Source organism: Pontiella agarivorans, assembly GCF_034531395.1.
In the GTDB taxonomy this organism is placed as follows: domain Bacteria; phylum Verrucomicrobiota; class Kiritimatiellia; order Kiritimatiellales; family Pontiellaceae; genus Pontiella; species Pontiella agarivorans.
This window is the reverse complement of sequence record NZ_JARVCO010000006.1, coordinates 115,343-171,071: the sequence shown is the minus strand read 5'-3', so window position 1 is coordinate 171,071 and position 55,729 is coordinate 115,343. Positions and strand designations below refer to the sequence as shown.

Sequence of the window (55,729 nt, the reverse complement as noted above, 5' to 3'; positions counted from 1 at the left end):
CTTGCGGTCGGGTGCTTTGAATGTGGAGTGCATGAGCACGTTTGAGACTGTGCCTGATGGGGGTGGAAGTTTCAAATTATAAAACATGCTATTCTTTGCAATACTGCGCTTTTTAGATAAAATCCGATTTTGTTTTATGCGGTGATGGTTTCGAGGATGAGGGGAGGGGGGATTCGGGGGGAGGGGGAGATGCTGAAGGCGGTTTCCAGGAGTTGGAAAAGCCGTTCCGTGTTTTCGCGGCTGTTGGAGTGGATGGTACAGAGGGCTTGGCCTTTTTCGATGGGTTCGCCGATTTTCCGGAGGTTGGAAATGCCGACGGCGGGGTCGATGGTGTCGGTGGTTTTTGTGCGTCCGGCGCCGAGGAGCAGGGCGGCGCGGCCGATGGCTTCGGCATTGCATTCTGAGATATAGCCGGATCGGGGGGCGGGGAGTTCGATTTGGTTTTCGGCTTCCGGAAGTGCTGTGGACAGATCGCCGCCGTGGAGGGACACCATTTGTTTGAATTTCTGCATGGCGGAGCCGTCTTTTAGGTGAAGGGCGGGGGCTTTGATTTTGTCTTCGGGGTTACGGATTCCTTTTCCGAGGTCATGGATCTCGGCTACATGCAGCATTTGTTTGGCGAGTTCGAGGGTGAGGCGTTGTGAATCGGCGGGGCCTTTTCCGTTGAGGATTTGGAGGGATTCGCGGATTTCGAGGGCGTTGCCGACGTTGCGGCCGAGGGGCTGGTTCATGTCGGTGATGAGGGCGGTGACTTTTTTGCCCATGGCTTTGCCGGTGTCGACGAGGGCTTGGGCGAGGGCGCGGGCATCGTCGATATTTTTCATGAAGGCGCCGGAGCCGCATTTGACGTCGAGGACGAGGGCGTCGATGCCTTCGGCGAGTTTTTTGGACATGATGGAGGAGACGATGAGGGGGATGGAGGGGACGGTGGCGGTGACGTCGCGCAGGGCGTAGAGTTTTTTGTCGGCGGGTGCGATTTCGGGGGTTTGGCCGATCATGGAGCAGCCGACGGCTTCCAGGGTCTGGAAGAATTGGGTCTGGGTGAGGTTGGTGCGGTAGCCGGGGATGGCTTCGAGTTTGTCGAGGGTTCCGCCGGTGATGCCGAGTCCGCGGCCGGAGATCATGGGGACGGTGGCGCCGGAGGCGGCGACGAGGGGGGCGAGGGGGATGGATATTTTGTCGCCGATGCCGCCGGTGGAGTGTTTGTCGACTTTGGTGCCGGGGATGGCGTCGGGGTTGATGACCTGGCCGGAGTGCATCATGGCGTGGGTGAGGTCGGCGGTTTCGCGGGGGGTCATGCCGTTGAAGTAGATGGCCATGGCGAGGGCGGCCATCTGGTAGTCGGGGATGTCGCCTTTGGTGTAGCCTTCGATGAATTCACGGATTTCGGGGGTGTCGAGTTCCGAGCCGTCGCGTTTTTTTTCGATGATCCATTGGGGTAGCATGGGGGGAGGTTAGGGAATGGCGGGGCGGGTGTCGAGTGTTTGGGGCGGGGTGCGGGTTGTTTTATGGAGGGCGATTCTCTATTCTTTTCCATATTTTTGAATGCGGGGATGTTGAGTGATGGTTCGAGGTTTTAAATTGGGGTTGGGGGTTCTGCTGTTGGGTGCGTTGTCCGTGATGGCGGAGGATGCGGCGAGGGCGGTGCGTGTGGGTGTGTTCGACATGGAGCCGCTGAATTTTGTTGATGAGGAGGGGGGGGCGCAGGGGTTTAATCCGGATCTGCTGCGTGAGATTGCGCGTGTGAGGGGGCGCTGGGTGCCGGAATTTGTTCCGGTTACGTGGGCGGAGGGGCTTGCGAAGCTGCAGCGTGAAGAGCTGGATTTGATGATGTGTGTGACTTATACGGTTGAGCGCACGGAGGTGATGGATTTCACGGAAACGCCGGTGCTGGAGGTCTGGAGCCAGGTGTGTGTGGCTGAGGAGTCGGATGTTGAGAGTGTGCTGGATCTGCATGGTTTGCATGTGGGGATCATGAAGGAGGGGATTCACGGGAAGAATTTCATTCAGTTGGCGGTGGCGTTCGGGATTGATTACACGTGTACGGCGTATGATTCGCATCGGGAGATTTTTGAGGCGCTGGAGGCGGGGGAAATTGATGCGGGGGTGGTGCCGAATCATTACGGGCTGCGTTTCGGGCGAAGGTATCATGTGGTGGGTACGCCGATTCAGTTTTCGCCGGCCCCGGTTCATTTTGCGGCGAAGAGGGGACGGCATGCGGATGTGCTGGCGGATATTGATGCGGTGCTTGGGCCGTGGAAGGAGAACAGGGGTTCCTATTATTTCCGGCAGTTTGATTATTGGTTCGGTGCGGAGCATCCGTGGCGGGTTACGGTGCCGTTCTGGGTGAAGGCGCTTTTCGGGGTTACCGTGTTTTCGACGGTGTTGTTTCTGGTGCTGAGCTGGTGGCTGCGGCGTGAGGTGAAGTTGCGGACGGAGCGGTTGAGTTCGAGTGAGGAGCGGTACCGGATGCTGGTGGAGAATCAGTCGGATCTGGTGGTGAAGGTGGATGCGGACGGGACGTTTCTTTATGTAAGTCCATCGTATTGTGAGGTGTTCGAAAAGCGGGAGGAGGATTTGCTGGGCAGTACCTTTCTTCCGCTGGTGCATGAGGAGGACCGGGCTTCGACGGAAATGGAGTTTGTTAAGGTTTTTGAGCCGCCGCATACAGCGTATATGGAGCAACGGGCGATGACGAAGTCGGGCTGGCGCTGGCTTTCGTGGCAGGATACGGCGATTCTGGATGAGAGCGGGAAGGTGCAGGCGATTATCGGGGTGGGTCGGGATATTACGGAGCGAAAGGAAGCGGAGCTGGCACTGAAGCGCACCAATGAACGGCTGCAACTGGCGACGCAGGCGGGAAAGGTGGGCATCTGGGAGTATGAGTTCGAAACAGATAATCTGATCTGGGATGACCAGATGTTTGAAATATTCGGGGTGGCGCGGGAAACGTTTAACGGGAAGTTCCATTCGTGGGAGCGTTCGGTGCATCCGGATGATGTGGAGAAGATTCAGGAGGAGTTCCGTCTTGCGGTGGAGGAGCATGAAACGTTTGAGGCGGAGTTCCGGATTGTGACGGAGCGGCTGCAGGTGAGGCATGTGCGGGGACTGGCGCAGGTGGAGTATGATAAGGAGGGGAAGCCGCGGCGGGTTGTGGGGATGAACTGGGATGTGACGCCGTATCGGCAGATGGTGGCGGCGCTGACGGCGAGTGAGCAGGATTACCGGAATCTGTTTGAGAATATGACGACGGGGTTTGTGTTGTTCGAGGTGGTCAATTCGGCGAGTGGTATCCCGATTGATTTCCGTTTTTCGCAGTTGAATGAGTCGGCGCGGAAAATGGCGAAGCGGGACCGGATGGAGCTGATCGGCCGGTCGTTGAAGGAGGTTTTTCAGCCGTTGGAGGAGTATTGGGATTCGGTGCTGGCCAAGGTGGCGATGACGGGTACAGCGTCTTCGTATGAAAACCGGATGGAGGCGATCGGCCGGTATATTTCGGTGTGGATTTTTGTTCCGAAGCCGGGGTATCTGGGGGTGGTGGTCACGGATGTGACGGCGCGTCGTATTGCAGAAGAGGCGGTGCGGCAGGCTCAGCGGCAGCTGCAGCATATTTTTGACAATACGAATGATGTGATTTTTACAACGGATGCGGAGGGGAGTTTTACTTATATCAATTCGGCGGCTGAAGAGGTGACGGGGTTCCCGATTGGTGAATTGATCGGGAAGAATCTGTTGGATCTGGCGGTGCCGGAGTGCCGGGATGAGATTGCGGCGCGGTTGCAGTGGCGGGGTGAGGGGCATACGGAGTCGGGCAGTTTTTATTTTGAAATGGAGCATCGCGACGGATCGCACCTTGTTTTGGAGATCGTGACGACGGTGATACCGGATGCAGAGGGTCGGCTTAAAGAGATTCACGGCATTGCGCGTGATGTGACGGAGCGCATTCGAACGGAGCGGGAGCTGGAGGAGTCGCGGTTGTTTCAGCGGCGTATTATCGACACGATTCCGGCGCGGGTTTTCTGGAAGGACCGGAACTGTATTTACATGGGCTGTAACAGTGCATTTGCGCTCGATGCGGGATTTGAATGTCCTGATGATCTGGTGGGGCGGTCTGATTTTGAGATGGGCTGGTCGGAGACGGAGGCGGATGCATATCGGCGGGATGACAACGAGGTGATGGAGCTGGAGCTGGAGCGGATTAATTATGAGGAACCGCAGACGCGTCCGGACGGGTCTAAATACTGGCTGAGTACAAGTAAGGTGCCGATCCGTGATGTGGATGGGCGGGTGATCGGCGTGCTGGGAGCGTATCAGGATATAACGGTCCGAAAGACGCTGGAGGAAGAGCGGGCGCGCCTGACCACGGCGATTAACCAGTCGGCCGAGGCCATTGTAATTATGGATCTGAAGGGCTTTATTCAGTATGTGAATCCGGCGTTTGAAACGGTTACGGGATTTACTCCGGCAGAGGCGGTCGGCCGGAATCTGGCGATCATCAAGAGCGGCCGGCACGACGATCTGTTTTATTCCAATATCTGGAAAACGATTGAGTCGGGCACTTCGTGGAACGGGCGGATTGTGAATCGGCATAAGGATGGATCGCTGTATACGGTTGAGTCGGCGATTTCGCCGGTGAAGGACCCGACGGGCACTATTGAGCATTATGTGGTGGCCATCCGTGATGTGACGAACCAGATTGAGCTCGAACAGCATGTTCGACAGGCCCAGAAAATGGATGCTGTCGGCCGTCTTGCGGGGGGTGTTGCGCATGATTTTAATAATATTCTGCAATCGATCCTCGGGTTCAGCGGCATTTTGATGGGCGAGCTGGAGGAGGGGTCGGCACCCTATGAAGATGTGGCGGAAATCCGGACAGCGGCCCGTCGTGCGGGCGATCTGACGCGTCAGCTGCTGACGCTGAGCCGAAAGCATAATGTGGAATACTCGGTGCTGAATCTGAACCACGTTATTCTGCAGAATGAGAAGATGATGCGGCGGCTGATTGGTGAGCAGATCGAATTTGTTTTTGATCTGGCGGAGGAGCTGAAACCGGTGCGGGCCGACCAGAGTCAGATTGAGCAGATTATTCTCAATCTGTTCATCAATGCGCGCGATGCCATGCCAGAGGGCGGTCGGCTGACGGTCCGTACGTATAATGGCAGTCCGTGGATGGAGGAGGTTTCGGAACCGGAGCATGGCTTAATCTGTCTGCAGGTTTCGGACAGCGGGCACGGAATTCGGGAGGATGTGCGGCAGCATCTGTTTGAGCCGTTTTATACCACCAAGCAGGTGGGCGAGGGGACGGGGCTCGGGCTGTCGGTGGTTTATGGAATTGTTCAGCGGCACAGCGGGCGCATTGAGGTCGAGAGCCGAGTGGGTGAAGGCGCGGTTTTCAGTGTGTATCTGCCGGTATGTGCCGAGCAGGAAGGTCTTGCCGAGGAGGAAGACGGCATGCCGGTTGATGAGCGCTCTCTGGAGGGCCATGGCGAGCGTATTCTGGTGATGGAGGATGATACGGTGGTGCGCGATCTGACCTGCCGGATGCTGAAAGATGCCGGGTACGATGTGGAGTCCGCGGCCGATGTGGCCGAGGCGGGAAGGGCGATGACCGAAGGATGCTTTGATCTGCTGATTGCGGATATGGTGCTTCCGGACGGAAGCGGGCTGGAGCTGGCGCAGACGTTTCGGAAATCAGATGAGCATCTGGCGGTATTGATCTGCAGTGGGTATTCCCACGATTCGGCAACACATGATGTAATCAAGAAAAACCATTTTCGGTATTTGGAAAAGCCGGTAGGCAGTATGCTGCTTCTGCAAACCGTGCGGGAAATGCTTGATGAAGCGTCCGCTGTTTAGTCAAATCTGTTTCACACTATAGAGGGGAGCGGATATGGCTCGTATTTTGATAATTGATGACGATGAAACAATTCGCAACGTGTTTAAGCGTTTTCTCGACGGCAAGGGGCACGAGGTTGTTGTTGCGGCTGACGGGCGGCAGGGATTGCGCTTGGTGGAAGAGGCGCCGGTGGACCTTGTGATCACCGACATCATGATGCCGGAAACTGATGGTCTTGAGGTGGTTATGGCGATACGCGGCAAAGAGGCCGATATTCCAGTGATTGCCATTTCCGGCGGGATGCATGCGATGCCGATGGATTTTCTGCCGATGGCGAAAAAGTTCGGGGCGTGCGATGTGCTTTATAAGCCGGTTGAGCTGGATGACCTGCTCGGGGCTGTGGAAAAAGCGCTGGCGGGAGTTTAGCCCTTCCGGCTGAAGGGCTCCGGCGGCAGCGGTTACAGGAGGGGAAACGGCTGCGTTGCGCCGAACCGGCGGATCAGTCGATTTTTGCCATTACGCCTTTTTCTCCATAGATAAACGGGACTTTGATGAAGGCGATTTTGCGACTGATTTTATCGGCCTCGGCTTTGCGGGCCGCTTCGAAGGCCTCTTCTTTTTTGGTCATATTGCCGTCGCTGGCCTGAATCGCGGCCTCCACGGCGCGGAAGCGGGTGGTTTTAATGATTTCCGCCATTTCAAACAGTCCGAGGAGCAACTGTGCTCCGTAACCGCGGCCGATGGCGTCGTAGCCGGGGCGGCCGAATCCGTGGTCCGACTGCGGGGCATGGTCGGGCCGGAAAACGCCCTGCCATCCGAGATCAACCAACGTGTGGACCACTTTGGCTAATTCTTCGCGGTGTTCGGCGTGGTGGCCCTCGCGGAAGTTTTTGCCGTCGGTTTCGATGGGGCGGAGGTGGATATGCGGAAAGATTTCGTCGATGCTCAGGCCTTTCATTTGCCCGTATTCCGCTATTTCGCGGATGAGAGCGGTGATATCGCGATTGGTTTCTCTGGCCATCAGAGAGCCGATGCACATATTCACGCCGCAGCCGTGATCCAGCAGAAATTTATAGCCGTCTGCACCGCCCACGGCGCGCGGTGTGCCCAGGAACGGGGAGAAGGCCGGGTCGTCGGCATGGCAGCAGAGCCGGACACCGGCGGCGGAGGCCACCGGAACGACTTCATCGAGAAAGTAGGCAATGTGTTTCTGCAAGGTCTCCAGCGACATGCCTTCATATTTGGCCACGGCTGCGCGAAAATCATCGAGCGTGAATCCTTCCTGAGCGCCGGGCAGGCCGGCGGTGATCATATCAATCAGTTCCTGTTGGCGTTCGGAATTTCCGGCCAGATAAGTTTTAAAATATTTCCGGGCCTCCTCCACTTCTTCGGCCGAGAACGAACCGTCGTCGATATAGGCCTGTTCTGAAGTGTGGCGTTTGAGCAGGAAAATATCAAAAGCGGCAAATGCGGCGTGGATATATTTAAGCGTTTTTGAACCATCGGCCAACCGGGTGATGCTGGTGCGGGTCCAGTCGGCCACCAGCATAAAATTGCCGACGACATTATGGATGCCGAAACGCCCGAGGTTCTGCAGGCTTATTTTGTATTTCCGGATATGTTCGTCACGATTCGGGCTGCCGTTTTTGATGTCTTCGGTGAAGACCAGGCTTTCGGCGGTATCCCAGACCAGGCCGGTGCGGGTGCCGTTGGTCTGATACCACTGATAAAGATCCATGCCTTTGAGTTGCGGCTCGTTTTCCAGCGGCTGGAATTCCACTTCAATTTTACGCCGCGCAATTTCGTTTTCGGTCCAGATTTCGCCTGCCGGAATATGATGCAGCGCGGTGATGATATTGGTGACGCCGGGCGTCTGCTGGATGTTACGAATGGTGACGATGTCCTCGGGCCCGAACCAGCGCATACCGGCGCGTACCCGCTCGCGATTCCAGTTCTGATGATAAATTTCGCTCATGATTTCACCCCTGTGAATAAGTTGTATTCAATTTTGTAACGGTCCCCTTAAACCCCCGTGAACAGGGGCATATAAATAAGTACTTCCCTGCCAGTTTAAGCCCGTTGGTAAGTTGGCGGGAATATCGGGAGGTCCCGGTTAAAATGCAATGATTTTTCTTGTATAAAATAAAGTAAAATCATTATCTCAAACCATTGAGGTTCATTTTCAGTACGTCTGAGTTTTCCCGGGTTTCCAGGCGTTGGAAAGGCTGTTAATAACCTGTTGATTACGAAATAACCGCAGGAGGATAAAAAATGACCGAAAACGGATTGAAAAAATATGCCCTTTTAGTGCCGACGAGTATGGGAATCCGGCTGACCCCGACGGATTCGCAACCGTTCCACAGCAGTGATACGTTTAAAATGCAGGCGACCAGTGCAGAGAGCAATGTGGCCAGTGTTTCATCCTATCTCGGTCTACCGGTGAAGGTGCTGACGGCCTTTGTGAAGGGAAGTCCGGTGGCCCATTTTATTAAAGACAATCTGAAGAGCCGGCGGATGGATTTTGAGGGCCCTGAATTTGAGCAGGATAATCCGTGGGGATTTCGTCATCAGATCAACATGGCGGACAGCGGATGGGGATCGCGCGGTCCGCGTGTTCAGAACGATCGCGCCGGCGAGGTCGGGCGCGAGCTCAGTGCCGCTGATTTTGATCTCGACCGGATCTTCGGCGAAGAAGGCGTGGAGATTGTTCACCTTTCGGGGCTGATTGCCGCGCTGTCGCCGAAAACGAGTCAGTTCTGCCTGGATGTGGCGCGTGCGGCCAAAGCGCACGGATCAAGAATTTCGTTCGATCTGAATTATCGCGCCAGCTTCTGGAAGGGGCGCGAGGAGGAGCTGCGTAAAGCCTTTCATGAAATTGCCGATGCCAGCGATATTCTGATTGGTAACGAAGAGGATTTTCAGCTGTGCCTCGGTATTGAGGGGCCGGAAGCGGGCGGTGCGGGACTGGATTCCAAGATCGACGGGTTCAAGGAGATGATCGGCCGCGTGCAGCAGGCTTATCCGAATGCAAAATATTTCGCCACCACGTTGCGGGAAGTCCTTTCAGCGAACGCCCATATGTGGGGGGCGCTGGTGACGGATTCCAGCGATTGGGAAATTATCCAACCGCGCGAAATCGGGGTGTTGGACCGGATCGGCGGCGGCGACGGTTTTGTGGGGGGGCTGCTCTATGGCATCCTGAAAGGCTGGGATGTGCAAAAATGTGCGAGGTTCGGTTGGGCAAGCGGAGCACTCGCCGCTACTATGCTCACCGATTACGCGCAACCGGCTGATGAAGATCAGCTCTGGAGCATCTGGGAAGGAAACGCCCGGGTTAAACGCTAAATTTTAAACTAGGAGAGACAGCATGTCGAAAGCAGATATTGGATTGATCGGTCTGGCCGTGATGGGCGAAAACCTCGTTCTGAACATGGAGAGCAAGGGATTCACCGTGGCGGTATTCAACCGTACGGTGGAGAAAGTGGAAAAATTTGTATCGGGGCGCGGTGCCGGAAAAAACTTTATCGGATGCAAGAGCATTGAAGAATTCTGCGCCAGTCTGGAGCGTCCGCGTAAAGTCATGATGCTGGTGAAAGCCGGCGCGGCGGTGGATGCGCTGATTGAACAGGTGCTGCCATACCTTGAGGAGGGTGACATCATTATTGACGGCGGAAACAGCCATTATCCGGATACGATCCGGCGCACGGAATATGTGGAAAGCAAGGGGCTGCTCTACATCGGCACCGGGGTTTCCGGCGGTGAAGAGGGCGCGCTGCTCGGTCCGTCGATCATGCCCGGCGGCTCGCCCGCAGCGTGGGAATCGGTTAAGCCGATTTTTCAGAAAATTTCCGCGCATACTGAAACCGGTGAACCCTGCTGCGAGTGGGTGGGTTCCGACGGTGCCGGCCATTTTGTGAAAATGGTGCATAACGGAATTGAATACGGCGATATGCAGATGATCTGCGAAACGTATCAGATGATGAAAGAAGGCCTCGGCCTCTCCAACGAGGAGATGCACGAGGTTTTCAAGGCCTGGAACGAGAGTGAGCTCGATTCCTACCTTATTGAAATCACCCGCGATATCCTCGGCTATAAAACGGAAGAGGGCGAAGCGGTGATCGATTCGATCCTCGATACGGCCGGACAGAAGGGCACCGGGAAATGGACGGCGGTTTCCGCGCTGGACTGCGGTCAGCCGCTGACGCTGATCGGCGAAGCGGTATTTGCCCGCTGCCTTTCCGCGCTGAAGGATGAGCGTGTGGCGGCTTCGAAGGTGCTGAGCGGTCCGGAAACGTCTTTCGACGGCGATAAGGCGCAAATGATCGAAGATCTTAAACAGGCGCTGTATGCCTCAAAAATTGTGTCGTATGCGCAGGGTTATCAGCTGATGCGCGCCGCGGCTGCAGAGCATGGCTGGACCCTGAATAACGGAGAGATTGCGCTGATGTGGCGCGGCGGCTGTATTATCCGTTCGGTTTTCCTCGGCAAAATCAAGGAAGCGTTCGATTCCAATCCGGATCTTGTCAACCTGCTGCTCGATCCGTTCTTCAAAGATGCGGTCGAAAATGCGCAGGCATCGTGGCGCCGGGTGATTATGAAATCCGCAGAGCTGGGTATCCCCATGCCGGCGATCGGCGCGGCGCTGGCCTATTTCGACGGGTATCGTTCGGAACGCCTTCCGGCGAATCTGCTGCAGGCGCAGCGCGACTATTTCGGTGCGCACACCTATGAACGGCTGGACAAACCGCGCGGCGAATTTTTCCACACCAACTGGACCGGACGCGGGGGTGATACCTCGGCATCCACCTATATCGCCTAGATATTCCTCTCCGCTTCGTCGCCGAATACCGGTGACGAAGCGAGCTGTTCCGTCAACTATCGGGAATTATTATGATCAGTACATATGGTGAAGACATCTCCATTTCTCAGGATGAGTTGCGGGATCTGGTTTTTCAGACGCTGGAGGCTTCCGGAACTGCACACCTGCGCAGGTGTGCCGAGCCGCGGTCTTCAGCGGGGCGGCGGGTGCTGCTGCTGCCGCCGGATCACACGCGGTTGAATTCGATGGCCGGTCCGATTACGGCAATGGTGTATGAAAAGCTGACGGCTGACGGCGTTGAGGTGGATATTCTTCCAACGCTTGGAACGCATAATCCGATGACGGATGCACAGCTGCGGATGATGTTCGGTGAGCAGATTCCGCTGGATGCTTTCAAGGTGCACGATTGGCGGAATGAGGTGGTTCGAAAAGGCGAAATTTCCGGTGATATGCTTGCTGAACTTTCTGATGGGAAGGTGAATTATACGGTCGGCGTGGAAGTCAATCGGATGCTGTTTGACGGTTATGACCTGATTCTTTCGATCGGCCAGGTGGTGCCGCATGAGGTGGTGGGCATGGCCAACTATACCAAGAATATTGTGGTCGGTGCCGGGGGATCGGACATTATCAATAAATCACATTTTCTCGGTGCGGTGGCCGGCATTGAAAATATTCTGGGGCAGACGGATTCGCCGGTGCGACGGCTGTTTAATCATGCGGTGGCGACCTATCTTGCGGACCTGCCGATCACGTATATTCTGACGGTGATGGAGCAGGATTATGATTCCGGCGAAATGCACATGCGCGGTTTTTTTGCCGGCGAGGATGTGACTGTTTTCGAGGAGGCCTGCAAACTGGCGCGCGCGGTGAACATTACATTGCTGGACCGGGAGCCGAAGAAAGTGGTGGTTTATCTGGATCCGCACGAGTTTCAGAGCACCTGGCTGGGCAACAAGTCGGTCTACCGTACCCGTATGGCGATTGCGGATGACGGGGAGCTGATTGTACTGGCTCCGGCACTGAAGGAGTTCGGCGAAGACCCCACGATTGATAAACTGATTCGTAAATTCGGCTATTGCGGAACGCCGGCGACGCTGAAGCATGTGGAAGAGGATGAGGAGCTGCGTTCCAATCTGGGAGCGGCGGCGCATCTGATTCACGGTTCGTCGGAGGGACGTTTTGCGATTACATATTGTCCGGGCCGTGAGGTGACGCTGGATGAAGTGCGGTCGGTTGGATTCAAGGCGGCGGCCTATGATGAGATGGCGGCGCGGTATGATCCCGCTGTTCTTAAGGACGGCTGGAACATCCTGCCGGACGGAGAAGAGATTTTCTATATTTCCAATCCGGCGCTGGGGCTCTGGGCGTTTAAGGACAAATTTAAGGAGTAAGCGATGAAAAAATTTATGGATGAGGATTTCCTCCTCCGAACGAAAACGGCGATTAAGCTGTATCACGAGTATGCCAAGGACATGCCGATTTATGATTATCACTGCCATCTTCCGCCGCAGGAAGTGGCCGAGGATAAGCAGTATGAAAACCTGGCGGAAATCTGGCTGGGGGGCGATCACTATAAATGGCGGGCCATGCGCACGAACGGGGTGAAGGAAAAATACTGCACGGGGGATTCCTCCTGGAAAGAAAAATTCGATGCCTGGGCGGCGACGGTTCCGCAGACGCTGCGCAATCCGCTCTATCATTGGACACATCTCGAGCTGCAGCGTTATTTTGACATTGATACGCTGTTGAGTCCGGCTACCGCCGATGCGATTTATGAAGAGTGCACGGCCAAGCTGCAGACGCCGGAATTCAGTGCGCGCAATTTGATGCGTAAAATGAACGTTAAGGTGGTTTGTACGACGGATGATCCGGTGGATGATCTGCACTTCCATAAGCAGGTGGCCGCCGAGGGTTTTGAGGTTAAAATGCTGCCGACGTTCCGGCCGGATAAAGCAGCAAATCTGAGCGACCCCGAGGTCTATTCGGCCTACATCCAACGTCTGGAAAATGTGACGGGGCAGACGATTAAACGTTTTGAGGATCTGGTGGGGGCCGTTGATGCGCGTCACGGTTATTTTCACGCGGCCGGCTGCCGCCTTTCGGACCACGGGGTGGCGTACATTCCGGATGCGGAAGCCACTCCGGCAGAACTGGATGCCATTTTCAGCAAAGTGATGAGCGGCAAAACGGTGACCGGGGAGGAGCAGGATAAATTTCTGGGCGCATTTTTGTATGAAGCGGCGAAGATGAATCATTCGCGCGGTTGGGCGCAACAGTTTCATGTGGGGGTGTTCCGGAATAATAATACCCGTCTGTTTAATGCACTGGGGCCGGATACCGGTTTTGATTCGATTGCAGATTACCGTCAGGGGCCCGGATTTATCAAGTTGCTGGACCGGCTGGATGCTTCGGATCAGCTGGCAAAATCGATTCTCTATAACATTAATCCGGCGGACAACGAGCTGTTTGCCACGATGATTGGAAACTATCAGGACGGTTCATTTCCCGGAAAAATGCAGTTTGGTTCCGGGTGGTGGTTCCTGGATCAGAAAGACGGCATGGAGAAGCAGATGAATGCGCTTTCGCTGCTGGGGCTGTTGAGCCGGTTTGTCGGAATGCTGACCGATTCGCGCAGTTTTATGTCGTATCCGCGTCATGAATATTTCCGTCGGATTCTCTGCAATCTGCTGGGCAGCGATGTGGAAAACGGGGAGCTGCCGGCCGATATGGATCTGCTGGGATCAATGGTGGAAAATATCTGCTATAACAACGCGGTGGAATACTTCGGTATCGAGGTCTAGTTCCGGTGCTGGTCGAAAGAGCCATGTTCCGGTTCCTGATCGGGCAGTTCTGACAGAATCAGACATAAGGCCAACAGCGGCAGACATAGACAGAACCCTTAAAATACCGAACACTTTTCCGTTAATGAATAAGAAGCGGCGCGTCGTGTGCCCACTTCATTTGACGGAGAAGGATGATGAGATTTTTGAGGTGTCTGGTTGTGGCCGGGTTGGCGCTGGGGGCCGCTGCGGAAAAATTTGAGCCCACCTGGAATTCGTTGCGGCAGTATGAATGCCCCGAATGGTTTCAGGATGCGAAGTTCGGGATTTATGCGCACTGGGGGGTCTATTCGGTTCCCGGCGCCCCGGGCAACAGCGACTGGTATGGCCGGAATATGTATAAAGCCGGTCATCCGAACCGTCGCTTTCATGAGGAAAATTACGGGCCGCTCGATGAATTCGGGTACAAGGATTTTGTACCGATGTTCACCGGTGAAAAATTCAATGCCGATGAGTGGGCGGAGCTGATGGTGGACGCCGGTGCCCGTTTCGGCGGCCCGGCGGGGGAGCATGCCGACGGTTTTTCCATGTGGGCGTCGAAGGTTAATCCGTGGAACGCGGCCGACATGGGCCCGAAGCGCGATGTGGTGGCCGAGCTGGAAAAGGCGGTGCGCAAGCGGGGCCTGAAATATGTGGTGAGTCTGCACCATTCCTGGCTGTGGGGCTGGTTTCCGACCTGGCAGGAAGGAACCGATTGCGCCGATCCGGCAAATGCTTCGCTTTATGGGCCGAAACTCCCCGAAACCGCGCAACGGCTGAAAAGCTCAAAAGGATGGTCGAGCGGCGCTTTGCCGATGCCGTATCCCGTGTGGGAGCAGGTGTGGCTGGAAAAAGTGAAGGAAGTGGTGGACGGTTATTCCCCGGACCTGCTCTGGTTCGATAACCGCATTCAGATTCTTTCCGAAACGATCCGCCAGAACATGCTCGCCTTTGCCTATAACAAAGCCGATGCGCGCGGGCAGGAATTTGTGCTGACCTTCAAGCGTCCTGACTTTCCGCTGGGCGTCGGAACCGTTGATCTTGAACGCTCCCGCATGCCGGAAATTTATCCGGAGCCGTGGCTGACGGATACATCAATTTCGCCTGGAACGTGGTCGTGGTCGCGGGATATCGAATATTACAGCACCGACCGGTTGATTCATGATCTCGTGGATATTGTCAGTAAAAACGGATGTCTGCTGTTGAATATGGCACCGCATCCGGATGGATCGATTCCGGCAGAGCAGCAGCGGATTCTGCGGGAAATGGGGGCATGGTTGAAGCTGAACGGCGAGGCGATTTATGAAAGCCGTCCGTGGATCTATTACGGAGAAGGGCCGACTGAAACCAAAGTGGGCCATTTGGCGGATCAAAATTTTTCCGGTTTTACTGCCGAGGATATTCGGTTCACGGAGCGGGACGGACAGTTGTATGCCATTGCGTTCGGCTGGCCGGAGTCGGGTACGCTGTCGGTCGAACGGTTTGGGAAAGCGCTGTATAACGGTGAAATCACGGGGGTTGAGCTGGTGGGTCACCGGGGGGCGCTGCAGTGGGAGCGTCAGGCTTTATCGCTGGATATCCGGCTCCCGCAAAGGAAACCGTGTGCGCATGCTTATGTCTTTCGGATTATGCGTTAGAACTGGAAACAACAGGGGAAAGGAAGTCAGCCATGAATCATATTGAACGTTTTATCAACACGATCGAGCGCAAGCCGGTGGATCGGCCGGCCAGTTGGATGGGCGAGCCGACCGAGGCGGCGCTCGAAGGCCTGTTCAGCTATTTCGGCGTCAGCAGTATCACGGAGATGAGCCTGAAGCTGGACGACGATGTCGTTACCCTGGAGATGCCGTACCATTCTCCGTCGGCCGATGCCATCCATATGGCGCTTGATTTTTCCAACCATGGGAAACTGGATAACGAAGAGCGGACGCTGGGTGAAACGGGATTTTTCCAAGGGGTGGAGGATCCGGCGCGGGTGAATGATTTCGACTGGCCGGATCCATCGAAATATATAGATCCGGATCTCTGCCGGAAGCTGGTGGATGAGCTGCCGGAGGACCGGGCACGGATGGCGATTCTATGGTCATCACATTTTCAGGATACCAACGCGGCTTTCGGCATGGAGGAGGCGATGATGATGATGTACGACTCGCCGGAGATGTACCATGCGGTCATTAACCGCTGTACCGATTTCTACATGGAAGCGAATAAAATTTTCTATGAAGCCGTGGCGGATAAGATTCATGCGGTGCTGATCGGAAACGATATGGGCAGCCAGCAGGGGCTGATGGTTTCGCCGGAGCTGCTGCATGAGTTCGTGACTCCGAGCAATATCCGGCTGATTGAGCAGGCGAAGTCGTATGGCCTGAAAGTGATTTATCACTCGTGCGGTGCGGTTGCGGATATTATTCCGGATCTCATTGAAAGCGGCGTGGATGTGGTGCACCCGATTCAGGCTCTGGCGGCCGGAATGGAGCCGCAGGGACTGAAGGATAAATTCGGCGATAAGGTGGCATTCTGCGGCGGTGTGGATGCGCAGAACCTGTTGGTGAACGGAACACCCGAAGAAGTGGCCGAAAAGGTGAATGAGCTGAGGTCGGTTTTTCCGACCGGCCTGGTGATTTCGCCGAGCCATGAGGCGATTCTTCCGGATATTCCGCCGGCCAACATCGAAGCGTTGCTGAATGCGGTTAAGGGGAAATGACATGAGTGACGTCAAAGAAGCCGGGTCGAAACTGTATTTATGGTTTATCTGCCTGGTGGCGGGGGCAGGCGGTATCCTGTTCGGATATGATGTCATCGTGGTATCCGGCACGACCTCGGAGGTAACCGACCTGTTTATGTTTACCCCGACCCAGACCGGCTTCTTTGTCAGCAGTACTCTGCTGGGCTGCGGGATCGGCTCTTTCTGCTCCGGTTTTATTGCCGATAAATCCGGGCGGAAATCACTGATTATTCTGGCTTCAGTTCTGATCTTTATCTCTGCGGTGTGGAGCGGTCTGGCCAGCGGTGCCATGCAGCTGATTCTGGCCCGTGTTATCGGCGGCATGGGTATTGGTGCGGCCACCATGGTCTGTCCGCTTTATATCTCGGAAGTGGCCCCGGAAAAATATCGCGGCGGGCTGGTTACGCTGTATCAGTTTACCATTACCATCGGCATTGTGGTCTGCCTGCTCGTAAACTGGAAAATCTTCGTCTATGCCGAAACCCACGCCGGGAATACCGCATTTTCCGAAGTCTGGAAATGGTTTGCGGTGGATCAGTACTGGCGTTTCATGTTTGCGGCAGAGGCGGTTCCCGGCATTCTGTTTCTGGGTTGCACGGCCTTTCTGCCGGAAACCCCGCGCTGGCTGATTAAAAATGAACGTGTGAAAAAAGGGCTGGCCGTTCTGCAGCGGATCAACGGACCGGAACGGGGGCAGGAGGTGTCCGCTGAGATTCAGGAAGCCATCCGAATTGAGTCTGATGTTCATCTGTATGACCTTTTCACCGCCCGGCTCTGCCGGCCGCTGGTGCTCTCCATGCTGGTCTGTTTTTTTGCTGAAGCCTGCGGTATCGCCGCCGTGCTTTACTATGCGCCGAAGATTTTTGAAGCGGCCGGTTTTACCACCGGTGCAGCGCTGGGCAGTTCGCTGACGATCGGTCTCGCCAATATGGGCGCCACTGTTTTTGCCCTGTTTTTTATGGATCTGCTGGGCCGCAGAAAGCTGCTGATTATCGGCTCCGTCGGTATGCTGATTTCGCATCTGCTGCTCGGTGTACTGTTTTACAGAGACAGCATGGGGATACCGGTGGTGATTGCGGTCAACGGGTTCATTGCCTCATTTGCCTGTGCCGTCGGGCCGGTGAAGTTTGTTTTTATTTCAGAGGTATTTCCGAACCGGATTCGGGGAATGGCGATTTCGGTGGCGAGTATCGCCATCTGGCTCACCAGTGCCCTGGTCACGCAACTGTTCCCGATGATGCAGGCGGCGATGCCTACGCATTTCATCTTCTTCATTTTTGCAGCCATCGTGGTGGTTTCGCTGCCGTTTTATTTTTTCTTCCTGCCCGAAACCAAAGGGCGGACCATAGAAGAGCTGGAAAAGGAATTCATCCGTCATTAGCCGGATCATCGGGCGTCGTTTTCCGGCCGAATTTTTCAGTGAGTTTCCGGCGCTGGCGATGAACAAAGGCGGCGGCTTTGGGGAACCGGCGTTCGAGATAGTCGCGGATTTTTCCAAACAGTGGAATTTCATCGGCCAGCAGGTAGACGCCCAGCAGAATGGTCAGCAGTCCCTGACCCGGGGTGATGCACATGATGAGGCCGACGATGATGCAGAACCAGCCTGCCACGTGTTTCGCGATGAGTTTGGTGTGCCTGTTCCAGATGAGCCGTTTCATAGTTTGAACCTTCGGTTCAACAGTTAATGGAGATCAGTTAACCGTTAATCAGGCTGTCCGGAAAGCCCAATAGCCCCGAAATGTATCCCCGCCGGAAAACCGGTATAAAAAATTAAACCACGGATGGTGAAGTGTGACCTGACCTCGTGGCCCCAAGTGTCACACTTCCTCACAGGAGGTGCCAAAGGGGGGTGGCAGTATCCTGTGATTCCGTGGTTTGCTTTCATAGACGCTCCAGCTCTTCCCAGCGTTCAAAACTTTTTTCGAGTTCCTGAGGAATGGCTTCGGCGCGGGCGGTGGCCGCCTGAATGTCCTCTGCCGGTTTCTGGTAGAACGCCGGATCGGTCATCGCGGTCTGCAGCTTCTCGAGTTCGGCTTCCAGCGCTTCGATCCGTTTCGGCAGGTTCTTGAGTTCCTCCCGCTCTTTATTGGTCAGCTTGCGGGTACTGACCTTTTTTTCGGCCGGCTTTGAATTTCCGGTTTTGCGGTTTTCAACCTCAGCCCGCTGGCTGAGCCAGTCATCATAGCCCCCGGCATATTCGCCGATCGTTCCGCTGCCTTCGAACACCATCGTGCCGGTGACCACATTGTTCAGAAACGCGCGGTCATGGCTGACCAGCAGCAGGGTGCCCTCATAGGCCGCCAGCAGTTCTTCGAGCAGTTCCAGCGTCTCCACATCGAGATCGTTGGTCGGTTCGTCAAGCACGAGTACGTTGCAGGGTTTTGTGAACAGTTTCGCCAGCAGCAGCCGGTTGCGTTCGCCGCCGGAAAGCACCGATACCGGCGAGCGCGCGCGATCGGGTGAAAACAGAAAATCCTGCAGATAGCCGAGTACATGTTTTTTAACGTTCCCGATGGTAATGGTTTCATCGACGGCAATATTTTCGGCTACGGTTTTATCTTCATCGAGGGTTGCGCGGTGCTGGTCGAAATAGGCCACTTCGAGTTTGGTGCCGTGTTCAAGTGTTCCGGTTTTCGGCTCGAGCTGTTTCAGCAGCAGTTTGATCAGCGTCGATTTTCCGCAGCCGTTCGGACCGATGATGCCGATTTTGTCACCGCGCATGATTTCCACATCCAGATTGGAAATAACGGGCGCTCCGTCGTAATCGTAGGAGATATTTTTTCCCGTAATCACTTTCCGGCCCGAGATCCCGGCTTCGACCGTTTTCAGGTTTACCGTACCCGACTGCACGCGGCGGGCACGGCGTTCCTCGCGCATTTTTTCCAGCGCCCGGACGCGACCTTCGTTGCGGGTGCGCCGTGCTTTGATGCCTTTACGGATCCAGATTTCCTCCTGCTGCAGCTTTTTATCAAACTGCGCCCACTGCTCCTGTTCGCCGTCGAGCAGCTGCTGTTTGCGTTTCAGGTAGGTGTCATAATCGCAGGCCCACGAGTGCAGGTTGCCGCGGTCCAGCTCGACAATGCGTGTCGCCAGTTTGCGCAGGAACGAGCGGTCGTGCGTCACGAAAATCAGGGTGCCTTTATAACGCAGCAGGAAATTTTCCAACCATTGGATCGATTCGATATCGAGATGGTTGGTCGGCTCGTCGAGCACCAGAATATCCGGTTCGCAGACCAGCGCCTGAGCCAGCAGGGCGCGGCGTTTCTGTCCGCCGGACAGGGCGTTGAACTTCAGGTCGTTTTCCAGATTTACCAGCGAGATGGCTTTGTCGACCGCCTGATGCGATTCATAGTCGTCGTGCCCGTTTTCCAGCCCCTGGAACACCAGTTCTTCGATGGTTTGGGAAATATCATTCGGCACATTCTGTCGCAGGCGCCGCACTTTAAGTCCGGGTTGCCGAATCATTTCGCCGGCATCGGGTTCGAGCGTCTGATCGATAATTTTGAGGAGGGTGGATTTGCCCTCGCCGTTGCGCCCGACCACACAGATACGTTCGCCGCGTTCGATCTGCAGGGTGGCATCGTTGAGCAACTGGGGACCGCCGAAGGCTTTCCGGATATTTTGTAAACTGAGCAGGGCCATGTTTTTTTCGTTTTCGTTATGGGTTATCCGTTACGGGGCCGGGGAATGTCCCGTCGCGGTCCTTATCCTGCGGTGCAGAAAGTCGCGCATTCTCCAGATTTTCCCGCCCTTGGAAAGCAGAAAGAGTCCGCGCCCGCCCGTCCATGGGCGGTCCCGCACGGATTAATCCGGTGTGATGCATTCCATCAGTTGCTTTTCCCATCCGGATTCAATTTCGGGGGCAATGATTTCAATCCGGCTTTCCGCACATTCATCCATGGGTATTTCGGTCAGGCCGTCTGCCGTCAGGTTATAGCCGAAAATGCCTTTTGAAGTAATAAAAACCCCCTTCATGCGTTCGGCATCCAGTCCGCTGAAAAAAGAAAACAGCTTGCTGCGGTCAAACACCCGGTACGGTGTAAAGCGCCAGCCGACGCTGCAGAAACCTTCGCCTTGATTTTCCGCTTTAAGATATCCCGATTCCGGAATCGGCAGGTCGCTAATGGATGGCTGCCGGTCGGTGTGATGATGATGGTGATGATGCGCGGCTTCGGCTGCCTGGGTCTGTCCTTCAAGCCATGCGGGTTCCAGAACGCCCTGTTCAGTAATCAGAAGTTCCGCGTGGGACGCGCCATGCTGTTCGGCATAGTGCTCCAATTTGCTGTGGTCTTCATCCTGATAGAGATCTGCTTTGTTGCCGACAATGAGGTCGGCAATGGCAATCTGCTGGTTAAAGGTCTGGTGGTCCGTATAGCGCGGATCGGAAAGGTTCCGGGCATCCACGAGGGTTATAATTTTATGGATGGAGAGGCTTTCCTGATAATGTTCGCCGGAGAGTACGCCGAGCACCTCCACGGGGTGGCCGAGCCCGGTCGGTTCAATCAGCAGCCGGTCGGGGCGTGCTTTAGTGAGCAGCACATTCAGGGCAACCTGCATGGGCAGGCCGGCGGTACAGCACATGCAGCCCCCGGGAACTTCGCGGATAAAGACACCCTGTTCCTGGCTGTGCTGTCCTTCGAAAAGACTTCCATCGACTCCGATTTCGCCGAATTCATTCACCAGAACCGCCCATTTTTCGGAGGACGGTTTGTTTTTCAGCAGATGCAGAATCGCCGAGGTTTTTCCGGTGCCGAGAAAACCGGTGATGATGTTGGTTGGTACACGGTAGATTGCGTTTTCATTTCCCATAACGGGTCTTCGTATATCTTTTGCATGAGGCCCGTGTCACGGAAAATGTACGCACGTTTATTTGATCCTGAATGGTACTGCGTTAAACCGGTTGAACAGGTGCTTATTTATCTCCGTTACGAATCGTCAGCATCCGGTTTCCGTTTTTCTGGAATTCATAGGGCACAGCCTCAATGACTGTGCGGAAATGTTCCTGTTCCAGCCGGTTGATCAGCGGCGGAAGATGCCGCGACGGAACCGCGCCGCAACAGTGATATGCCGTGTTTTCCGATTCCGTTTTCCGTCATTGATTTAGTATACATGGGGCATGGCGATTGAGAAATACAGGCTGCCGCTGCTGGATGTGGAGACGGTGCTTCCGATTCTGAACCATATTTCACTGTTCGGGGCGCTGGACGATACCCAGCTTTATACGGTTTTCCGGATGCTGGAAACCGAGCATCATGAAAAGGGCGATTTTGTATTTCGTCAGGGGGATGCGCCGGACCATATCCGGATTGTGCGTTCGGGCCGGATACGTCTGGTGGAAAAGGTAGGGGACACGCCGATGGAGTTGGTGGAGTTCGGGCCGGGTGACTGTTTCGGCGAGACATCGGTGCTGGCGATTCATCCGCATACGGCGGATGCGCTGGTGGTGGAAGAGGCCGATCTGCTGGTGATTCCGCGCGATAAACTGTTCGGTTTGTATCATACGGACCCCGGGCTGTTCGGTATGCTGATGATGAATATTGCGCGAGAAGCGTGCCGTCGCCTGAATCGGACAGAAGAGGTGATGCTGCACTATGCCTTGGAAGGAAAAGGGAAAAAGGGATGAAATTATATATTTTGATGGCGGGAATGGTATTGGCCGGCGCGGTCGTGGCGGGCAGTCAGAAACAGGTGCTGCTGGTGGCGGGAAAATCGAGCCACGGGCAGGGGGAACATGAATATCCCGCCGGTGCGGATCTGCTGGCCAAGGCTTTGAACGATTCGGGGCTGCCGATCCGGGCGTCAGTCTGTGCGGAAAAATGGCCGGCTGCTGGGCAGCTGGATGCCGCCGATTCGCTGGTGCTTTACTGCGACGGCAATGACGATCATCTGGCGATCGGCCATGAGGGCGATCTGCTGAAGGTTTCAAACGCCGGTACGGGGTTGGTGGTGCTGCATTATGCCCTGGACGGCACCGAGGGGCTGTTGGATGAAACGCTGATGAAGGTGGTCGGCGGCTGTTATCATGATACGGAGTCGGCCAATCCCCTCTGGACGGTGAAAGATCCCTTTTTTGCGGCCGGGCATCCGATTACCCGGGGGCTGAAACCGTATGAACTGAAGGACGAGTGGTATTTCAATCTGCGTTTCGGCGATGTGTTTCCCGTGATGATGGCCAAGCCGCCGATGGAGGAGAAGGTGCATACGCTGGCCTGGACGTTTGGTGATAATGCGTTCGGGTTTACAGGCGGGCATTTTCACAGCAGCTGGGGCGAACCGAATTTCCGGAAAATGGTACTCAATGCCATTGTCTGGTCGGCCGGGCTGACGGTTCCCGATGCCGGGGTGGAATCGGTTGATCCTATTCTTGTAAAAAACAAAACGATTCTCCACGCCATTGCCAAAGGTGATCCCGTGGATGTGAGAAACCACGTTCTGCTCGGTGCTGATGTGAATCAGAAAAATAATCAGGGCTGGACTCCGCTTCATTTTGCAACGGTACGCGGTAAAACGGCATGTGCCGAGGTGCTGGTGGCCAAAGGGGCAGCGCTGGATGAACGCACCGGAACGCTGAAAACGCCGCTGCATCTGGCGGCCGACCGCGGATACCTTGAAATCGTTCGCCTGCTGGTGGACAGCGGGGCGGACCTCAATGCCCGCGATGATGAGGGCTGGACGCCGCTGCACTATGCCGCCGAAAAAGATCGCGTTGACGTTGCGGCGTATCTGGTTGAACAGGGTGCCGAAGTGAATGCAATCAGCCAACGGGGCGGCACTCCGCTGATCGAGGCTTCGGCTTCCGCCAGTCCCGAAATGGTTCACCTGCTGCTCGACTTCGGAGCGGATCAGTCTATTGCGGCAACCAATGGCATGACCGCTCTGGATTATGCGCTCGAACTCGGCAACGAAGCGGCGGAGCAGATTTTGAAATAAGATCGCCGTCCCGTGTCGGCGGCAACGAAGCGCGGCGGACTTCGGCTACTTTGTCACGTGCTCCAGCTGTGCGTTTATCTCTTCCTGCTCACAGAGGCCGAGGGCGATTTCCCGGGCGATCCGGGAGATGAATTTCATATTGTCCCGAAAATAGCTGCGGGTGAAGCCGAGCCGGTGCGAGGTGCGGGTGAACCAGCTGTGCGGCCAGGCATGCACGTGGACGGAATACAGAATGCCGAGATCTCCGAGATCGGTGACCTGCAGGTGTATGATGACGTCGTAGTAGCCGAACCGGCGTTTTCCGCCGGCCCAAACGATATAGTCGTAGGATGTGCGGTCGGTCTGCTTTTTGTAGAGTTCGGTAAGGTCGGTGCGCTGGTCGTATTCATTGATGTAGTAATAGCGGTGTTCGCCGTTTCCAATGATTGGAAAATCCACGGTTCCGTTGCTGGAAATTGAACGGGCGAATTCCTCCTGTACGGCAGTCACCAGTTCCGGATTATTCAGCACGGCCACGGCGGTTTGAAATTTTACCGGTAAGATTTCGGAGGTGCCGAGCCGGATACAATTCCGGCTCAGGATCTCGCGAGCCTGAGGATTGGTGATCAAGTCTGCAGTGCTGCCGGCAAAGCTGCTGAGTGCAAGAAGCAGGGGAATCCAGAATAGCGCGAGATGTTTCATGGATTCCACGATACAGGATGCAGGCCGCGGGATGCAAGGTGAGTGCATCGTGACGGCGAGGGCGTGACCGGGTTGCTCACGCCCCGTTTTTCATCGTTTCTGCGCTAAATGCCGCCGCCGTTTTTAAAGTTGAGGTGCAGGCCGCACTCTTTGTGCTCCGGACTTTCCCACCACCAGCGGCCGGCGCGTTCGTCCTCGCCTTCGCGGCAGGGGCGGGTGCAGGGAGCACAGCCGATGGAGAGATAGCCTTCGTCGTAGAGGCGGTTGTGGGGAACTTTGTGCTCTTCGGCATAATACCAGAGATCGCCCTTCGACCAATGGATCAGCGGATTGATTTTAACCAATCCTTCGTGCACCGGGTCGGATTCGATAAATTCAAGGCCGCCGCGGGTTTTGCTTTGTTCTTTGCGGCGCCCGGTAATCCATGCGCTATAGCCTTCCAGGGCGCGGCCGAGCGGTTCAACTTTGCGGATGCCGCAGCACTCCTGCCGGTTCTCGGTACTTTCCTTAAATGAAAAAAGTCCTTTGTCTGTTTCCAGTTTTTCAACGGCTTCGTGGCGGGGGAATACCCATTCCACATGAATACCGTATTTATGACGGATGGCGTCGGCGCATTCGTAGGTCTCTTCCGGCAGGCGTCCCGTATCAATGGAAAAAACGCGCACCGGTTTGCCGACCTGGTGCAGCATGTCCAGCAGCACCAGACCGCCGACCTGAAAGCTGGTCGCCATGCAGATTTCGTCGCCGAAATGATCAATGGCCCGGGAGAGGACTTCGAGGGAGTCCTTCGGTTCTACGCCTTTAAATAATGTACTTAGATTATTCATTTTATTTGGTCTCAGGTCTTCAGGTCGAAGGTCGGAATATCGGGGCGGGAACCTTGGATATTCGACCTTCGGACGTTTGACCGGGTGTGCCTTAAATTCCGCTGGAGAGGAAGCCTTCCGGATTTTTGTGGAAATCGCGGCCGTCGTAGATCGGGGGAACGACTTCGGTCCGGACGCAGAAATCGCCGAAGCCTTCGCCTTTTTTCCGTTCTTTGGAATAGCTTTCAATCAGCGGTTCCAGAGTCTGGAGAATTTCCTCTTCACCGATGTTTTCCTTGTAGAGTTTAACCAGCCGGGTGCCTTTGCCGTCGCCGCCGAGATAGAGGTTGTATTTCCCGGGCGCTTTACCGATAAAAGCGATTTCCGCCAGATAGGGCCGGGCGCAGCCGTTCGGGCAGCCGGTCATACGAATCACAATCGGCTGATCGGACAGGCCGTATTTGTCGACCATCGCCTCAAGTTTCGTGATGAGATCCGGCAGATAACGTTCGGCTTCGGCCATGGCCAGTCCGCAGGTCGGCAGGGCGACACAGGCCATGCTGTTCAGACGCAGCAGGCTGGCTTCCGGGCGGAAAAGCCCGTGTTCTTTGGCCAGTTTCTCGATTTTGGCTTTTTTACTTTTGGCCACCTGCGCCACGATCAGGTTCTGGGTGGCGGTAATGCGGAAATTTCCCTGGTGCAGATCGGCGATTTTCAACAGTCCGGTCATCATTTGCGGGCCGTCTTCGTAATCTTTGATGCGGCCGTGCTCGATGAACATCGTAAGATTCCATGTGCCGTCCGCATTTTCCACCCAGCCGAAGCGGTCGGAGTGCATCGTGAATTCATAGGGCTTGGCCTTTTTGAATTTTTTGCCGGTACGCTCTTCCACGTGGCTTTTGAAAGTATCCACGCCCATGTCGTCGATGGTGTATTTCAGACGGGCATGTTTGCGATTTTCGCGGTCGCCGAAATCGCGCTGGGTGGTGACAAAGGCTTCTGCAAAGGTGCAGAGATCCCGGGGTTCAATAAACCCGAAGTTTTTCGCAATCTGCGGATAGGTGTCGGGTTCGCCGTGGGAGGCGCCCATACCGCCGCCGGCGAGGACGTCGTAGCCCAGCAGGTTGCCGTCTTTGACGATTGCCACAAAACTGAGATCGTTGCCGTTGACATCCACATCGTTGTGGGGAGGGACGGCAATGGCGATCTTGAATTTGCGCGGCAGATAGGTGTCGCCGAGAATCGGTTCCACTTCTTCTTCAAAATTGGCGACCTTTTCCTTATCGAGCCAGATTTCATGATAGGCCCCGGTTTTCGGCAGCAGGTGTTTGCTGACGGCAACCGCATCGTTATAGATGGTTTCGTGGAGCTCCGATTCCACCGGATTGGTGTTGCAGAGTACGTTTCGGTTGACATCGCCACAGGCCGCAACGGAATCGATCATGACTTTATTGATGCCCTGAATCAGCGGTTTTACATTGCGCTTGAGAATGCCGTGATACTGAAAGGTCTGACGGGTCGTCAGGCGGATGCCGCCGCTGGTGAGATTGCGTGAAATCTCATCGATGGCTTTCCATTGTTCGGCCGTAATTACACCGCCGGGCAGCCGGGCGCGAAGCATGAAGCTGTGCAGCGGTTCGAGTTTCTGGTGCCGGCGTTCATCGCGGATGTCGCGGTCGTCCTGCTGATAAAAACCATGGAATTTAGTGAGCTGTGTATCATCCGGCGACAGGGCACCTGTGACGAGATTCTGCAAACCTTCTTCAATGGTTCCGCGCAGATGGCGGCTGCGGGCTTTAATGTGTTCGTTTTCACTCAGTTTTTTTTCTTCAGACATTGGAAATCTCCTTAATACACATCCTTCTGGTAGCGTCCGTCCTTGCGGAGCTGTACGAGATAATCTTCGGCTTCCTCGGTGCTGTATCCGCCTTTTTCGGCCACGACATCGAGCAGGGCCTGGTGGACATCGTGCGCCATACGGGATTCATCGCCGCAGACATAAATATGAGCACCGCGCTGGATCCAGTTCCAGAGTTCCCGGGCCTGCTCGGTGATACGGTGCTGGACATACACTTTGTGTTCCTGGTCGCGCGAGAAGGCGAGATCGATTTTAGTCAGTGCGCCGTCTTCAAGAAACTCCTGCCATTCGGTCTGGTAGAGGAAATCCTCGGTAAAGTGCGGATTGCCGAAAAAGAGCCAGCTGTCGCCGGGCGCATCCTTTGCGGCGCGCTCCTGCATAAAGGCGCGGAACGGAGCAACACCGGTTCCCGGGCCAATCATGATGATCGGCGTGTTGTCATCTTCCGGCAGGCGGAAATTATCGTTGGATTCCACATAAATCAGCACATCTTCGCCTTCGTTCAGACGGTGGCCGAGATAGCCCGACGCGCCGCCGAGGTGGGGATAGCCGTGCGCTTCATATTCCACCACGCCGACGGTCAGATGCACTTCCTCTTCCACTTCGCTCTGGCTGGAGGCAATGGAGTAAAGGCGCGGCGTCAGTTTGCGCAGCAGACCGATAAAGATTTCCGGGGCCAGGGCATCGGGATATTCACGCACCACATCAATAATCTGGCGGGTTTCCACATAGTCGCGCAGCGATTCAGTTTCTGCGACGATTTTCATCAGTTCGGGCGCTTCGGTGAGCTCGGTATATTCCGTAACAAATCCCGGGTGCAGCAGGGTGAGCTCATAATTTTCGAGCAATGCGTTTTTCACCGGTTTGGGTTCGTCGTTTACATGCACGGTTTCGGCCGGATCGATCTCCAGCAGTCTGAGCAGATCATTTACCAGCTCTTCATCATTTTTGAAGTAGATGCCCAGTGCATCGCCCGGCTGATAGGTGAGCCCCGAATCTTCCAGATCGATTTCAATGTGGCGGATATCTTTTTCGGAATGGCGTCCGGTGATTTTCTGGCAGGTGAGCAGGCGGGTCTGCAGCGGTTTTTTACGGCTGTAATGAACAGCCGGTGCGGTCGCTCCGAAACTGCCTGTGGCCGGAGCCGCCGCTGATGCGCCGCCGGCGGGAATGATGTCCTTGAATGCTTCAACCGCTTGCGGGATCCACGCTTCGGCACCGTCGTCAAAATCCACATCCAGATCGACGCGATCGAGAATTCGTTTTCCGCCGAGCTCTTCAAGACGGGCATCGAAATCCTTACCGGTTTTGCAGTAGAATTCATAGGAGCTGTCGCCGAGGCCGAGCACCGCGAATTGGAAGTCTTCGAGTTTCGGGGCCTTGTTGGAATTCATGTATTCCACCAGATTGAGCGCATCATCCGGCGGATCGCCTTCGCCCTGGGTGGACGTCACGACGGCGACGTATTTAAGCTTTTTGAGGTTTTTCTCTTTAAATTTACCCATGGAAACCAGCTCCACAGCGAGACCGGCTTCCTGTGCGGCATCGCGCAGTTCTTCCGCCACGGACCGGGCGTGCCCGGTCTGCGAACCGTAAAGAACGGTCAGTACGGCTTCCGGATCGCCGCCGCCTGCGGCGGCAACAGCCGGAAGGGCGGAGCCGGCGTTCTGGGCGCTGAGTCCGGTGAAGTATCCACCAACCCAGGCGAGCTGGGCCGGGGTGAGCGAAGCAGCCAGTGCATTCAGCTGGCCGACGAGTTGGGCATCAAGCCCCGTGTTTGGTGTAGGTTGTGTTGACATTTTTTCTTAAATCCTTGTTTCTATACCTTCTGAACGGAACCATTTCCCGTTTGTTCTGCCCTTCGGTTTTTGAAATTGATGGCGCGGATAATAACCGGAAAGGTGATCGGATCAATCATAAATTTAAATTAATGTACGTAAATTAAGCGATTTATACACCTATAAATTTGTAAGTATATGCAAAAGAACCTTGTAAATATTGGCTATTCCACGTGTCCGAACGACACATTCATCTTTTTCAAGCTGGCGAAACAGGCGGATATTTGTACGCATTTGCACGATGTCGAAACGCTGAATGAGTGGGCTTTCGAAGAAAAGCTCGATGTAACGAAGCTGTCGTATCACGCCTGGCTGCTGGTGCAGGAACAGTATGAACTGCTGCAGTGCGGTTCGGCGCTGGGGCGCGGTTGCGGGCCGCTGGTGATTTCAAAAAACGGTAAACCTCTGACGGAGGAATCGGTCATTGCGGTGCCCGGAAAATACACCACGGCGCACCTGCTGCTGCGGCTGTGGAATCCGAAGCTGAAAAACCGGAACTTCATGCCCTTTGATCAGATTATGGATGCGGTGGAATCGGGGAAGGCCGACGCCGGCGTCATTATCCACGAGGGGCGCTTTGTTTATGAGGAGCAGGGGTTCCAATGTCTGGAAGATCTGGGCGACTGGTGGGAAAGTACAACCGGACAGCCGATTCCGCTGGGCTGCATCGCGGCGCACAAACGGCTGGGACCGGCAAAAATTGCGGAGATCGAACAGCGGCTCAAAGCATCCATACAGCACGCGTTTGATGATCCGGAATCGACGAAAGACTATGTCAAAGAGCACGCGCAGGAGCTTGCCGATGAGGTGACGACGGAGCACATTAAAACCTATGTAAATGATTTTACGCTCGATCTCGGCGACGAGGGCCGGGCGGCGATTGAGGCCTTGCAGAAGATGGCGAAGGAAGCCGGTATTATTTAGTGGAGGGACGGGCTCTGTCCCGTCCTAAGCACCGTAAGGACAGGGCTGCAGGGGCATCTCTCCGGATTTTATGGAACAGCGAAATAAATTTTATGATCGAAGACGTCCGGCTCATCAATCGACCGTCGATAGATTTAATTCGTCGCGGATCATTTTTCTAACGGTGTGTGCTGAAAAACGTAAGCCGATTTTCGCCGGTGAACAGGCGCATAGACATATATTGGCATCATGGATAAAAGCTGATGCCTGGGTTGTCGGTCGATACATGATCATGCCCGATCATATTCATTTGTTCTGTTCGCCCGTGGGGATGGAATACCCTTCGTTAAAAACCTGGGTGAACTACTGGAAATCGCTTTCAGCACGAACCTGGCCGGAGAAACATGTCGGGAAAGTGTGGCAGAGGGATTTTTGGGATACCCGGTTGCGAAAAGGTGACAGCTATACTGAAAAGTGGAACTATGTTGAAAATAATCCTGTTCGTGCAGGTTTGGTAACTGAGGCTGACTTTTGGCCATATCAAGGAGAGATTTGTGGATTGCAATGGCATGAATAAATGGAGAGGCGGAAGATTGCTTTTCCGGGTGAATGCATGTTCGGTCCCGACCGATTCACCGACAGGACGACACAGAGGTCGTCCCTCCAGCCGGAGGTGGTTCCAATGATTGGAATTCATTTTGCGACGCCGATGGAGGCGCAGCCTTTTTTGGATCGGGGTGTGCCGGACGGATGTACGGTGGAGATTTCTGAGGAGATGGGGCTTGAGGCGGCCCGGATTTCCACGGAAAAGCTGGTGGAACAGGGTTGCACGACGATCATCAATGCCGGGGTCTGCGGTGCGTTGAACAACCGGCTGGAACGCGGCGGCGTTTATCGGGTTTCCATGGTCAGTATGGAAGAGCTTAAAGCGGCGGTAAATGTCGGCGTAGGCATCGGCCTGAAACGGCTGGTGAGTGTTCAGGAACCGGTCTTTCAGCCGGAGCGGAAAAAGGAACTTTCAAAATACGGCGAGCTGGTCGATATGGAAGGCTATGCGGTCGCCCGCGTCTGCGAGGCCCATGATATTCCCTGTATTCTGCTGAAGGGTGTGACGGATTTCGGCGATGGAAACGGGAAGGAAGATATTCAGAAGCACATCGCGCCGGTTTCGGAAACGGTGGCGGATGCGGTTTTCCAATGTCTGGAAGGGCTTCAGCGCGAAGAGGGGGAAACGGAGCAGGATGCTCCGTCTACGTTCTGGCAGAAAATTCATTCCTTCACCAAAGTCGAACACACGGTGTTCAGTCTGCCGCTGCTGTTTGCCGGTGCGTGGATCGGGGCGGCGGGCATGCCGTCGATCAAAGCATTATTGCTGATTGCTCTGGCCGGTGTGGGGGCGCGGACGTTCGGTATGGCGGTGAACCGCATCTTCGACCGAAACATTGATGCCGAAAATCCGCGGACCAAAAACCGCGAGCTGGCCAGCGGTGCGCTTTCGATGGCGCAGGGGTGGGGCGTGGCGATTACGGGGCTGGTGCTCTATTTTCTTGCCTGCTTTCTGCTGGGATCGACCGTACTGAAGCTGTCGTTGTTTCCCTTGATTCCGTTGGCGCTCTATTCGCTGCTGAAACGGTTTACGCCGCTGTGCCATTACGGGATCGGGGTCTGCCTGGCGGTGGCGCCGCTGGCGGCATATATTGCGGTCACTAATTCGGTTGATTTTCCTTCTCCGCTTATTCTGCTGGCGCTGTTTGCCTTTTTCTGGATCAGCGGGTTCGATATTATCTATGCGTTGATGGATATCGAATTCGACCGTGCGCACGGGGTGCGTTCGGTACCGGCGGCGCTGGGGGAACGCGGGGCCCTGCTGGTGGCGGCGGTGACGCATATGATTTCGTTTGCGCTGCTGGTGCTGCTCTGGATGAGTGTCGGCGGCGTTGCGTCGTTCGTGGCGCTATTGGTTGCATTCGTTGCATTCGGCGCGGCCTACTTGCCATGCATTCCGATTCCCGTTAGATTTTTCCCGATCTCAGCCATTGCCGGAATTTCCGGTGCACTGGTTGTTTTGCTGGGTGTATAGGTTGCCAACGGATTAATGTAAATGGGATGAGTTATAGGAGCTTTTAATCCGGTTTACATAAATCCGTTGGTCTTTCATTGGAGTTGAATTGACATGAAACTGGTTGTTGCCATGACAGGGGCGTCGGGGGCGCTGGCTACGAAACTGCTGATTGAAAAATCGCAGTGGCCGGTAACGCTCGTCGCGAGCCGTATGGGCCGCTATGTGTATGAGCAGGAGGCCGGACCGTTTGAGGCGCTTGAAGCGCTGGCTTCCGAGGTCTGGAAAGACGGCGATCTGAGTGCCACGATTGCTTCCGGATCGGTTCCAACCATCGGAATGGTGATTATGCCGTGCTCGGCGAATACGCTGGGCAAGGTGGCGTCCGGGATTGCCGATTCGCTGGTGACCCGTGCGGCGCATTGTCAGCTGAAAGAGGGGCGCAAGGTGGTGCTCTGTATCCGTGAAGCGCCGTGGACGCTGATTAATACGCAGAATGCGGTGCGGGTGGCCGAGGCCGGGGGAACGATTATGCCGATGTCGCCGCCGTATTATATGGCGAAAGATCGCGACCCGAACACCGTGTCAATGGTTGATATGCTGGGCTGCTACTGCGATCACGTGCTGTCTCTGTTCGGGCAGGCCGCGCCGAAAACCTGGGAAGACATTCGATAGGGATGGACAACGAATGAATGGAAAGCTGCGAATCCAATACGACCTAACTATTCGTTGCTTTCCCTTCATTCGTTGTTAACATTTTTAAATGACTAAGCATTCTACAGAACGGGACACCCTGATTTCCGCAGAGGAAAATCGCGAGATGTTTGACCGCATTGCGAAAAATTATGATGTGGCCAACCGGGCGATTTCCATGGGGATGGATAAGGGCTGGCGGAAAAAGACGGTACAGCTGCTCAAGCCGTTTCGCGGCGGGCGTTATCTCGATATCGGCACCGGAACCGGGGATCTGGTGTTTGAGATTCTCGACCAGTCAGCCAATGTGCTGATTGACGGGATTGATCCGTCGGAGCAGATGCTGGCGATTGCAAAGGACAAGGCGCAAAAAAAGAAGGTGGGCGATTCGGTCTCTTTTTTTGCGGCCGATGCGCTGGAGCTGCCGATGGAAGGCGAGACTTATGACGGGATTGTTTCGGGGTTCTGTTTCCGTAATATAGAGCGGCGCCAAAAGGCGCTGGAGGAAATGCGGCGCGTGTTGAAGCCCGGCGGTATACTGGTGATTCTGGAGGCGACTTATCCCGATAAAGCGTGGGTGCGTCTCGGCTATAAATTGTATACGCCGCTGGTTCCCATGATTGGAAAAATCCTTGGGGGCGGTTCGGCATACAAATATCTGATGGATTCAATTGAAGATTTTCCGAAGCCGGATACCGTGACGGACATGTTCAGCGCGGCCGGTTATTCGAAGGTGCAGTGCAGCCCCATGACGATGGGCACCGTGTGTATATTCTCCGGGAAGAAATGAGAGCAACGAGCCGAGGGAATGTAACGAATCCAGTGCTGCCGGATTAATCGTTGCTTTTCGATCCTTCGTTGTCAGTAAGAAGTATGAACGATAAAGATAAATTTGTTTTTGCAGGTGCACCGTACAGCAATTCCGCACCGCTGGTGGATAAATTGACGGATGTGGATGAGCGAGTGAAGGTGATCAATGATCATCCGGCATGTCTGGTTCGAGATTTGAAATCCGGAAAATGCGATGTGGCATTGATTCCGGTAGCGCACTATTTTGCACATCCCGAGCTGAAGATGATTGAAGGGCTGGGCGTTGCGGCGGATGGTCCGGTGCAGAGTGTGCTGCTGAAATGCAATAAGAAGATGGGGCAGATCAAAACGATTGCACGGGATCCCGCGTCGGCGACCTCAAATGCGCTGGCCGAACTGCTGATGACCAAATACTTCAAGCAGAACATCGAGATGCATGATTTCCAGACGCTGGAAAAGCCGGATGCGGCGGTGGTGATCGGCGACCGCGCCCTTTGTGCGGATCCGGCACCGGCCGGGGATATTGATCTGGCTGAAGCCTGGCAGAAATGGACGAAACTGCCCTTTGTGTTTGCGGTGTGGGCCGTGCGCAAGGATTTTGAGTATTATGACGACGTATCGGAAATTGCCCATAAATCCTATGCCGCCGGATTCCGCGATATGGAGGCCATTGCGGAACGGTATGCCGGAAAACTGGGCGGTGCACTGGAATTCTGGCTCGATTATCTGGATAACTCCATCCACTACAAGCTGGATGCGCAGGATCTGGAAGGCATGAATCGTTTCCGCAAGCTGTTGAGCCGCTGATTCATTACTTGCAGAATCCGGTTAAGAATTATTGTGGCCAAATCCGTAAAAGGTGGTAACCTTACTCAAATTGGAGAGAGATGGTGCGGAGTTGTTTACTTATTATTTCAGCGGCTTTTGCCGCGTGTTCGGTTCAGGCCCTGGAAGTTCCGGTTGGTACCACCAATCATTCCGAGGGGTATCTGGTCATTTCGCCGTATTCCAACGATAATCAGTTGTTGGTGCAGGGTACTCTGGAGGCAACGGGGCTGGTCGTCGGGGACAACTGTTACGACTCCGTGGCCATCGTCGCCGGCGGTGCTGTTTCTGTGAACAAAGTATACGTCGGGAGTTCCTCGCGCGGCTGTGAATTGCTGGTACATAATGGCGGCGTGCTGACAGCGTCCGCCTTCAGTCTGTACGGTGATGCGACGCAGGGGGTTGCATACCCCACGTTGCGCAATTCGGTAACGGTTACCGGTGCCGGGTCGCTGCTGAATATTACGGACCAGCTCACGGTGTGGTCGCCGGATGCCCCGGGTGAGCCGGGGCAGTTTGAGGAGCCCCGCGAAATTCCGGCCTATCTGCGTGTATCGTCCGGCGGTGAAGTCCGCGCCGGATCTCTTTCGGTGACCAACGGCAGCTGGGTATCCGTTGAATCGGGCGGAACGCTGACGGTTGAATCCGACCTCAATGCCTCCGAAGATAATCTTTATCTGCATTCCGGCAGCTCGCTGACTGTCGGGGGGACCCTGAGCGGGCTTGATGTGGTGGGGGATGGCTGCATGGTTGAGGCGGGTCATGTCATAGGAAATCTTCTCGTTAATGGATATTTTTCAATGGGTTCGGAGGATGGTGTTGTGGATGGTGATCTGATGCTCACCGATGAAGGAACGCTTGATATTCGTGCCGCAAGCACACTGACCGTTACCGGAGATATGACGCTGGATGGCCAGCTGAATGTTATATTTGAAGAGTTTGAAATTCCGGAATATGGGGATTTTGTCCAGCTGTTCGAAATTCAGGGCAGTGTTTCCGGGGCATTCGATTCGGTGACTCCGCTCGCGGTGGACGGACTGGAATGGGACACGTCGGAGCTCTACACCACCGGAACGCTGCAGGTTATACCGGAACCGTCCACACTTGCTTTGATGGGGTTGTCGGCAGGGCTGGTGGTTATGTATCGCCGGGCCACGGCGCATCGGTCGTAACGGTTATCTTTCTCGGGATCGTCAGTACGAGCTTGTCGGCTCTGATTCGAAATAGAAATAGTTGTGTTCCGCCAGTTTAGATCCATATTCTTCAATTTCACCGGCGGCATAGTTCATTCGGGCGGCGAGCCGTTCGAAGGCGTTGCGCAGGAAACCGGTCAGCTCCTTCTGTTCAGCAAGAAACTGCATCTGGTGCGCCCGGTTCCGGCAGGCCTCGGAAAGATCTTCCGCACTGTCAAACATATCGCGCCGGATTGATTTATTGACGTTGTTGAGTTCGCGCTGGGTGAGGCGCTTGTCCATGGTACGTTCAATTCGGTTAATCATGCGGTTGTGTTCATCGGCCCACTTGCGCAGTCCGGCATCGCGGTGGTCTTCGAAGGACATGCGGCTGAAGGGATTCCCGTACCAGATGGTGGCGGCGTCGAAAATCGAGTCGATGAGCCGCTCGTTCCGGATGTAGAGTTTTCCGTATTTTTCGTTATACTTTTTCCAGTTCACCGCGCCCCATTGTTCATCCGTCAGACGGTAGCAGAAGCGGCGGGTCACCGTTTCATCATCTTTATCGGTTTTCCAGCTGACATAGCTGGCGATACCGATGACCTCCTGATCGAGATTGAGCACCGGGCTGCCGCTGTTTCCCGAGACAAAGTCGGCACTGACCTCCACTTTGTCGGGGGTGATGCCGGTAACTTTTCCGTAGAGTTCGGTCGCCACGCCGCCGCCTTCGCTGTTGCCGAAGACGCCGACCGGATCCTCCTTCTGCATGGATTCGGAAACGCGCAGTCCTTCGGTGTCCTGCAACAGCAGGCGGGCAATGTCGCGCCGTGCCGCGAGCTCAACGCTACGGGGGCGCAGCAGCCGACCCGTTGCGGTTTTAAAGGAAATCGTTTCGGCTCCGAGAATGACGTGCTGATTGGTGAAAAGGTAGGTTTTTCCATCGAGGGTGGCCACAAAGCCGCTGCCCGAACTGCGACCCTGCGGGCCGGAGCACGAAACCGTGACCAGTTGCTCGGCGATATCATTAAAGGAATAACTGAACCGGCCCTTGATTTCCTGTTCCAGCGCCAGCCGCTCTTCCAGAGCTTCCTGCTTTTCCAGTTCGGTTTCTTCGTCGGTTTTTCCTTCTGCAAAAGACGATGAGATGCCGAGCAGGGCCAATGTGCAGAAAAGACGGGGGAGTATGTTGAGGGGCATCGTTTTTCCTCGGGTCGGATTAATTGCTGAAGGTATGAATGGTGTCGCCGCGTCGCTTGATATATTTGACGGCAAAGTCGAGTGCGGCGGCCTGGGCCGAAAATTCGTTGCGCAGAAAGCCGGTCAGTTCCCGGCTGCCTTCCAGCAATTGAAGCTGTCGCGCACGCGATGCGCAGATTTCGGACAGGCCCTGCAGGCTTTCGGCATACGCCGAATATTTCTGCCGTTTATTGCTGTTGTTCACGATCTTTTCCATAACGGCATTGTGCGAGCTGACCCAGGTGTTGAGTCCGCGGTCCGGTCCGGATTCGAGCGAAACCGTTTTAAAGGGTTCATTCTGCCAATCCACCAGAATGTCAAACGTGTTATTAATCAGCGCTTCGCTTTGACGATAGGGCTTTCCGAACATTGTATTGAATCGTTTCCAGTTAACCGTCTGCCAGTCGACGCGGTTGAAGCGCTGGCAGAATCGACGCGTACGATCCTCAAATTTGGTTCCCTCTTTCATGGCATGGCTGCGCGATTCGCGCACATGGCTGGCCATGCCGATCACAGCGCCGTCGGCATTCAGTACGGGGGCTCCGCCGTTTTCCCGGGTGAATTCAGCCGTGGTTTCAATCAGGTCGGCTCCGACCCCGTTAATACGCCCGAAATATTCAGTCGGGGTTCCTTTTTCGTTTCCGAAAACCGCGACCGCTTCGTCCATGGATGCATCGGAAGAAAGGGGGAATGCGGCATCGGTATCCACCTCAAAGCGGGCCAGGTTCCGAACCTTGGAAAGCTCAATTCCACGCGGTCGAAGGGGCTGTCCATCGGCCGTTTTGCAAGTAATGCGATCCGCCCCGAGAATGACGTGCTGATTCGTAAAAATATATTTTTTGCCGTTCAGCTCCGCCACAAAACCACTGCCGAACCAGGATTCCGTCCGGGTGCTGCAGGTGAGCACCGCAAGCCGGTTGGCCAGCTGGTCCGCCGAAAAGTCGAAATCATCGGCCGTAACGTTTTCCGCAAACACGGCATTGCCCGGAAGCAAAGCGGCTCCGCAGATTACGCTTTGGATGAAGGCTCGTTTTTGAAGTTTCATACATCACATCCCGTTGCTGTAATCTTTTCCGGTGGACCGGCGGCAGGCCCTGCCGACTGCGGCCTGCGTTAACGTCTCGGCCACTCTTAATTGTTATACGTTTCCTTTGTTGTTCCGGAAAGAAATTTAGAAAAACAAATCGAGTAAGAGGCTTTTGCACTGGTGAAGAACCGTTGAATCCGATACTTCTTTTTTTCTTCCGGAGACGGTGGAGAAAACGGTCGGGCGGATTCGGCGGGCCGTATTGGAATTTATGCTGCTTGATTTAACCATACTCATTTTCAGTGCCGCGGTCATTGTGGCCGCGGTCCGCTTTCTGCTCGTTCCAGGCATTGGAAGAATCGGGGCCGCACTGCAATTCACCAACAAATTACGCGGTCAGATTATCGGCTATGCCACCAGTGTCCCGGAATTCACCGTTCTGACTGCCGGAGCGCTCAACGGCGTATTCAATGCCGGAATGTGGAATATCGCCTCATCCAACGTTATCAACTGGGTGCTGTTTCTGATCACCGTTTTTGTTCTGCGGCAGCAGCCCGACCTCAAACATCGGGGATTTATCGATGAGCATGTTTTCGGTATTCTTTCGGTTGTCATTCCGCTGGCGATGTTTGCCGTCGGCATCGGCACAGGGATGGGAACGGCCATCGGGCTGCTGGCTTTTTTTGTTTTTTACAAAGTGATGGATAAGCGCCTGAATAAAACCGGTAAAGTGGCCCCGCTGCCGCCCGGAGCGGAAAACGGCACCGTATGGGGCGGGGGGCTGATGCTGATTTTCGGGGTCGCCGCCATTCTGGTTGCCGGGCGCTTTCTTGGAATCAGCGCCGGGGCACTGGTCATACAGCTGAGCGTACCCGCCTGGGCCGTCGGCTGGATTCTCGGGCTCGTTACCTCCGTCTGCGAACTGAGCTCATTCATCGAAATCTATCGCATCCATAAACCGCAGGATTCACCGACGCACATCAAGGATACCCAGGAAGCCCTTGATGCCCTCGTCGCCTCCAATATCGCCAACCTCGGTCTTATTCTTCCATTGGGGATGATGATCTATTTAGCGGTGAGCTGAGTGATCAGTCGCGCGCGGAGGCGCAGGGAGCGCAGAGAAAACCTGAATATACTTATAAAGCGGTCGGACGGCTACTTCGTGTTCACAGTGTCTCTGCGCGGGAATAAATCCATCTGCCAGGCAATGACGGCCGCGCCGAGGATCATAAGCGCCGAATAAAACTGCCCCTTCGTGATCCAGGCGATGAAAAATTCACCGTCGTCCGGCTCGCGGAAAAATTCCATGGCGATGCGGGCGAGGGCATAGAGTACAAGATAGGCCGCACTCAGCGCGCCCGGCCGCTTTCCCCATGAAGTTCTGCGCAGCAGCAACATCATACCGAAAACCAGGAAGCCCTCTGTAAAGGCCTGATAAAGCTGCGACGGATGCCGGGGCTGCAGCTCGCCGGCCTCCACCAGCTTTCCAATCATTGGAAGATCATACTGGCCGTATTGCAGGCCGCGTTCCTGCGGAAAAATCACCGCCCATTTTACATGGGTAATCCGGCCCCACAGCTCCCCGTTGATAAAGTTGGCCAGACGCCCGAAGGCAAAGCCCAGCGAGGTTGTGACGGCCATATTGTCAGTGAGGTTCCAGAACGAATGCCGGTTTTTACGCGCATACCATAAAATAAACAGAATCACGCCGATGAAGCCGCCATGGCTGGACATGCCGCCTTTCCAGACCTGCACCAGATAGAGCGGATGGTTCAGAAATTCACCGAAATTATAAAACAGGATATAGCCGACGCGCCCGCCGATAAACACCCCGAAAAAGGCCAGCAGTACCACAAAATTGCTGACCTCTTTTTCCGGCACTTCAAAGTCGCCCCGTTTTGAGCCGTGCCGCAGCAGCAGGATACAGGCAATAAAACCCAGCAGATACGAAATGCCGTACCACCGCACCGCCAGCGCCCCCGGCAGTTCCAGCACAATGGGATTAATGTTGTGGATATAGTAGTTCATGCGGCAACAGAAAAACGGGTCTACCGGGCTTCCCGTTTGCGGACCATTTCGATATCCGTGGCCAGTTTCGGGGTCAGCCAGAATTTTGACATATAGCTGATATCCGCAGGCAGCCCGGAGAGGTTATCCAGCACTTTTTCATTATCGCGTGTGATGTAGGTGGTCAGCAGTAATACGCGTTGCCCGGCATAGCCTGAGACCTCAACATGACTGCTTTGAATACCGAGATTTTCAACCCATTTTTTCAGGTTCACCGCGCTGAGCTCTTTGTCGGCTTTCCCGGTTGTGAAAACAAACAACTGAGGCTGACTGGAGGGCAGGTCCCGGTATTGTTCGGAATCAGCCGGTTTTTTCTTCATCAGGTCGGTGTAGATTTCATAATAGGCGATAGATGTGCCGGTTTTGAGTTGCTCCTCAATATAAGCCGAAGCGGTATCTTTATTTTTTGACAGGGATTCAATAATTTTTGCGTAGAGTCCTTCCTCCCGGTTCACCGCGGCGGCATCCACCAGTTGCTTTACGAGATTATCGGATTTTTGCACAACTTCGGTCAACCCGCTGAACAGGGCGTTATATCGAACGTCTGCGGAGGGATCTGAAGCCAGTTTTTCCAATGTCTGAAGCGCTTCAGGATTCGGGGCAGGTTGATTCTGAATGTAGTATTCGCCCAGCATTTTGGCAGCAAGGCTGCGGACTGCCGGCGATGTGTCTTCTGCGCAGGCTTTAAAACCCGGAAGATAGGTTTCGTCGACGGCACCTTTTATGCGGTGCTGGGTAATGGTGGAAAGGGCATGCATTTTCATCGGTGTCGGACCGAAGGTCAGTGCTCCCTGGATACTGAGTTTATGCGGTTTCGTAACCGCATTGGTCGTTGCAGCCGGCACCGGCTGGGCATGGGCGGAACAAAGGGAGATTAATAGCGGGGCTGTAAGGCATATCGCTGCAAGTCGATTGTTCATTCAGGGCTCTCCTTGATTAATGAGTCGAAAGATATATGAAATCGGACGGTTAAACTCAAGAGCCATTCAACCGGAGAAGTCGGTCCGGTGCGATTTAAAATATTGGGGACCTGTTAGAGGGCGGAGCAATATTTAACCCATTCCTGCTTGTTGATGGATTAAGCAACAAGATATAACGTCCAGATGAAAATAATCTGTCTTTTGTTCTACTTCTCCGGTATTGCGGCACTCACGTATGAGGTGCTGTGGGTACGACATCTCGGTCACATCTTCGGTAATACGGTTTATGCGGCCACGACTGTCATGATGACCTATATGGTCGGTTTGGCACTCGGTTCGCATTTTTCGGGCAAATGGGCCGGAAAAATAAAACGACCGGTGCGCATGTTCGGCCTGCTGGAGGTCGCCACGGCTGTTTATGCATTGTGTGTTCCGCTGATTTTTCAGCTGATTCAGGCCGTGTATCGGTTTGTGGCGGTGAATGTCTCCGATTCGTTGGCTGTTTTGACCGTGGTGCGCGTTGTGCTGGCTTTGGTGCTGCTGTTAATTCCTACGGCTATGATGGGGGCAACGCTGCCGGTGCTTTCCAAGGGATTTCTGACCCGGGTCGAGCGGTTCGGGTCACGTTTGGGGCTGCTTTACGGGGTGAATACGCTTGGGGCTGTTTCCGGAGTGCTGCTTGGCGGTTTTGTATTCATTCCAAAGCTCGGCATGACGGGGGCCAATATTCTGGCGGTCTGTCTTGACGCCACCGTAGGTCTGGTGGCGATCTGTCTCTCCCGCACGATGGATAAGTCGCCTGAAATTGCCGAGGCCATAAAGCTGGAGGCAAAGAGGACGGTGGATACCTCAAAGAGGGGGGCGGAAGCGAATTGGCTGTTGGTGGCGATTGGAGCCTCCGGATTTCTTTCGCTGGCGTTTGAGGTGGTCTGGTTCCGCGCGCTCATTCTGGTCTTCGGCTCCACAACCTATTCTTTCTCCGCCATGCTGGGTGTTTTCCTGATCGGCCTTTCGGTGGGGGCGATGCTGATCAGCCGTTTTGCCGATAGATCGGCGAATCCGGCGCGGATCTTCGGCTTTGCCGCGATGCTGACCGGGGTTTATTCGCTGGTTTCGCTGGGCTGGTTTACGCTGATGCCGGAATTCCTGCTCGAAAACCTGATGTTGAAAGGGACGCCGGGCTGGGGCCGCATGATCGGTCTTAAATTTGTCATCACCCTCATTTTCCTGTTTGTACCCACTATCCTTTTCGGCGCGTCCTTTACCGCGGCGGTTAAAGCCATACGCGGGGCCATGAATTCCTCGCCGCGTGCGGTGGGTGAAGCAACCATGTTTAATACCATCGGAGCAGCACTCGGGGCGGCCTTCGGCGGATTTGTGCTGCTTCCAAACCTTGGAATGCAGGTGTCGCTGACCGTTCTTGCCTTTCTGATTCTCGGGGTGGGGCTCGCACTCTGCCTGACGACCGGAAAAGGACGGATCACGCAGGTGGTGAGTATCAGTCTGGCCGTAGCTATGGTGGCGTTTTTCATTATCAAACCGCCGGTATGGGATAAAAAGGTGATTGCTTCCGGTCCCTATTTCGGGCCGTGGAACTATATCTCCAACGGGAAGGTTACCATCCGCGAGCAGCTCAGCGGTCACCGGCAACTCTATTATAACGAAGGCATCACTTCCACGATTTCGGTGGTCAAGGATTCCAATGAAGACTTGATGTACTGCAGTCAGGGCAAAGTGGAGGCCGATACGTCCGAACGCAGCATGATGCTGCAGCGTATGATGGGGCACCTTCCGATGCTGTTTCATCCCGATCCGCAGCGGGCTGTGAATATCGGCCTGGGGGCCGGTGTGACGTTCGGGGCAGTCAGCTGCTATCCAGCCGAGCACCTTGAAGTGGTGGAATTTGAACCCAGTGTGGTCAATATTGCCCGGGTCTGGGGGGAACGGAATCATAACGTGATCGATAAACCGAATGTGAAGGTCACGATCAATGACGGCAGGAACCACCTGTTTGTCGGTGGTGAACCGTATGACGTGATTACCTCCGATCCCTTTGAACCGGTTATGGCCGGCGCAGCAAATCTTTATACGGTCGATTTCTTTAAGCTGGCCAAAAGCCGGCTGGCGGAAGGGGGAATCATGGCGCAGTACCTGCCGCTCTATGAATTGTCCTATGAAGACTATTCCATGATCATGCGTTCCTTCGGCGAGGTCTTTCCCGATGCGCTGGTCTTTTTTACCGGCTTCGACTCCATCATGCTCGGCGGTAAAGGCGATGTGGCGCTAAAACTGCCGGTGGCAAAAGAAAAATTTGAAATTCCGGAAGTGCGGCAATCTTTGGCGGATGTCGGATTTACCAAACCCGAAATGCTGCTGAGCATGTATGTGGCGCGGCTCTCCGACGATGTGCATCTGTTTAAAGAGGGGAAGCTGAATACGGATAATCATCCCTATGTCGAATTTTCAGCACCGAAAAGCACCTTCCATTATACACCGGATGAAAACCAGCAGACCCTGCTGGAAAACTATTCGCCGATGCCGGATTTTCTGCTAAAAAGCCTGACCGATGAGCAGAAAAAAATCGTAACCGATTCCCACGAAGCCATGCGCATGACGCTCGAAGCCAATCTGTTCCGGGCGAAGGATGACTATAAAAATAATATCCAGCTGTTGATGAAAGCCGCCGAGCTGGCCCCGGAAAACCCCGTGGTCGCCAATGAGCTGGGATCCAGTCTGCTGATTTCTGCGGCATCCGTTGCAGCCGGCGGGCATCTGCAGCAGGCCATTCTGCAGTATGAACTGGTGCTGAAATATAAACCCGATGAGTTTCTGGCTTATTACAAATTAGCTGAACTGGGCATGCAGGTGCAGGATTATGTGCGCGTTCAGAAATATGTGAATGAAGGACTGCGCAAGTTTCCCGGTGCTCCCATGCTTATGGGGCTGCGCGGGCGGATCAAGGGCACGTTTGGCGATCTCGATGCCGCGATCATTGACCTTAAAACCGCCATTGCTGAGCTGCCGGAATATGTCGCTTTCTGGGTCGATCTCGAGAAGGCACTGCGTGCCCGCGGACTGACTGCCGAAGCGGATCAGGCTCAGCAGAAAATCGCGGAGCTGTCTCGGTAGGGGCGCCCCGGCCTGCAGTGAGCTGCCAAGTTTGGGTATGCGCCGGGTGGGACACCCGGCCTACAGGGAGCTGCCGAATGTGTAGGCCCGGTCCCCGACCGGGCGCCGTGTGGCAGGGAATTTTCTAAGGGTTTTTTAGCAACGATGTTTCGGGTGATGGCCTGGTTGCGGGGGATGCTTTTTGTGTGGTTCGTGTATTTCGTGGTTTATCCGTTGGACTTAACTGAATCCAAACTTGCAAAAATGCCGATATTATGGGTTGATTCATGCGGGTTGCGATGGGGTGGTTCCCTGTTGCGTTCATCTGGAAACGCGGTCGGCCGTTTTGAGGTTTGGTGTTTACGGTCAAAAACGAAGCAAATTCAGGCTGTTTGCAAGTTTTGGACAAATAACATGAAAAATCAGTTGCTGGTCCCCGGTGCCGGGTGTAAAAAGTCTAAACATAAGTGGAATGGGTTCACTTAAAACTAGGAGTAATAAAATGAAAAAAATTATTGCAACAGCAGCGATGGCCGCCTGTGCAGCAGTGGTTACTGCGCAGACCGTTACCAGCGCGAATATTGTCGGGTATACCAAGGTTGAAGCTGTCGGCGGTGAGTTGACTCTAGTAGCTCTCAATTTTGATGCGGGGAGTGCAACTTTGCAGGATTTGCTAGGAACAGATCTTCCAGCCCTTAGTGGTGTTTTTCTCTGGGATAAAGGTACTGGAGCGTATGTTGGTTCGACACTGAATACACGTGGTAGCTGGACTCCCAACCTTACGGTTAATACCGGGGATGCTTTCTGGGTCTCTACAGCGGGTTCTGGAACAAATGAACTTATTTTGAGCGGCGAAGTAATTACTGATGATGTTGTTGTGACGTTACCGGCTGGTATTGTCGCTACTGGGTATGGATATCCTGTTGAAAAAGATTTCAAAGATACTCAGATGGCGTCTGATTTGCCTAGTCTAAGTGGTATTTTTTTGTGGGATGCTGATACGCAAAGTTATGCGGCATGGTCAAAAAATACTCGTGGTTCCTGGGTGGGAACCGGTGATCCCATCCTTGCTCCGAGCGCAGGATTTTGGGTAGACAATGCTGGTTCAGAAGTTGATGTAACCGAACCAGTTCCGTTCACCCCCTAATTTTGACGAGTGGTCAAAAATAAATACAAAGGAGAAAAAATGAAAAAAGCAATTGTGGCTCTTGTAGCTGTTGCAATGGTAGGCGTTGCTAATGCTGATATCTATGCCAACCTGTCTGCTGGTTTTGGTATTTCAGGTGCGGGATCGGCAGGTGGTATTGTGGATGCGATTGATGGTACTACAGTAGTTCTTCAGGTTATTGACGGAGGTGGTGATGGTCTTGACTATGCTGCTCCTGGAGTTATTCAGTATAATGGAGGTTTATTGACTGCAGGAAATGATATTCTGCTAGGAACTCTTACGGCTAATGTCACAGGCGGAGGTGGTGATTACAGTGATTGGGCTGCTACCATTTCTGGCATTGTTCAGTATTCGTACGTTTCTGACGCTTACTTTCGTGTAAGCGGTATCGAGGATGGGGACTGGGTATATGAAGGTTCAGCCGCTTTTGCAGATATCGATACCTCTGACCCGAAGGCTACTCCTGAATTCGTTTTCTTTGATGAGGGTGGTGCTGGCGGTGCTGCCGACGGTTCTGTAACCGTACAGGTCATTCCGGAACCGGCTACGATCGGTCTGATGGGTATTGCAGGACTGGGCATGTTCCTGGCCCGTCGTAAAGCACGTCGCTAATTTTTTAATTAGTACTGTGTATGAAAAGCCGTCCTTTGGGGCGGCTTTTTTTGCGTCTACCCGCGGTCCGTTCTTCGTCGGGGCGCTTTGGTTTTCTGGGAAAGACGGCGATTGCAGCGATGCATTTTTCTTTTGTTGCGATTCCCGGGATCAGCCGGTGCTGAAGAGGGTCTGTCAATGCAGATCTCGCGTGTTGGTCGGATCGGAATGGCCCTGTGTTAAGGATGCTTTCGTGGTTTTCCGTTCGACGGGGCGGGGGGGGGGGTCAGAAGGCATAATCACCTGCGGTACCTTTTGCTGTGTCGCCCGCTTCCGGCGGACTCCGATGCGTCGGGGAAAATGCATTTGTACCGCGGGCGGCCCGCCTGCTCCGTGCAGGGCAAAGCGCGCTTCGCTTCGTGTTATTGCAGGTGGGCTGCGTTTTTTCACGAAGCGGTGTGGCATGTGCTTTTATTGCTCAGCAAGGAGGGCATAAAGTAACACCGTTTTCGGCTCGGTTTTTGTTTTGCATGCACTTCATCGGTCAGTGAGCCGTTTTATCAGGAGTTAAGCCGCAGAGGTCGGTCGGTGTGTGTGGCCCAACCTGAAGTTCGGGTGCACAGGGCGTGTTTTCGGGAAGTATGCCCCGGCCCTCCAGGGCCTAATTCTTAATGACCGTTGTCTGGTGCTTAATGCCCGGTGTCTAAGCCATCACCTGATGCCCGCTGACGCAATTCCGGTCCGCGGCCTCTAAATATCGCTTTTTTAAACTTTCCGCATGACAACGTCTTTTCTTTATGGGAGCCTGTTTTGTTGTGACATAATCTAATCGTTCCGAGGGGGAATAATGAATAGGACAGCACTGTTTCTTGTTGCCGTGGCAACACCGATTTTAAGCGTTCAGGCGCAGATCACCAACAATCCCGGAGGGGTTGACCCGTTTGTTTTGAACGGGCTCAGTTTTTCAGGGAGTACGGGTGAGGTTGCGGCGGCGGTTTCGGGTATCAGTAGTTTTGAATCATCGAACAGTTCGTTTACGGGCGGTACGGGCGGGGTCCAAAGCGGATCTTCAAGCCAGGATGCTTCGGGAGCGGCGGGGATTTCCATCTCCGACGTAACTTTATCTGAGCTCGAAGCTGCGGTTATCGAAGGCGGGCAGGGGGGCACGGCAGAGGTGACCGTCGGTTCCGCCACCGTTAATGCAACGGCCGATGGCGGCAGCGGTATTTATTTCTCTCCGGCTTCAGCCGCCCAGAAGCTGAGCCTTGACGGTGGTTCCGTTTCGGGCGGTGCTGCAGGAACGGTGATCGGCGAGCCGGCCAATAAATTGTTTGCCAGTGGTGGTAATGCTATAAATATGGCATCCGGTGGTACGCTTGAACTGCAGAATGTTGAGCTTACAGGCGGCCAGGGAGGGAATGCGAATTCGACCGGAGGGTTCATTACAGCCCGTGGCGGTCGGGGTGTTTCCGTCTACGGTTCTTACACGTTGGATCCCATTGCTGACGGGGTTTCTATCACCGGTGGACAAGGCGGGGATGTTACCAACTTGTCGGAAGATCAGGGCGTTCAGGCCATGGGGGGCGATGCGATCTTTATCTCGTCCGGTTCGAGTCAGGCTTTCAGTTTTACAGGCGGTGCACTTACCGGCGGGGCCGGCGGGTACGCATCATTTAATAGTGACGAGGTAAGCGACCCGCTTTCTGAGGTTAACTATTTCGGGGAAGCCTATGGCGGTGCTGAATCATACAGCGGAGCACGCGGAGGTAATGCGTTCCGTTATTTTAATGACGAATATGTTCAGTATGGTGTTTCGGTCGATATTGATGCTGGTTCCTTTATTGGCGGTGCCGGCGGCGTCTCAACCAATTCAGGCACAGGGGATTCGGTTGCGGACGGCGGACACGGTATTTTCACCGATTTCGCGGACGTGAATATTTCCGGTGGAACCTTTCAGGGTGGAGCGGCCGGAACATCAAACGGCGAAGAAGCCGAAGCGGGCTATGGAGTTTATGTGCGCGACGGAAGCCTGACGATCTCCGGCGGAACCTTCAGTGGTAACGGGCTTTGGTTTGAATCCCATTATTATGACAGTACGGCAAACATCAGCACCGGTACATTCGGTGATGTTTCATTTATCTCTACCTACGACGAATTTTATACGACCGATCATACCACGACAGAAAATATCAGTGGCGGTTCCTTTGGTAACGTGTTCTTCGGCGGTTCTTCTATCCATGACGGTAATATTACCGGCGGAAGCTTTGCAGGCATAGAAGTCGGTGGGCAGGCCCAGAACGTGGTGGATATCGACGGGGCCAGCGTGGGAACGCTGAAGGGTTCCGGTTCCAATGCCGTGAGCGTAGTGAATGTTACGGGATCGACTGTGGATGCCCTTGAAATTGAAGGGGCATCGGACAATACGTTCACGTTGACGGGGGCCGGTCTGGATTCGATTCTGGTTCGCGAAGGGGATCTGAATACGATCAATATCAACGATAACGGCTCCGCCTTAAATAACGTTTCGATGTTCGGAGGAAAGGCGACATTAAATTTCAATACCGATCATATGATCAACAGTATCGCTGTCTCCAACGGAGTGCTCGACGTGGTCGGATCGGATCTTTCGATTGCATCCGGAAACACCTACCGTTTGATGACCGAGGGTGCGGTACTTAATGCCGAAGCTCTGACCGTTGATTCCGGTGAACTGGATGTTGGTTTCGGATCGCTGAATGTGACGTCCAATCTCACCGTAAAATCCGGCAGTGCGCTGTCGACTTCCATTGAAACGGATGGTGCCGGTGTCAAAGGCGGGATGATCAATGCCGGGTCGGCGATGTTTGAAGACGGGGTGGCCTGGACCGTGGTGAATGCGGATACGAATATGACCGCTGACCATCTGTCGGACGGCATCCTGCTGGCATCGGCCACGGAGTCGAACATTACGCATTCGCTGGAATATACGGATTTCACGATGGAGAATAATCCGGAGTGGCTGTTGGGGATCAATGGCGTAACGAATTATAACGATGGCTCCAGCTATGTGCTGAAAGCCACTTACGGTCAGCTTGCTCTGGATAAAATCTTTGAAGATTATCCGGATATGGCAGGGGCAATGACGGAGCTTGCTCCGATTGTTGCGGCGGATCCGGAGCTGGCGGCATATGTGGGCAGTGCCTGGAGCAGTCAGGAAGCGGCTGCGGCGGATATGACCGAGGGCTTTGCCCGTACGCCGGAAATGGCGAGTGCCTTGATGGGACTGCAGGGCATTTTTGCGGACCAGATCAAAGGACGCACCCGCGGAAATCTGCGGTATAAGCAGTTCGGCAGCAAAACCACGTATGCTCCGTCCGGACCGCGCGGTCCGCAGGACTGGTACGACAACACGGTACAGTGGACAAAGGATGTACTGCCTTCCTGGGATGCGCGGAAGGCCGCCCGTGAGGCATCGGATAATATGCCGGCGATGGAGTATGAAGGAGAACCTTCGGATGTGAGCAAAGCCTATAACTCCAGCACCACTGGAAAGTCCAGCGATTATGCTGAATTCAAGAAGGAGCTGAGAGCCGGCACCCCGGGTGATCTTGAACCGATCGAGGTTCCGGAAACCTGGCAGGTTTGGGGCGGGGCTTATGGTTCGGCCGTTAATCAGGAAAGCACTTCCGGCCATGAAGGCTATCAGGCAACGGTTGCCGGCGGTATGGTGGGTGTGGATAAGCGTTTTGAAAAAATGCTTGCCGGTCTTGCCGCCGGGTATGCCCGTACGATGCTGGATGGACGCGGAGGAAACGACGGGGATGCTGACACCCTCTATGCTTCGGCCTATTGGGCGCATAACAGTGAATCGCTGTATATCGATGCAAGTGTGACGTATGGTTTTAACGATGTTTCGACCGAAGGCGTGGATTCCATCGGCTATGAAGCGGACTACAATGCGCATACGCTGGGTATCGGTGTTGGGATTGGTTACGGCATTTCCTTTATGAAGGATAAATGGCTGCTGACCCCGGAAGCCTCTTATCTGGGTTCCCTGTACAGCCGCGAATCGTATACCGAGAAATCGAGCCTTGCCTCGCCGTTCCCGAATAAAGATTATGATTCCTATGACGAATGGTCGCATTTGACATCCATCGGGGCCACGCTTTCGATGATCGGAGTGATTGAAAGTTTCGATACCGAGCTGGAGTTCCAGCCGGAGTTCCGGGCGCACTGGCTGCATGAATTCAATGCAGACATGGATGATGACAGCTATGTGATGGTTGGCGGAACAGGCGATCCGATTGCGGTTGCGCTGCAGGCCCGCGAAGAAGATCTGGTTCGTCTGGGTACGGGAATCCGTTTCTCCGAGTGGGAAAATGATACCACCGAATTCAGTCTTGATCTCGATGGCGCATTCGGTGCGGATTACCACAATGTGATGGTGAGCGGCAAAATCCTGCATCGCTTCTAAGCGATACCGCTTATGCGGAATCAAAAGAGGCCTTTCTTCGGAAAGGTCTCTTTTTTTATGGTTCGGGTTTTAGACCGTTATTGCAGGGCGGGGGCTGAGACCCTGCTGACGCAAAGGACCCGGTTTCACCTGATCGCGGTCACGGATCGCGGCTACAGGCTTGGGTCCAGTCTTTTTTATGTAGAGCGGGGGCCGTGACCCCGCTGATGTGGAGGCCCGGTTCTGTCTGATCGCGATCACGGATCGCGGCTACAGGCTTTGTTCGGTCTTTTCGCGGATCTCGGCTACAGTCTTTGGGCCCGGTCTGTCTGTGATCGCGGCTATGCATCTGATGCGTCCGGATAAACGATCAGACGGACAGGTTATACCGCTTGCTAAAACGTCCAGGTCACCCTCTCCGCTAGAGGACTCGGAGAACAAAGAGTCTTTCCTCCGTGTTTCTCTGTGTCCTTCGTGGTGAACCTTCGGAGGTTCTGCACTACGAGGCTTATACCGAGAAGTAATCAAACAGGGGTATTATTCAGCGGTGAGCTGGGGGCTGAGGCGGGTTTTCCAGAGGCTGGAAATGCAGGCGGCGCGGGAAATTTCAAGGTTGATGTGCCCAAGGCCGTCCAGGCGCAATTGTGAGGCCACGGTGCGCAGGGCGGTTTCGGGGGTATTGCAGTCGGAACTGAGGTGGGCCAGAAAGACCTGTTCCAGCTCATCGGTGGCGCTTTCCGCGATCAGCCGTGCGGCATCGATGTTTGACAGATGGCCCTGCCGGCTGCGGATACGCTGCTTCAGCGGCCAGGGACGCGGTGCTTCGTGAAGGAGATCTTCATCGTGGTTGGCTTCGACGATGATGGCTCTGCATCCGCGCAGTTTGTCCCGGACCAGCGCCGTCGGCATGCCGAGGTCGGTTACGGACCCTACGGACACGCCATGCGCGGTGAGGCGGAAACCGACCGGTTCATAGGCATCGTGCGGAACCGAGAAGGGTTCGACGGTGATGTCGCCGATGCAGAAGGGGGCGCCGGTTTGAAAAATTTTTACAGCAATTTCATCGGATTTGGGTTGGCGCCGGATGCCGTTCAGTGTCCCGGCATTGGCATAGATTGGAATGCCGTGGCGTTTTTGCAGTACCCGGATTCCGCCGATATGGTCTCCGTGTTCGTGGGAGATACAGATGCCGTTAATGCTTTCCGGAACGACCCCGATTTGATCGAGACGCAGGGCGACCTGTTTTGCACTGAGGCCGGCATCGATGAGTACGCGGGTTTTTTCCGAGGCGATATAAATACAATTGCCAGAACTTCCGCTGGCGAGAACGCAGACTTCCAAACTCATGAGGTGATTACTCCAACTGTTCGCCGCATGATAGCGAAGACGGCGCGCGAGACAAAATGATTCGGCGATTAATCGCGCAGGAAGGATTTATGGTTAGAGCTGATTGCTCTGCAACCTGCAGTTGTCCGTTTGCAGCGTTCAGTCTGTTGTTACGGTCTGTAATTTCCCTCTAACATGGCTTGAGATATGCGTGTTAACCGGTACATTTCAATACATGGCACATCCCGGATTAGTTTTAAGTCAGGAAATGAAGATGCAGCAGGTACTTGCTCCGCATCTTTTCCAGTCATTGGAAATCCTGCAAATGCCGCTCATGGATCTTCAGCAGATGATCAAACAGGAGCTTTCTGAAAACCCGACCCTGGAGGCGACTGCGGAACAGGCAGATGCCCAGATTGAGATCGAGCAGGGGACGAAGGATGTCGACAGCGAACAGTTTGATAATGAATTCGAAAAGCTGGCGGCATTGGGTGAGGAATTTGATAATTATCAGGACCGGGGGCCGGTTTCGGGCGGAACCGATGCCGAGGAAAAATATCAATATATGATGGATTCGCTGTCTGAATCCTCTTCGTTGCATGACACCCTGCTGGATCAGCTTTCGCTTTCGAGTCTGAATGAATACGAGCGGAAGATTGCAGAGATCGTGATCGGCAATATTGATGATGACGGCTATCTGCAGCTGGATGTTGAAGATCTGCTGGCGCTGCCGAATTTCCCGGAAGAAACGCTGACTAAAATTCTCGATACGATTCATGATTTTGAACCGGCGGGGGTCGGGGCGCGTGATCTGCGTGAGTGTCTGATGCTGCAGCTGAAGCGGCAGGGGCGGGAGAAGACTCAGGAGTTTCAGGTGGTTGAGCATCATCTGGATCTGGTGGGGCGTCATAAATATGAGGATATCGCCCGTGCTATGGGCCTGACCGTTGACCGGGTGAAAGAACTGGCGGTGCTGATCGGCAAGCTGGACCCGAAACCGGGGCGCAACTTTTCCGAAGAGCGGATTGAATATGTGACGCCGGAAATCATCGTCGAAAAGAAAGACGGTGAATATGTCATTACGCAGAACAAAAAGCCGTATCCCAACCTTTTTATCAGCCAGAAATACCTTTCAATGCTGAAGGATCCGAATACCTCGAAAGAGGTGAAAACGTATATTCGTGAAAAAATTGCAAAATCTAAACAGTTTATTCAGAGCATTGATCAGCGTATGGACACGATCTATCGCATTGCGGTGGAAATTGTCCGTATTCAGCGCGACTATTTTGACCACGGCGTTTCGCGCCTGAAGCCGTTGAATATGAAAACGGTGGCGGAACTGCTGGAGGTGCATGAAACGACCATCAGCCGTGCGACGGCAGGTAAATATATGCAGACCCCGCGGGGGCTCCTGAGTATGAAGTATTTCTTCAAGCCCGGTGTAATGACTGCCAGCGGAGAATCCATTTCCAATGAAAGTGTGAAGGCTGCGCTGGCCGATATTGTCCGCGATGAGGATAAGAAAAAGCCTTATTCCGATGCCAAGCTGGTGAAACTGCTGGAAGAGCAGGGGATTAAAATTGCCCGCCGTACGGTGGCGAAATACCGTGATCAGCTCCGTATCCTGCCTTCGCACCTGCGCAAAGTGCATTAATTGCGACGCGAGGAGTACCGGCAGATGAACGGTGTTTGTCAGTCGGCGTTCGGTGCACAGAGAAAAGGCGGAAAGGATTTCAATCCTTTCCGCCTTATTGTTTCCGGTAATGATTAAGCGATGACTGCTACCCTGTTTGATTGCTTCTCGGTATAAGCCTCCGGAGTGCATCCGCCGAAGTTTCACCACGAAGGACTCAGAGGAACGACTCTGTGTTCTCTGAGTCCTCTAGCTGAAAATATACCCGGATGTTTTAGCCCATGGTATGAGGCTATGCTTCTTTGTGTTTCTTCCGGTAATTGTATGCGGAGGTCTGGGCAATCATCAGCACGTTGCTTGTGGTCCAGTAGAGCGTGAGGCCGGAAGGCATGCCGTAGAAGAGGAACAGCATCATGATCGGCATCATGTACATCATCATTTTCTGCTGTTGCTGCTGTTCCGGAGTCGCTGCTGCATTGGGGGTGGAAAGTTTCTGCTGGAAGATCATGGAGACCGACATCAGGACCGGAAGAATATTCAGGGAGCCGATAATCGGAATGCTGCCGGCAAACAGGTTTTCCGGTTGGCTGAGGTCGGCGATCCAGAGGAAGCCGGCGAAGCGGAGTTCAATGGCATTGCGCAGCACTGTGTAAAGGGCGAAGAAGACCGGCATCTGCAGAAGCATCGGCAGGCAGCCGCCCATCATGGCCATGGGGTTGAAGCCGTGCTCCTGATACACCTTCATGGTTTCCTGCTGAATGCGCTGGGCCTGGCCTTTGTATTTTTCCTGAATGGCCTTAATCTTCGGTTGGACGACCTGCATCTTTTCCGAATTTTCGCGCATTTTCTGAGTGCTTCTGTGGGTGAGCGGCCAGAAGAGAATACGCATCAGCAGGGTCAACAGGATGATGGCCAGTCCGTAATTTCGTACCACGGCATAAAAGAGGTTCAGTGCTGCGAGCAGGAACTGGCGAGCCGGTTCCATGATCCAGTTCATGAAGCCCCAGAAGCCGGTGGTCTGGAATTCCATGACTTTCTCAAATTTATGGCCGGCCTTTTTGAGGATCGAAAAGTTTTTCGGGCCGATGTAACAGGTGTAATTCAGATTCAGCGTATCGCCGGCACCGAGTGCAACGGGCTGGAAATCGAGAGAGGTGGCAATGCTGTCGGGGACGACACCTTTCTGAGTGGTGTCCCGACGGGCCAGGATTGACATCGTGGCCACCGGCTCGTCCGGGCTGATGATCTGGACGAAAAATTTATTTTTTGCGGAAACCCAGTCGACCTTTTCGTGCACCATCCCCTCAGGAACCACATCAATAAATTCCGGTTTGTCGGCTTTTTTAAAGATTTTCTGGACGGTGGTTCCGCTGAAGCCTTTGACTTTTCCGTAATAGCGGACGCCTTCGTTCTGAGAGAAGGAATCGGCCCCGATGATACTGAGGCCCTTCATCGATTTTGTATCGTCCGGATTTTTCATGTTTCCGGTGAGCAGGCGCAGGGCGGGAATATTCCAGGGATTGGATGTTTTATTGATGAACTGATCCTGCACGGTCAGCAGATAGTTATCGCCAATGGTAATGGTTCGGCGGAATTCGGAGCCGGTGTTCCAGACCTTGGAAAAGATCACGGACTTTCCGTCGTCGGATTTGGTGATATTGAGAGAATCATCGGCTCCCATACCGCTTAGACCGGTGTAGGCCAGGGCGGCACGATCGGAAAAGTCGAGTGTGACGGGGGCACTGTTTTCTTTATTTTCTTCCGGGTAGTTGACGAGCGTTACCTGTTTGATTCCGCCGCCGATGGAGCTGAGCTCGAGTTTCAGCTGTTCGTTTTCCAGGGTTTCGAGGGTTTCCTCAACCGGCACGGTGGTGTTGGTTTCCGCAGGTTTTACTGCTTCCGGCTGCTCGGCCGGTGCGGCGGCGGTGAGTTCTGCGGGCGTTCCGGTGGTGAGCGGTTCCGCCGGCTGTTCCGCAGGAACGGGTTGCGGGGCCGGGAATTTCGGGGCAATGAAGGTGCGGTCGATGAGCATCCACAGCGGGATGAGCAGGGCCAGTACAATGACAGGTATCAGATCTTTTTTATTCATTAATTTCTCTCTGGATGGTTGGAAAATCGGATTTCCGGAGGGTTAAGTGGGGCTTAATCATCCGCGAATCCCATCATCCCTTGTTTTTATATTTTTTTGGGGTACAGGATCAATGCCGCCCGAATGCAATGGATGGCATTTGCAGATTCTTTTCACCCCGAGCCAAAGACCATGGACCATACCATGTTGCCGAAGCGCTTCAATGCAATAGTGCGAGCACGTCGGCTGGAACCGGCAGTGCGGTCCAAGCCAGGGGCTGATCAGCAACTGATAGCCGCGAATCAGCAGCATTGCGCATCGGGCCGGCAGCTGAGTGAGTCTGTCGAACCGGTGGCGGTGGGGTTTATTATTGCCGTCGGTCCGGCTGCGCTCAGTGGAGTTTCCATCCATTGGACGCCTCCAGTTCGGTCCGGGCGCGTTCCGCATTCCCGGGGGAGATCAGTCCGGCCTTCTGTATCAGGTTCAGCATTTCGCTGATTACGGTGTTCCAGTCGGCGGAAAGGATGGCGCGGCGGGCCACAAAAACAACGTCGGCCTGTCCGGAGCAGTACGGGCGCAGGTGCCGCCATGCTTCGCGCATGCGGCGTCGGGCAAAATTGCGCCGGTTGGCGCGCAGGTGCACTTTTTTACTGGATACCGTACCGATTCGGAAATCGGCATCGTCGGCCTCGCGCAGCCAGAGCACCATAAAGCGCCCAACCCGTTTCTTTTTTCCGGAAAAGGTTTCCGCAAAAAGTGATGAACGAGTGAGGCGCTTCGACTTGTTCAAAGAACGATCAAGCCCGCTGTTCGGCGGGCTTGAGTCGATAGAACCATCCGACTCCCTATGGAAGGGGTCCGGCATATTCCAGTTCCGGTTAAACGGCGGTGAGGCGCTTGCGGCCTTTCTGGCGGCGGCGCTTCAGGATCGCGCGTCCATCTGCAGTGGACATCCGTTTGCGGAAGCCGCACTTACGGGCGCGCTTGATTTTAGATGGGTTGTATGTACGTTTCATCGCTCTAAATTCCTTTTTGTTCTGAAAAGCAGGGTAAACTACCAACAATTCTACGGTTGTCAAACTCTAACGGGAATGAAAAGCAGTGGCAGTGTCGTGATGGCTCTTTCGGGTTGGCCCCGGCCGGAGCATTGCTCTGGCGTATCACCGGTCAGACGGCACGGTTTATTTCCCGTTGCAATGGACCGTAATCTATTCCATCCTGCGCGGACTATGAAAAAAGAAATCAATTTAAGCGGGGGCATCGATCTCGATGCTGTGGTTGAAACATCGGGAAAACGGATTGACGGGCGCGCGGCCGACGAGCTGCGCAGCGTGAAATTCACGAAGGATTATATTACATCGGCCAAGGGATCGGTGTTG

At 54.4% G+C, this 55,729-nt stretch carries 43 protein-coding genes (1 of these 43 only partly in view); 25 read left to right on the top strand and 18 right to left on the bottom strand.

The window, feature by feature from the left end; genetic code table 11:
* Nucleotides 1–134: 134 nt before the first annotated feature.
* A complete protein-coding gene (locus P9H32_RS04875) occupies nucleotides 135–1,445 on the bottom strand; it encodes a thymidine phosphorylase (RefSeq protein ID WP_322607753.1) in 1,311 nt (436 codons plus the stop codon).
* A 118-nt stretch (nucleotides 1,446–1,563) separates the two neighbouring features.
* Here P9H32_RS04875 and P9H32_RS04870 point away from each other — a divergent pair, with 118 nt between their 5' ends.
* Both P9H32_RS04870 and P9H32_RS04865 read left to right on the top strand, forming a co-directional pair.
* Nucleotides 1,564–5,856 carry a PAS domain S-box protein gene (locus P9H32_RS04870; RefSeq protein ID WP_322607755.1) on the top strand — a complete coding sequence of 1,431 codons (4,293 nt, stop codon included), beginning with the start codon at nucleotides 1,564–1,566 and terminating at the stop codon, nucleotides 5,854–5,856.
* A 34-nt stretch (nucleotides 5,857–5,890) separates the two neighbouring features.
* On the top strand, nucleotides 5,891–6,262 hold the full coding sequence (locus tag P9H32_RS04865) for a response regulator (protein WP_322607752.1): 372 nt from the start codon (nucleotides 5,891–5,893) through the stop codon (nucleotides 6,260–6,262).
* Nucleotides 6,263–6,335: 73 nt separating this feature from the next.
* Here P9H32_RS04865 and uxuA read toward each other — a convergent pair whose 3' ends face one another.
* On the bottom strand, nucleotides 6,336–7,811 hold the full coding sequence (uxuA, locus tag P9H32_RS04860; protein WP_322607751.1) for a mannonate dehydratase: 1,476 nt from the start codon (nucleotides 7,809–7,811) through the stop codon (nucleotides 6,336–6,338).
* Nucleotides 7,812–8,107: 296 nt separating this feature from the next.
* Between uxuA and P9H32_RS04855 the strand changes: the two genes are divergently transcribed.
* From P9H32_RS04855 to P9H32_RS04825, 7 genes are all read left to right on the top strand, one after another.
* Entirely contained in the window at nucleotides 8,108–9,181 is a 1,074-nt protein-coding gene (locus P9H32_RS04855) for a sugar kinase (RefSeq protein WP_322607750.1), read from the top strand.
* Between the two features lie 22 nt (nucleotides 9,182–9,203).
* Nucleotides 9,204–10,655, top strand: coding sequence for a decarboxylating NADP(+)-dependent phosphogluconate dehydrogenase (gene gnd / locus P9H32_RS04850; protein WP_322607749.1), 1,452 nt, complete (start codon nucleotides 9,204–9,206; stop codon nucleotides 10,653–10,655).
* Nucleotides 10,656–10,726: 71 nt separating this feature from the next.
* Nucleotides 10,727–12,046 carry a nickel-dependent putative hexonate epimerase gene (locus P9H32_RS04845; RefSeq protein WP_322607748.1) on the top strand — a complete coding sequence of 440 codons (1,320 nt, stop codon included), beginning with the start codon at nucleotides 10,727–10,729 and terminating at the stop codon, nucleotides 12,044–12,046.
* Between the two features lie 3 nt (nucleotides 12,047–12,049).
* The gene (gene uxaC, locus P9H32_RS04840) at nucleotides 12,050–13,456 is read left to right on the top strand and encodes a glucuronate isomerase (protein ID WP_322607747.1); all 1,407 of its coding nucleotides are present in this window, start codon (nucleotides 12,050–12,052) and stop codon (nucleotides 13,454–13,456) included.
* A gap of 173 nt (nucleotides 13,457–13,629) precedes the next feature.
* Entirely contained in the window at nucleotides 13,630–15,111 is a 1,482-nt protein-coding gene (locus P9H32_RS04835) for an alpha-L-fucosidase (protein WP_322607746.1), read from the top strand.
* 32 nt (nucleotides 15,112–15,143) lie between these two features.
* Nucleotides 15,144–16,178 carry a uroporphyrinogen decarboxylase family protein gene (locus P9H32_RS04830; protein WP_322607745.1) on the top strand — a complete coding sequence of 345 codons (1,035 nt, stop codon included), beginning with the start codon at nucleotides 15,144–15,146 and terminating at the stop codon, nucleotides 16,176–16,178.
* Between the two features lies 1 nt (nucleotide 16,179).
* Complete coding sequence (locus P9H32_RS04825; RefSeq protein WP_322607744.1) at nucleotides 16,180–17,580, top strand: sugar porter family MFS transporter; 1,401 nt, start codon at nucleotides 16,180–16,182, stop codon at nucleotides 17,578–17,580.
* Here P9H32_RS04825 and P9H32_RS04820 read toward each other — a convergent pair.
* The 3 genes from P9H32_RS04820 to P9H32_RS04810 all read right to left on the bottom strand — a co-directional run bounded on the left by P9H32_RS04820 (nucleotide 17,567) and on the right by P9H32_RS04810 (nucleotide 21,008).
* The gene (locus P9H32_RS04820) at nucleotides 17,567–17,857 is read right to left on the bottom strand and encodes a PGPGW domain-containing protein (protein ID WP_322607743.1); all 291 of its coding nucleotides are present in this window, start codon (nucleotides 17,855–17,857) and stop codon (nucleotides 17,567–17,569) included. The two genes, P9H32_RS04825 and P9H32_RS04820, sit on opposite strands and share 14 nt — an antisense overlap.
* A 223-nt stretch (nucleotides 17,858–18,080) precedes the next feature.
* Entirely contained in the window at nucleotides 18,081–19,841 is a 1,761-nt protein-coding gene (locus P9H32_RS04815; protein ID WP_322607742.1) for an ATP-binding cassette domain-containing protein, read from the bottom strand.
* A 162-nt stretch (nucleotides 19,842–20,003) separates the two neighbouring features.
* Nucleotides 20,004–21,008: a CobW family GTP-binding protein gene (locus tag P9H32_RS04810; RefSeq protein WP_322607741.1), complete on the bottom strand. Its 1,005-nt coding sequence runs from the start codon at nucleotides 21,006–21,008 to the stop codon at nucleotides 20,004–20,006.
* 307 nt (nucleotides 21,009–21,315) lie between these two features.
* Here P9H32_RS04810 and P9H32_RS04805 point away from each other — a divergent pair, with 307 nt between their 5' ends.
* Nucleotides 21,316–21,822: a cyclic nucleotide-binding domain-containing protein gene (locus tag P9H32_RS04805; protein ID WP_322607740.1), complete on the top strand. Its 507-nt coding sequence runs from the start codon at nucleotides 21,316–21,318 to the stop codon at nucleotides 21,820–21,822.
* On the top strand, nucleotides 21,819–23,129 hold the full coding sequence (locus P9H32_RS04800; RefSeq protein ID WP_322607739.1) for an ankyrin repeat domain-containing protein: 1,311 nt from the start codon (nucleotides 21,819–21,821) through the stop codon (nucleotides 23,127–23,129). Before P9H32_RS04805 ends, P9H32_RS04800 begins: the two co-directional genes overlap by 4 nt.
* A gap of 45 nt (nucleotides 23,130–23,174) precedes the next feature.
* Here P9H32_RS04800 and P9H32_RS04795 read toward each other — a convergent pair whose 3' ends face one another.
* The 4 genes from P9H32_RS04795 to P9H32_RS04780 form a co-directional block, all read right to left on the bottom strand.
* On the bottom strand, nucleotides 23,175–23,810 hold the full coding sequence (locus tag P9H32_RS04795; RefSeq protein ID WP_322607738.1) for a hypothetical protein: 636 nt from the start codon (nucleotides 23,808–23,810) through the stop codon (nucleotides 23,175–23,177).
* A 104-nt stretch (nucleotides 23,811–23,914) separates the two neighbouring features.
* Nucleotides 23,915–24,637: a phosphoadenylyl-sulfate reductase gene (locus P9H32_RS04790; protein WP_322607737.1), complete on the bottom strand. Its 723-nt coding sequence runs from the start codon at nucleotides 24,635–24,637 to the stop codon at nucleotides 23,915–23,917.
* Nucleotides 24,638–24,728: 91 nt separating this feature from the next.
* Nucleotides 24,729–26,453, bottom strand: a complete 1,725-nt coding sequence (gene cysI, locus P9H32_RS04785; protein ID WP_322607736.1) for an assimilatory sulfite reductase (NADPH) hemoprotein subunit — start codon at nucleotides 26,451–26,453, stop codon at nucleotides 24,729–24,731.
* An 11-nt stretch (nucleotides 26,454–26,464) separates the two neighbouring features.
* Entirely contained in the window at nucleotides 26,465–28,273 is a 1,809-nt protein-coding gene (locus P9H32_RS04780) for an assimilatory sulfite reductase (NADPH) flavoprotein subunit (protein ID WP_322607735.1), read from the bottom strand.
* 177 nt (nucleotides 28,274–28,450) lie between these two features.
* Here P9H32_RS04780 and P9H32_RS04775 point away from each other — a divergent pair, with 177 nt between their 5' ends.
* From P9H32_RS04775 to P9H32_RS04745, 7 genes are all read left to right on the top strand, one after another.
* Nucleotides 28,451–29,236 (top strand): 1,4-dihydroxy-6-naphtoate synthase, encoded by a 786-nt coding sequence (locus P9H32_RS04775; RefSeq protein ID WP_322607734.1) that lies wholly within the window; start codon nucleotides 28,451–28,453, stop codon nucleotides 29,234–29,236.
* Between the two features lie 70 nt (nucleotides 29,237–29,306).
* A complete protein-coding gene (locus P9H32_RS04770; RefSeq protein ID WP_322607733.1) occupies nucleotides 29,307–29,792 on the top strand; it encodes an REP-associated tyrosine transposase in 486 nt (161 codons plus the stop codon).
* A 105-nt stretch (nucleotides 29,793–29,897) separates the two neighbouring features.
* Nucleotides 29,898–31,295 (top strand): UbiA-like polyprenyltransferase, encoded by a 1,398-nt coding sequence (locus P9H32_RS04765; protein WP_322607732.1) that lies wholly within the window; start codon nucleotides 29,898–29,900, stop codon nucleotides 31,293–31,295.
* 93 nt (nucleotides 31,296–31,388) lie between these two features.
* Complete coding sequence (locus P9H32_RS04760) at nucleotides 31,389–31,949, top strand: UbiX family flavin prenyltransferase (protein ID WP_322607731.1); 561 nt, start codon at nucleotides 31,389–31,391, stop codon at nucleotides 31,947–31,949.
* 88 nt (nucleotides 31,950–32,037) lie between these two features.
* Nucleotides 32,038–32,757, top strand: a complete 720-nt coding sequence (ubiE, locus tag P9H32_RS04755; protein WP_322607730.1) for a bifunctional demethylmenaquinone methyltransferase/2-methoxy-6-polyprenyl-1,4-benzoquinol methylase UbiE — start codon at nucleotides 32,038–32,040, stop codon at nucleotides 32,755–32,757.
* A gap of 83 nt (nucleotides 32,758–32,840) precedes the next feature.
* On the top strand, nucleotides 32,841–33,584 hold the full coding sequence (locus P9H32_RS04750) for a menaquinone biosynthetic enzyme MqnA/MqnD family protein (RefSeq protein ID WP_322607729.1): 744 nt from the start codon (nucleotides 32,841–32,843) through the stop codon (nucleotides 33,582–33,584).
* Nucleotides 33,585–33,664: 80 nt separating this feature from the next.
* Nucleotides 33,665–34,774 (top strand): PEP-CTERM sorting domain-containing protein, encoded by a 1,110-nt coding sequence (locus tag P9H32_RS04745; RefSeq protein WP_322607728.1) that lies wholly within the window; start codon nucleotides 33,665–33,667, stop codon nucleotides 34,772–34,774.
* Nucleotides 34,775–34,795: 21 nt separating this feature from the next.
* On the opposite strand, the gene P9H32_RS04740 is transcribed toward P9H32_RS04745, so the two are convergent.
* Both P9H32_RS04740 and P9H32_RS04735 read right to left on the bottom strand, forming a co-directional pair.
* The gene (locus tag P9H32_RS04740) at nucleotides 34,796–35,971 is read right to left on the bottom strand and encodes a trypsin-like peptidase domain-containing protein (protein ID WP_322607727.1); all 1,176 of its coding nucleotides are present in this window, start codon (nucleotides 35,969–35,971) and stop codon (nucleotides 34,796–34,798) included.
* A 19-nt stretch (nucleotides 35,972–35,990) separates the two neighbouring features.
* Nucleotides 35,991–37,055 carry a S1 family peptidase gene (locus tag P9H32_RS04735; protein ID WP_322607726.1) on the bottom strand — a complete coding sequence of 355 codons (1,065 nt, stop codon included), beginning with the start codon at nucleotides 37,053–37,055 and terminating at the stop codon, nucleotides 35,991–35,993.
* 208 nt (nucleotides 37,056–37,263) lie between these two features.
* Here P9H32_RS04735 and P9H32_RS04730 point away from each other — a divergent pair, with 208 nt between their 5' ends.
* Nucleotides 37,264–38,121, top strand: coding sequence for a hypothetical protein (locus P9H32_RS04730; protein WP_322607725.1), 858 nt, complete (start codon nucleotides 37,264–37,266; stop codon nucleotides 38,119–38,121).
* 71 nt (nucleotides 38,122–38,192) lie between these two features.
* Here P9H32_RS04730 and lgt read toward each other — a convergent pair whose 3' ends face one another.
* Entirely contained in the window at nucleotides 38,193–39,065 is an 873-nt protein-coding gene (gene lgt, locus P9H32_RS04725; RefSeq protein ID WP_322607724.1) for a prolipoprotein diacylglyceryl transferase, read from the bottom strand.
* Between the two features lie 20 nt (nucleotides 39,066–39,085).
* The gene (locus tag P9H32_RS04720; protein WP_322607723.1) at nucleotides 39,086–40,024 is read right to left on the bottom strand and encodes a HEAT repeat domain-containing protein; all 939 of its coding nucleotides are present in this window, start codon (nucleotides 40,022–40,024) and stop codon (nucleotides 39,086–39,088) included.
* Nucleotides 40,025–40,207: 183 nt separating this feature from the next.
* Here P9H32_RS04720 and P9H32_RS04715 point away from each other — a divergent pair, with 183 nt between their 5' ends.
* From P9H32_RS04715 to P9H32_RS04700, 4 genes are all read left to right on the top strand, one after another.
* On the top strand, nucleotides 40,208–43,153 hold the full coding sequence (locus P9H32_RS04715) for a fused MFS/spermidine synthase (protein ID WP_322607722.1): 2,946 nt from the start codon (nucleotides 40,208–40,210) through the stop codon (nucleotides 43,151–43,153).
* Between the two features lie 481 nt (nucleotides 43,154–43,634).
* Nucleotides 43,635–44,279 carry a hypothetical protein gene (locus P9H32_RS04710; protein WP_322607721.1) on the top strand — a complete coding sequence of 215 codons (645 nt, stop codon included), beginning with the start codon at nucleotides 43,635–43,637 and terminating at the stop codon, nucleotides 44,277–44,279.
* Between the two features lie 39 nt (nucleotides 44,280–44,318).
* A complete protein-coding gene (locus tag P9H32_RS04705; protein ID WP_322607720.1) occupies nucleotides 44,319–44,912 on the top strand; it encodes a PEP-CTERM sorting domain-containing protein in 594 nt (197 codons plus the stop codon).
* Nucleotides 44,913–45,738: 826 nt separating this feature from the next.
* The gene (locus P9H32_RS04700; RefSeq protein ID WP_322607719.1) at nucleotides 45,739–49,344 is read left to right on the top strand and encodes an autotransporter outer membrane beta-barrel domain-containing protein; all 3,606 of its coding nucleotides are present in this window, start codon (nucleotides 45,739–45,741) and stop codon (nucleotides 49,342–49,344) included.
* Between the two features lie 516 nt (nucleotides 49,345–49,860).
* Here the strand turns inward: P9H32_RS04700 and P9H32_RS04695 are convergent.
* Nucleotides 49,861–50,670 carry an MBL fold metallo-hydrolase gene (locus tag P9H32_RS04695; protein ID WP_322607718.1) on the bottom strand — a complete coding sequence of 270 codons (810 nt, stop codon included), beginning with the start codon at nucleotides 50,668–50,670 and terminating at the stop codon, nucleotides 49,861–49,863.
* A gap of 214 nt (nucleotides 50,671–50,884) precedes the next feature.
* On the opposite strand from P9H32_RS04695, the gene rpoN reads away from it, so the two are divergent.
* A complete protein-coding gene (rpoN, locus tag P9H32_RS04690; protein WP_322607717.1) occupies nucleotides 50,885–52,303 on the top strand; it encodes an RNA polymerase factor sigma-54 in 1,419 nt (472 codons plus the stop codon).
* Nucleotides 52,304–52,574: 271 nt separating this feature from the next.
* Here the strand turns inward: rpoN and yidC are convergent, their stop codons facing one another.
* From yidC to rpmH, 4 genes are all read right to left on the bottom strand, one after another.
* Nucleotides 52,575–54,371, bottom strand: coding sequence for a membrane protein insertase YidC (yidC, locus tag P9H32_RS04685; RefSeq protein WP_322607716.1), 1,797 nt, complete (start codon nucleotides 54,369–54,371; stop codon nucleotides 52,575–52,577).
* Between the two features lie 57 nt (nucleotides 54,372–54,428).
* Entirely contained in the window at nucleotides 54,429–54,662 is a 234-nt protein-coding gene (gene yidD / locus P9H32_RS04680) for a membrane protein insertion efficiency factor YidD (RefSeq protein ID WP_322607754.1), read from the bottom strand.
* A 79-nt stretch (nucleotides 54,663–54,741) separates the two neighbouring features.
* Nucleotides 54,742–55,215: a ribonuclease P protein component gene (gene rnpA, locus P9H32_RS04675; RefSeq protein WP_322607715.1), complete on the bottom strand. Its 474-nt coding sequence runs from the start codon at nucleotides 55,213–55,215 to the stop codon at nucleotides 54,742–54,744.
* Nucleotides 55,216–55,228: 13 nt separating this feature from the next.
* The gene (rpmH, locus tag P9H32_RS04670; RefSeq protein ID WP_130594080.1) at nucleotides 55,229–55,366 is read right to left on the bottom strand and encodes a 50S ribosomal protein L34; all 138 of its coding nucleotides are present in this window, start codon (nucleotides 55,364–55,366) and stop codon (nucleotides 55,229–55,231) included.
* 213 nt (nucleotides 55,367–55,579) lie between these two features.
* On the opposite strand from rpmH, the gene rph reads away from it, so the two are divergent.
* A protein-coding gene (gene rph, locus P9H32_RS04665; protein WP_322607714.1) for a ribonuclease PH crosses the window boundary here: on the top strand, nucleotides 55,580–55,729 show its 5' portion. The gene runs 633 nt beyond the window's last position; 150 of the gene's 783 nt are visible here — the first part of the coding sequence; it begins with the start codon at nucleotides 55,580–55,582; the stop codon falls past the right edge of the window.

Excerpts from the sequence above, each read along its gene's own strand:
- P9H32_RS04875 (WP_322607753.1), bottom strand. The coding sequence starts at position 1,445 with ATGCTACCCCAATGGATCATCGAAAAAAAACGCGACGGCTCGGAACTC.
- P9H32_RS04870 (WP_322607755.1), top strand. The coding sequence starts at position 1,564 with ATGGTTCGAGGTTTTAAATTGGGGTTGGGGGTTCTGCTGTTGGGTGCG.
- P9H32_RS04865 (WP_322607752.1), top strand. The coding sequence starts at position 5,891 with ATGGCTCGTATTTTGATAATTGATGACGATGAAACAATTCGCAACGTG.
- uxuA (WP_322607751.1), bottom strand. The coding sequence starts at position 7,811 with ATGAGCGAAATTTATCATCAGAACTGGAATCGCGAGCGGGTACGCGCC.
- P9H32_RS04855 (WP_322607750.1), top strand. The coding sequence starts at position 8,108 with ATGACCGAAAACGGATTGAAAAAATATGCCCTTTTAGTGCCGACGAGT.
- gnd (WP_322607749.1), top strand. The coding sequence starts at position 9,204 with ATGTCGAAAGCAGATATTGGATTGATCGGTCTGGCCGTGATGGGCGAA.
- P9H32_RS04845 (WP_322607748.1), top strand. The coding sequence starts at position 10,727 with ATGATCAGTACATATGGTGAAGACATCTCCATTTCTCAGGATGAGTTG.
- uxaC (WP_322607747.1), top strand. The coding sequence starts at position 12,050 with ATGAAAAAATTTATGGATGAGGATTTCCTCCTCCGAACGAAAACGGCG.
- P9H32_RS04835 (WP_322607746.1), top strand. The coding sequence starts at position 13,630 with ATGATGAGATTTTTGAGGTGTCTGGTTGTGGCCGGGTTGGCGCTGGGG.
- P9H32_RS04830 (WP_322607745.1), top strand. The coding sequence starts at position 15,144 with ATGAATCATATTGAACGTTTTATCAACACGATCGAGCGCAAGCCGGTG.
- P9H32_RS04825 (WP_322607744.1), top strand. The coding sequence starts at position 16,180 with ATGAGTGACGTCAAAGAAGCCGGGTCGAAACTGTATTTATGGTTTATC.
- P9H32_RS04820 (WP_322607743.1), bottom strand. The coding sequence starts at position 17,857 with ATGAAACGGCTCATCTGGAACAGGCACACCAAACTCATCGCGAAACAC.
- P9H32_RS04815 (WP_322607742.1), bottom strand. The coding sequence starts at position 19,841 with ATGGCCCTGCTCAGTTTACAAAATATCCGGAAAGCCTTCGGCGGTCCC.
- P9H32_RS04810 (WP_322607741.1), bottom strand. The coding sequence starts at position 21,008 with ATGGGAAATGAAAACGCAATCTACCGTGTACCAACCAACATCATCACC.
- P9H32_RS04805 (WP_322607740.1), top strand. The coding sequence starts at position 21,316 with ATGGCGATTGAGAAATACAGGCTGCCGCTGCTGGATGTGGAGACGGTG.
- P9H32_RS04800 (WP_322607739.1), top strand. The coding sequence starts at position 21,819 with ATGAAATTATATATTTTGATGGCGGGAATGGTATTGGCCGGCGCGGTC.
- P9H32_RS04795 (WP_322607738.1), bottom strand. The coding sequence starts at position 23,810 with ATGAAACATCTCGCGCTATTCTGGATTCCCCTGCTTCTTGCACTCAGC.
- P9H32_RS04790 (WP_322607737.1), bottom strand. The coding sequence starts at position 24,637 with ATGAATAATCTAAGTACATTATTTAAAGGCGTAGAACCGAAGGACTCC.
- cysI (WP_322607736.1), bottom strand. The coding sequence starts at position 26,453 with ATGTCTGAAGAAAAAAAACTGAGTGAAAACGAACACATTAAAGCCCGC.
- P9H32_RS04780 (WP_322607735.1), bottom strand. The coding sequence starts at position 28,273 with ATGTCAACACAACCTACACCAAACACGGGGCTTGATGCCCAACTCGTC.
- P9H32_RS04775 (WP_322607734.1), top strand. The coding sequence starts at position 28,451 with ATGCAAAAGAACCTTGTAAATATTGGCTATTCCACGTGTCCGAACGAC.
- P9H32_RS04770 (WP_322607733.1), top strand. The coding sequence starts at position 29,307 with ATGGAACAGCGAAATAAATTTTATGATCGAAGACGTCCGGCTCATCAA.
- P9H32_RS04765 (WP_322607732.1), top strand. The coding sequence starts at position 29,898 with ATGATTGGAATTCATTTTGCGACGCCGATGGAGGCGCAGCCTTTTTTG.
- P9H32_RS04760 (WP_322607731.1), top strand. The coding sequence starts at position 31,389 with ATGAAACTGGTTGTTGCCATGACAGGGGCGTCGGGGGCGCTGGCTACG.
- ubiE (WP_322607730.1), top strand. The coding sequence starts at position 32,038 with ATGACTAAGCATTCTACAGAACGGGACACCCTGATTTCCGCAGAGGAA.
- P9H32_RS04750 (WP_322607729.1), top strand. The coding sequence starts at position 32,841 with ATGAACGATAAAGATAAATTTGTTTTTGCAGGTGCACCGTACAGCAAT.
- P9H32_RS04745 (WP_322607728.1), top strand. The coding sequence starts at position 33,665 with ATGGTGCGGAGTTGTTTACTTATTATTTCAGCGGCTTTTGCCGCGTGT.
- P9H32_RS04740 (WP_322607727.1), bottom strand. The coding sequence starts at position 35,971 with ATGCCCCTCAACATACTCCCCCGTCTTTTCTGCACATTGGCCCTGCTC.
- P9H32_RS04735 (WP_322607726.1), bottom strand. The coding sequence starts at position 37,055 with ATGAAACTTCAAAAACGAGCCTTCATCCAAAGCGTAATCTGCGGAGCC.
- lgt (WP_322607724.1), bottom strand. The coding sequence starts at position 39,065 with ATGAACTACTATATCCACAACATTAATCCCATTGTGCTGGAACTGCCG.
- P9H32_RS04720 (WP_322607723.1), bottom strand. The coding sequence starts at position 40,024 with ATGAACAATCGACTTGCAGCGATATGCCTTACAGCCCCGCTATTAATC.
- P9H32_RS04715 (WP_322607722.1), top strand. The coding sequence starts at position 40,208 with ATGAAAATAATCTGTCTTTTGTTCTACTTCTCCGGTATTGCGGCACTC.
- P9H32_RS04710 (WP_322607721.1), top strand. The coding sequence starts at position 43,635 with ATGAAAAAAATTATTGCAACAGCAGCGATGGCCGCCTGTGCAGCAGTG.
- P9H32_RS04705 (WP_322607720.1), top strand. The coding sequence starts at position 44,319 with ATGAAAAAAGCAATTGTGGCTCTTGTAGCTGTTGCAATGGTAGGCGTT.
- P9H32_RS04700 (WP_322607719.1), top strand. The coding sequence starts at position 45,739 with ATGAATAGGACAGCACTGTTTCTTGTTGCCGTGGCAACACCGATTTTA.
- P9H32_RS04695 (WP_322607718.1), bottom strand. The coding sequence starts at position 50,670 with ATGAGTTTGGAAGTCTGCGTTCTCGCCAGCGGAAGTTCTGGCAATTGT.
- rpoN (WP_322607717.1), top strand. The coding sequence starts at position 50,885 with ATGGCACATCCCGGATTAGTTTTAAGTCAGGAAATGAAGATGCAGCAG.
- yidC (WP_322607716.1), bottom strand. The coding sequence starts at position 54,371 with ATGAATAAAAAAGATCTGATACCTGTCATTGTACTGGCCCTGCTCATC.
- yidD (WP_322607754.1), bottom strand. The coding sequence starts at position 54,662 with ATGCTGCTGATTCGCGGCTATCAGTTGCTGATCAGCCCCTGGCTTGGA.
- rnpA (WP_322607715.1), bottom strand. The coding sequence starts at position 55,215 with ATGCCGGACCCCTTCCATAGGGAGTCGGATGGTTCTATCGACTCAAGC.
- rpmH (WP_130594080.1), bottom strand. The coding sequence starts at position 55,366 with ATGAAACGTACATACAACCCATCTAAAATCAAGCGCGCCCGTAAGTGC.